This is a genomic window from Bradyrhizobium sp. Ken64, assembly GCF_055807555.1.
The window spans coordinates 334839-390405 of record NZ_JBVVPA010000005.1 but is presented as its reverse complement, the minus strand read 5'-3'; the positions used below and the strand labels follow the sequence as shown (position 1 = coordinate 390405).

At 64.5% G+C, this 55567-nt stretch carries 56 protein-coding genes and 1 pseudogene (1 of these 57 running past the window's edge); 21 read left to right on the top strand and 36 right to left on the bottom strand.

All coding sequences use genetic code 11. The features are described 5' to 3' along the window. Nucleotides 1-55 precede the first annotated feature (55 nt). A complete protein-coding gene (locus AC0L2F_RS12235) occupies nt 56-1255 on the top strand; it encodes a hypothetical protein (protein WP_473248526.1) in 1200 nt (399 codons plus the stop codon). On the opposite strand, the gene gmk is transcribed toward AC0L2F_RS12235, so the two are convergent. From gmk to AC0L2F_RS12190, 9 genes are all read right to left on the bottom strand, one after another. Next, nucleotides 1188-1847, bottom strand: a complete 660-nt coding sequence (gene gmk, locus AC0L2F_RS12230) for a guanylate kinase (RefSeq protein WP_473248516.1) — start codon at nt 1845-1847, stop codon at nt 1188-1190. The two genes, AC0L2F_RS12235 and gmk, sit on opposite strands and share 68 nt — an antisense overlap. A gap of 3 nt (nt 1848-1850) precedes the next feature. Beyond that, nucleotides 1851-2738: a YicC/YloC family endoribonuclease gene (locus AC0L2F_RS12225; RefSeq protein WP_473248515.1), complete on the bottom strand. Its 888-nt coding sequence runs from the start codon at nt 2736-2738 to the stop codon at nt 1851-1853. Nucleotides 2739-2855: 117 nt separating this feature from the next. Further along, nucleotides 2856-4130 carry an endolytic transglycosylase MltG gene (mltG, locus tag AC0L2F_RS12220; protein ID WP_007609326.1) on the bottom strand — a complete coding sequence of 425 codons (1275 nt, stop codon included), beginning with the start codon at nt 4128-4130 and terminating at the stop codon, nt 2856-2858. A 125-nt stretch (nt 4131-4255) separates the two neighbouring features. Further along, nucleotides 4256-5521: a beta-ketoacyl-ACP synthase II gene (fabF, locus tag AC0L2F_RS12215; RefSeq protein ID WP_007609325.1), complete on the bottom strand. Its 1266-nt coding sequence runs from the start codon at nt 5519-5521 to the stop codon at nt 4256-4258. A gap of 108 nt (nt 5522-5629) precedes the next feature. Further along, nucleotides 5630-5869, bottom strand: a complete 240-nt coding sequence (locus AC0L2F_RS12210) for an acyl carrier protein (protein WP_006020277.1) — start codon at nt 5867-5869, stop codon at nt 5630-5632. A 308-nt stretch (nt 5870-6177) separates the two neighbouring features. Beyond that, a complete protein-coding gene (gene fabG, locus AC0L2F_RS12205) occupies nt 6178-6915 on the bottom strand; it encodes a 3-oxoacyl-[acyl-carrier-protein] reductase (protein ID WP_007609323.1) in 738 nt (245 codons plus the stop codon). Nucleotides 6916-6928: 13 nt separating this feature from the next. After that, nucleotides 6929-7888 carry an ACP S-malonyltransferase gene (gene fabD, locus AC0L2F_RS12200; RefSeq protein WP_063996561.1) on the bottom strand — a complete coding sequence of 320 codons (960 nt, stop codon included), beginning with the start codon at nt 7886-7888 and terminating at the stop codon, nt 6929-6931. A 187-nt stretch (nt 7889-8075) separates the two neighbouring features. Further along, entirely contained in the window at nt 8076-9101 is a 1026-nt protein-coding gene (locus AC0L2F_RS12195; protein ID WP_473248514.1) for a fatty acid desaturase family protein, read from the bottom strand. 3 nt (nt 9102-9104) lie between these two features. Further along, a complete protein-coding gene (locus AC0L2F_RS12190) occupies nt 9105-9809 on the bottom strand; it encodes a TetR/AcrR family transcriptional regulator C-terminal domain-containing protein (protein WP_063992710.1) in 705 nt (234 codons plus the stop codon). A gap of 344 nt (nt 9810-10153) precedes the next feature. Between AC0L2F_RS12190 and rpsF the strand changes: the two genes are divergently transcribed. The 4 genes from rpsF (at nt 10154) to rplI (ending at nt 12687) form a co-directional block, all read left to right on the top strand. After that, nucleotides 10154-10666: a 30S ribosomal protein S6 gene (rpsF, locus tag AC0L2F_RS12185; protein WP_007609318.1), complete on the top strand. Its 513-nt coding sequence runs from the start codon at nt 10154-10156 to the stop codon at nt 10664-10666. A 5-nt stretch (nt 10667-10671) separates the two neighbouring features. Further along, nucleotides 10672-10911, top strand: coding sequence for a 30S ribosomal protein S18 (gene rpsR, locus AC0L2F_RS12180; RefSeq protein WP_007592020.1), 240 nt, complete (start codon nt 10672-10674; stop codon nt 10909-10911). A gap of 129 nt (nt 10912-11040) precedes the next feature. Then, entirely contained in the window at nt 11041-12018 is a 978-nt protein-coding gene (locus AC0L2F_RS12175; protein WP_007609317.1) for a hypothetical protein, read from the top strand. 63 nt (nt 12019-12081) lie between these two features. Next, the gene (gene rplI / locus AC0L2F_RS12170) at nt 12082-12687 is read left to right on the top strand and encodes a 50S ribosomal protein L9 (RefSeq protein ID WP_473248513.1); all 606 of its coding nucleotides are present in this window, start codon (nt 12082-12084) and stop codon (nt 12685-12687) included. 37 nt (nt 12688-12724) lie between these two features. Here the strand turns inward: rplI and AC0L2F_RS12165 are convergent. Both AC0L2F_RS12165 and AC0L2F_RS12160 read right to left on the bottom strand, forming a co-directional pair. Next, nucleotides 12725-12939, bottom strand: a pseudogene (locus AC0L2F_RS12165) (hotdog family protein); the annotation flags it as partial. Between the two features lie 54 nt (nt 12940-12993). Continuing rightward, entirely contained in the window at nt 12994-14028 is a 1035-nt protein-coding gene (locus tag AC0L2F_RS12160; protein ID WP_473248512.1) for a hypothetical protein, read from the bottom strand. Nucleotides 14029-14309: 281 nt separating this feature from the next. Between AC0L2F_RS12160 and AC0L2F_RS12155 the strand changes: the two genes are divergently transcribed. The 3 genes from AC0L2F_RS12155 to alr all read left to right on the top strand — a co-directional run bounded on the left by AC0L2F_RS12155 (nt 14310) and on the right by alr (nt 19157). Continuing rightward, the gene (locus AC0L2F_RS12155; protein ID WP_473248511.1) at nt 14310-15560 is read left to right on the top strand and encodes a class I SAM-dependent methyltransferase; all 1251 of its coding nucleotides are present in this window, start codon (nt 14310-14312) and stop codon (nt 15558-15560) included. 756 nt (nt 15561-16316) lie between these two features. Next, nucleotides 16317-17825, top strand: coding sequence for a replicative DNA helicase (locus AC0L2F_RS12150; RefSeq protein WP_063992714.1), 1509 nt, complete (start codon nt 16317-16319; stop codon nt 17823-17825). 51 nt (nt 17826-17876) lie between these two features. Beyond that, nucleotides 17877-19157 carry an alanine racemase gene (gene alr, locus AC0L2F_RS12145; RefSeq protein ID WP_473248525.1) on the top strand — a complete coding sequence of 427 codons (1281 nt, stop codon included), beginning with the start codon at nt 17877-17879 and terminating at the stop codon, nt 19155-19157. Between the two features lie 12 nt (nt 19158-19169). Here alr and AC0L2F_RS12140 read toward each other — a convergent pair whose 3' ends face one another. Then, nucleotides 19170-19388, bottom strand: coding sequence for a hypothetical protein (locus AC0L2F_RS12140; protein ID WP_473248510.1), 219 nt, complete (start codon nt 19386-19388; stop codon nt 19170-19172). 40 nt (nt 19389-19428) lie between these two features. Between AC0L2F_RS12140 and AC0L2F_RS12135 the strand changes: the two genes are divergently transcribed. Continuing rightward, nucleotides 19429-20199, top strand: coding sequence for an exodeoxyribonuclease III (locus AC0L2F_RS12135; protein ID WP_007609306.1), 771 nt, complete (start codon nt 19429-19431; stop codon nt 20197-20199). Between the two features lies 1 nt (nt 20200). Here the strand turns inward: AC0L2F_RS12135 and AC0L2F_RS12130 are convergent, their stop codons facing one another. From AC0L2F_RS12130 to AC0L2F_RS12120, 3 genes are all read right to left on the bottom strand, one after another. Continuing rightward, on the bottom strand, nt 20201-21016 hold the full coding sequence (locus AC0L2F_RS12130; protein ID WP_473248509.1) for a hypothetical protein: 816 nt from the start codon (nt 21014-21016) through the stop codon (nt 20201-20203). Between the two features lie 98 nt (nt 21017-21114). Beyond that, the gene (locus tag AC0L2F_RS12125) at nt 21115-21483 is read right to left on the bottom strand and encodes a GFA family protein (protein WP_007609295.1); all 369 of its coding nucleotides are present in this window, start codon (nt 21481-21483) and stop codon (nt 21115-21117) included. A 320-nt stretch (nt 21484-21803) separates the two neighbouring features. Continuing rightward, nucleotides 21804-22676, bottom strand: a complete 873-nt coding sequence (locus AC0L2F_RS12120) for a L,D-transpeptidase (protein WP_473248508.1) — start codon at nt 22674-22676, stop codon at nt 21804-21806. A gap of 196 nt (nt 22677-22872) precedes the next feature. Between AC0L2F_RS12120 and AC0L2F_RS12115 the strand changes: the two genes are divergently transcribed. After that, entirely contained in the window at nt 22873-23598 is a 726-nt protein-coding gene (locus AC0L2F_RS12115) for a sulfite exporter TauE/SafE family protein (protein ID WP_473248507.1), read from the top strand. 11 nt (nt 23599-23609) lie between these two features. Here AC0L2F_RS12115 and AC0L2F_RS12110 read toward each other — a convergent pair whose 3' ends face one another. Continuing rightward, a complete protein-coding gene (locus tag AC0L2F_RS12110) occupies nt 23610-25679 on the bottom strand; it encodes a putative bifunctional diguanylate cyclase/phosphodiesterase (RefSeq protein ID WP_063992720.1) in 2070 nt (689 codons plus the stop codon). Beyond that, entirely contained in the window at nt 25679-26833 is a 1155-nt protein-coding gene (locus AC0L2F_RS12105) for an ABC transporter substrate-binding protein (protein ID WP_473248506.1), read from the bottom strand. Before AC0L2F_RS12105 ends, AC0L2F_RS12110 begins: the two co-directional genes overlap by 1 nt. Before the next feature lie 221 nt (nt 26834-27054). Here AC0L2F_RS12105 and radA point away from each other — a divergent pair, with 221 nt between their 5' ends. From radA to AC0L2F_RS12075, 6 genes are all read left to right on the top strand, one after another. Continuing rightward, nucleotides 27055-28500, top strand: a complete 1446-nt coding sequence (radA, locus tag AC0L2F_RS12100) for a DNA repair protein RadA (protein ID WP_473248504.1) — start codon at nt 27055-27057, stop codon at nt 28498-28500. Nucleotides 28501-28665: 165 nt separating this feature from the next. Then, on the top strand, nt 28666-29295 hold the full coding sequence (locus tag AC0L2F_RS12095) for a CvpA family protein (protein WP_007592055.1): 630 nt from the start codon (nt 28666-28668) through the stop codon (nt 29293-29295). Between the two features lie 28 nt (nt 29296-29323). Then, a complete protein-coding gene (gene purF / locus AC0L2F_RS12090) occupies nt 29324-30829 on the top strand; it encodes an amidophosphoribosyltransferase (RefSeq protein WP_473248503.1) in 1506 nt (501 codons plus the stop codon). 162 nt (nt 30830-30991) lie between these two features. Beyond that, nucleotides 30992-31732, top strand: coding sequence for an SDR family NAD(P)-dependent oxidoreductase (locus tag AC0L2F_RS12085; protein ID WP_473248502.1), 741 nt, complete (start codon nt 30992-30994; stop codon nt 31730-31732). A 78-nt stretch (nt 31733-31810) separates the two neighbouring features. Next, nucleotides 31811-32959 (top strand): NHL repeat-containing protein, encoded by a 1149-nt coding sequence (locus AC0L2F_RS12080; RefSeq protein ID WP_473248501.1) that lies wholly within the window; start codon nt 31811-31813, stop codon nt 32957-32959. A gap of 168 nt (nt 32960-33127) precedes the next feature. Continuing rightward, complete coding sequence (locus tag AC0L2F_RS12075; protein WP_007609280.1) at nt 33128-34354, top strand: ABC transporter substrate-binding protein; 1227 nt, start codon at nt 33128-33130, stop codon at nt 34352-34354. A gap of 112 nt (nt 34355-34466) precedes the next feature. Here AC0L2F_RS12075 and AC0L2F_RS12070 read toward each other — a convergent pair whose 3' ends face one another. From AC0L2F_RS12070 to AC0L2F_RS12035, 8 genes are all read right to left on the bottom strand, one after another. Further along, on the bottom strand, nt 34467-35723 hold the full coding sequence (locus AC0L2F_RS12070) for a TCR/Tet family MFS transporter (RefSeq protein WP_473248500.1): 1257 nt from the start codon (nt 35721-35723) through the stop codon (nt 34467-34469). Further along, nucleotides 35720-37102, bottom strand: coding sequence for a ribosome biogenesis GTPase Der (gene der / locus AC0L2F_RS12065; protein WP_007609265.1), 1383 nt, complete (start codon nt 37100-37102; stop codon nt 35720-35722). The genes AC0L2F_RS12070 and der overlap by 4 nt, the downstream gene beginning before the upstream one ends. 48 nt (nt 37103-37150) lie before the next feature. Continuing rightward, nucleotides 37151-37702, bottom strand: a complete 552-nt coding sequence (locus AC0L2F_RS12060) for a hypothetical protein (protein WP_473248499.1) — start codon at nt 37700-37702, stop codon at nt 37151-37153. 26 nt (nt 37703-37728) lie between these two features. Then, nucleotides 37729-38382, bottom strand: coding sequence for a tetratricopeptide repeat protein (locus tag AC0L2F_RS12055; RefSeq protein WP_473248498.1), 654 nt, complete (start codon nt 38380-38382; stop codon nt 37729-37731). A gap of 168 nt (nt 38383-38550) precedes the next feature. Continuing rightward, nucleotides 38551-40134, bottom strand: coding sequence for a class I adenylate-forming enzyme family protein (locus AC0L2F_RS12050; RefSeq protein ID WP_473248497.1), 1584 nt, complete (start codon nt 40132-40134; stop codon nt 38551-38553). Between the two features lie 71 nt (nt 40135-40205). After that, nucleotides 40206-40790 (bottom strand): NnrU family protein, encoded by a 585-nt coding sequence (locus AC0L2F_RS12045; RefSeq protein WP_007609254.1) that lies wholly within the window; start codon nt 40788-40790, stop codon nt 40206-40208. A gap of 229 nt (nt 40791-41019) precedes the next feature. Then, complete coding sequence (locus AC0L2F_RS12040) at nt 41020-41598, bottom strand: hypothetical protein (RefSeq protein WP_473248496.1); 579 nt, start codon at nt 41596-41598, stop codon at nt 41020-41022. 236 nt (nt 41599-41834) lie between these two features. Next, the gene (locus AC0L2F_RS12035) at nt 41835-43454 is read right to left on the bottom strand and encodes a peptide chain release factor 3 (protein ID WP_085352891.1); all 1620 of its coding nucleotides are present in this window, start codon (nt 43452-43454) and stop codon (nt 41835-41837) included. 158 nt (nt 43455-43612) lie between these two features. Between AC0L2F_RS12035 and sugE the strand changes: the two genes are divergently transcribed. Next, the gene (gene sugE / locus AC0L2F_RS12030; protein ID WP_007609247.1) at nt 43613-43927 is read left to right on the top strand and encodes a quaternary ammonium compound efflux SMR transporter SugE; all 315 of its coding nucleotides are present in this window, start codon (nt 43613-43615) and stop codon (nt 43925-43927) included. Here sugE and AC0L2F_RS12025 read toward each other — a convergent pair. From AC0L2F_RS12025 to AC0L2F_RS11995, 7 genes are all read right to left on the bottom strand, one after another. Further along, entirely contained in the window at nt 43920-44927 is a 1008-nt protein-coding gene (locus AC0L2F_RS12025; RefSeq protein ID WP_007609242.1) for an inorganic phosphate transporter, read from the bottom strand. The two genes, sugE and AC0L2F_RS12025, sit on opposite strands and share 8 nt — an antisense overlap. 15 nt (nt 44928-44942) lie before the next feature. Then, complete coding sequence (locus AC0L2F_RS12020) at nt 44943-45587, bottom strand: DUF47 domain-containing protein (protein WP_007609240.1); 645 nt, start codon at nt 45585-45587, stop codon at nt 44943-44945. Between the two features lie 158 nt (nt 45588-45745). Then, nucleotides 45746-46714: a branched-chain amino acid ABC transporter permease gene (locus AC0L2F_RS12015; RefSeq protein ID WP_007609238.1), complete on the bottom strand. Its 969-nt coding sequence runs from the start codon at nt 46712-46714 to the stop codon at nt 45746-45748. A gap of 1 nt (nt 46715) precedes the next feature. Then, complete coding sequence (locus AC0L2F_RS12010) at nt 46716-47579, bottom strand: branched-chain amino acid ABC transporter permease (protein ID WP_007609236.1); 864 nt, start codon at nt 47577-47579, stop codon at nt 46716-46718. 72 nt (nt 47580-47651) lie between these two features. Continuing rightward, nucleotides 47652-48875 carry an ABC transporter substrate-binding protein gene (locus AC0L2F_RS12005; protein ID WP_473248494.1) on the bottom strand — a complete coding sequence of 408 codons (1224 nt, stop codon included), beginning with the start codon at nt 48873-48875 and terminating at the stop codon, nt 47652-47654. 33 nt (nt 48876-48908) lie between these two features. Further along, complete coding sequence (locus tag AC0L2F_RS12000; RefSeq protein ID WP_473248492.1) at nt 48909-49655, bottom strand: ABC transporter ATP-binding protein; 747 nt, start codon at nt 49653-49655, stop codon at nt 48909-48911. Further along, entirely contained in the window at nt 49648-50403 is a 756-nt protein-coding gene (locus AC0L2F_RS11995) for an ABC transporter ATP-binding protein (protein WP_018459153.1), read from the bottom strand. Before AC0L2F_RS11995 ends, AC0L2F_RS12000 begins: the two co-directional genes overlap by 8 nt. Nucleotides 50404-50738: 335 nt before the next feature. On the opposite strand from AC0L2F_RS11995, the gene AC0L2F_RS11990 reads away from it, so the two are divergent. Next, nucleotides 50739-51422 carry a hypothetical protein gene (locus AC0L2F_RS11990; RefSeq protein ID WP_007609231.1) on the top strand — a complete coding sequence of 228 codons (684 nt, stop codon included), beginning with the start codon at nt 50739-50741 and terminating at the stop codon, nt 51420-51422. Nucleotides 51423-51425: 3 nt separating this feature from the next. On the opposite strand, the gene AC0L2F_RS11985 is transcribed toward AC0L2F_RS11990, so the two are convergent. Continuing rightward, on the bottom strand, nt 51426-51800 hold the full coding sequence (locus AC0L2F_RS11985) for an ArsC family reductase (RefSeq protein ID WP_063992732.1): 375 nt from the start codon (nt 51798-51800) through the stop codon (nt 51426-51428). A gap of 105 nt (nt 51801-51905) precedes the next feature. Between AC0L2F_RS11985 and AC0L2F_RS11980 the strand changes: the two genes are divergently transcribed. The 3 genes from AC0L2F_RS11980 (at nt 51906) to AC0L2F_RS11970 (ending at nt 53906) form a co-directional block, all read left to right on the top strand. Next, nucleotides 51906-52277 carry a tRNA-binding protein gene (locus tag AC0L2F_RS11980; RefSeq protein WP_063992733.1) on the top strand — a complete coding sequence of 124 codons (372 nt, stop codon included), beginning with the start codon at nt 51906-51908 and terminating at the stop codon, nt 52275-52277. A gap of 210 nt (nt 52278-52487) precedes the next feature. Continuing rightward, entirely contained in the window at nt 52488-53120 is a 633-nt protein-coding gene (locus AC0L2F_RS11975; RefSeq protein ID WP_473248491.1) for a TetR/AcrR family transcriptional regulator, read from the top strand. Between the two features lie 3 nt (nt 53121-53123). Continuing rightward, nucleotides 53124-53906, top strand: a complete 783-nt coding sequence (locus AC0L2F_RS11970) for a sulfite exporter TauE/SafE family protein (protein ID WP_473248490.1) — start codon at nt 53124-53126, stop codon at nt 53904-53906. A 2-nt stretch (nt 53907-53908) separates the two neighbouring features. Here the strand turns inward: AC0L2F_RS11970 and AC0L2F_RS11965 are convergent, their stop codons facing one another. The 3 genes from AC0L2F_RS11965 to AC0L2F_RS11955 all read right to left on the bottom strand — a co-directional run. Next, nucleotides 53909-54613 (bottom strand): glutathione S-transferase family protein, encoded by a 705-nt coding sequence (locus tag AC0L2F_RS11965; RefSeq protein WP_473248524.1) that lies wholly within the window; start codon nt 54611-54613, stop codon nt 53909-53911. Nucleotides 54614-54706: 93 nt separating this feature from the next. After that, nucleotides 54707-54850 carry a hypothetical protein gene (locus AC0L2F_RS11960; RefSeq protein WP_007609210.1) on the bottom strand — a complete coding sequence of 48 codons (144 nt, stop codon included), beginning with the start codon at nt 54848-54850 and terminating at the stop codon, nt 54707-54709. 113 nt (nt 54851-54963) lie between these two features. Continuing rightward, a protein-coding gene (locus tag AC0L2F_RS11955) for a DUF429 domain-containing protein (protein ID WP_473248489.1) crosses the window boundary here: on the bottom strand, nt 54964-55567 show its 3' portion. The gene runs 62 nt beyond the window's last position; the window shows 604 of its 666 coding nt (coding positions 63-666); its start codon lies beyond the right edge, outside the window; it ends in the stop codon at nt 54964-54966.

The following is a 55567-nucleotide window of genomic DNA, read 5'->3' as shown; positions in this document are numbered from 1 at the left end:
CTTTGACGACAAAGGGAAGGTAACGAGTTGCGTCATGCGTAATCGGGAGACCAGGATGGGCAACCGCACCGCAAAATTCTTATCCGCCCTTGTGGGCAGCATCATTGCCGGCGCGCCCCTTGCCGCCGTGTCGCAGAATGCACCAACGGCACCGAGCACGGCAACTGCCGCGAGCGACTGCCTTGGCTCGCCAAAGGGCGCCGCGCCGCAGGGCCAGCATTGGCATTATCGCCTCGAGCGCGCGACCAAGCGGCAGTGCTGGTATCTGCGCGCCGAAGGCGGCAAGGCAACCCAAACCGCACAGGCTGCGCCCGACACGCCTGCAGCGGATTCAGCCGTGCCGCAGCAGCACTTGGTCCAGGACGCGCGCGCCGAATATCTGACGCCGCCGAGCATCGCCACGGTGAAGACGCCTGCACAGGCGGGACCGGCGCCGATGCAACAAGCTGCGAGCCCCGCCGCCGACGCCAACGCGCAGCAGCCCGCCGTCGCCGGGCCCTGGCCCGACGCCTCCTCGGCGTCCGCCGCGCCCACAGAGCAGCCGTCGCCTGTACCTGTCGCGGCCGCCGCGCAGCCGACCGCGAAGCCGGCGAAGTCCCCTGCTCCGATGGCTCTGGCCGCGGCAGACAGCACCGCCGACAAGCAGACCGGCTCGCTCCAGATGCTGCTGCTCGTGATCGGCGGCGCGCTGGCACTTGCCGGCATCCTCGCCAGCGTCATTTACCGCTTCGCCGGTGGACGCATCCGCGTCCAGGCCGCCGACCAGCGCCGCGTCAACTGGGACAATTTTGAGCCGCACGATCACGACGATGGCCGTGCCCCCTGGCTCAACGCAGCGTCCGCCGACGCGCCGCACGCTCGGCAGCCGCGCCCGGTAGATTTCGATGCCCTGCGTCCGCAGCCAGCCCAGCTCAAGACCGCGCAGCTTGCCGCGATCGATCGCGAGATCGATGTGATCGACGAGCGCGCATCGCAAGCGCACCACGATGCCGCAGAGCTCGACGATTCCGACATCTTCAACGGAGAATTCCAGATCGAGGCCGCACCGCAGCTCGCGGCCAACGACCTCAACGACGAAGAGCCGGCCGGCCGCGATGATGATGCGGGAGTCGAGGACGCCATCGACATCGACGTGATCACGACGATGCTGGAACGGCTGGCGAAGGACGGGCCGCGGCTGACGCAGCCTAGCCTTGAAGCTGACCTTGCAGACCTCGCACGAAGCCCACGAGGCCGGTCTGCCGCTCGCGCTTAAGGCGTTCGGCCTTCAGGACCGACTGCACCTCCGCGAAGGCCTCGTCGACGTCGTGGTTGATGACGATGTAGTCGTACTCGGCCCAGTGGCTCATCTCGTGGCTGGCACGGCTCATGCGCTTGCGGATCACCTCGTCGGAATCCTGCGCGCGCGAATGCAGCCGCTTCTCGAGATCGGCGGCCGAGGGCGGCAGGATGAACACGCTGACCACGTCGGCGCGTGCTTTCTCTCGAAGCTGCTGCGTGCCCTGCCAGTCGATGTCGAACAGCACGTCCTGCCCGGCTGACAGCGCCGCCTCAACCGGCGCACGCGGCGTGCCGTAGCTGTTCTCGAACACGGTCGCCCATTCCAGCAGCTGGTCGGCCTTCACCATCGCCTCGAAGGTGGCCTTGTCGACGAACGAATAATCCCTGCCGTCGACCTCGCCCGGCCGCATCGCCCGCGTGGTCGCCGACACCGACATTCGAAGGCCGGGCATGCGGTCGATCAACATGCGCGACAGCGTCGTCTTGCCCGCGCCCGACGGCGAGGACAGCACAAACATCAATCCGCGCCGCTCGACACCGTCAGTTCCGTGACCGCCATTCGTCATCGATCACTCCAGATTCTGGACCTGCTCGCGGAACTGCTCGACCACATTCTTCATGGCGAGCCCCGTATTGGTCAGCTCGATGTCGTTGGACTTCGAGCAACAGGTATTGACCTCGCGGTGAAACTCCTGCGCCAGGAAGTCGAGCTTGCGCCCGACCGGGCCGCCCTTGCCGATCAGCTCGCGCGCCTGCGCGATGTGCGAGGCGATGCGGTCGAGCTCCTCGCGGATGTCGGCCCTGGTCGCGATCAGGATCGCTTCCTGCATCAGGCGGTCGGAATCGAAACGGTCGGAGGTGTCGAGCAGGCTCGCGATCTGCTCGGCGAGTCTCGCCTTGATCGCTTCGGGCTTGCGGCCGGGCGCGGCCTCGGCCTTCTTCGCCAGCTGCTCGACCTCGTCCACGCGCTGGATGAGGATCTGCCCGAGCGAGCTCCCCTCACGCTTGCGCATCTGGACGAGTTCGGCGAGCGCCTTGTCGAAGGCGTCCGCGGCGGCGGCGCGCGCGGCCTTGTCCTCCTCCTCGTCGCCCTCGGGCTCGGCGACCTCAATGACACCCTTGATGGCCAAAAGCCCATCGACGCTCGGCGCGACCGCATCGACCTTGCCGGCGATCACGGCGGCGGCCTTGAGGACGGCGTTGAGCACGTCCTCGTTGACGCGGACGCTGGTGGCCGCATTGGCGCGCTTGACGGTCAGATTGGCGTAGACGGTGCCGCGCGAGAGCAGCTCGGCGGCGCGCTTCTTGGCATGAGCCTCGAGTTCGTCGAACCCCTGCGGCAACCGCACCCTGAGATCAAAGCCCTTGGCATTGACCGACTTCAATTCCCATTCGAACGTATACGGCCCACTCGCGCCGTGGCTTCGGGCAAAGCCCGTCATGGACGACAACGCCATCAGGTCAATTTCTCCAGAAGCACGGGATTCGCAGGGCTATCAAGCCACGCGAATCTTAAGACTATTTTGCAGGAAAATGTAATCCGCAAAGTCCCGCAGGCAGGTCTGCGCGCAGGCCTAGCGCTGCACCACCGGGGGCGAGGCCTGTACCGCACCTTGCCGGGCCGGCGGCGGACCCGCGGGGCGAGCGGCCGGCGGCTTTTTCTGCTGGTTCGGCCGCGCCGGCGTGGTCGCCGTCGGCGTATCGGCGGCACCGGGCGCGGCGGCGGCCGGTGGCTGCGCGTCCTCGGCCGGCTCGACCGTGTCGTTCTGGATCTGCTTTTCCATCGCGCGCAGCTTGGCGACGTTCTTCTGGTGCGCGTCGTAGGTCTCGGTGAAGGAATGCCCGCCGGTGCCGTCCGCGACGAAATAGAGGTCGCGGGTGCGGGCCGGATTGGCGGCAGCCTCAAGCGAGGCCCGGCCGGGGTTGGAGATCGGGCCCGGCGGCAGGCCCTCGATCACATAGGTATTGTAGGGCGAGGGCTGCGTGATCTCGCTGCGCTTGATCGGACGGCCGAGCGTGCCCTTGCCGCCGACGAGGCCATAGATGATCGTGGGATCGGACTGCAGCTTGATCCTCTGCTTCAGGCGATTGACGAACACCGCGGCGACGCGGCTGCGCTCGTCCGGCTTGCCGGTCTCCTTCTCCACGATCGAGGCCAGCGTCACCAGCTGCTCCGGACTCTTGACCGGAATGTCCTGACTGCGGCGCTCCCAGATCTCGGTCAGCACGCGCTTGTGCGCCTGCTGCATGCGTTGGATCACCTGATCGCGCGGGGTGCCGCGCGGGAACTTGTAGGTCTCGGGCAGCAGCGTGCCTTCGCGCGGCAGCTCACGCACGCTGCCGGTGAAGATGTCGTTGTCGGAGAGCCGCGCCACGATCTGCTCGGAGGTCAGGCCCTCCGGGATCGTCACGGCGTGCTGCACCACCTTGCCCTCGACGATGGTGGCAATCACGTCGCGCAAGGATGCGTTCTTCTGGAACGAATATTCGCCGGGCTTGAGGTCCGAGCTCGCCTTCAACGCAGCGACGCTGGCAATGAAGGCCCACGGATTGACGTCGGTCACGCCTTCGCGGTTCAGCGTCTCGGCGATGTCACGCTTGCCGGCGCGCTGCGGGATGTTGACGATCTTGTCTTCCTTCAGCGGTCCCGGCGCCTCGAGCACCTGCCGGCCGTAATAGTACACGCCGCCCGCACCGATCATCGCAATCAGCAGCAGGGTGATGATGGCGTTGCCGACGATCACGAAGGGATTGCGCGCACGATCCGATCGCTTCGGCGGCGGCGGGACCTGCTCGGGCTCGAGCGCTGCCCGCGGGCTCCGGGGCGAAATGGGCGGCCTTTCACTCATCGAAGCAACCTGAATCCTGCCGGTTCAATCGCGACCTGACAATCGCTTGCCGAGCCAAATGCACGCGCCCGCTTCCATGACTATCGCCGAATACGGCAAAACGGTGGATTCGTCGCAACAACAAACTAGTGGACCAGACGCCGGAAGATGACCGATGCGTTGGTACCGCCAAAACCAAAAGAATTCGACAACGCGACGTTGACCTCGCGCTTCTTCGCCTGATGCGGCACGAGATCGATCGCAGTCTCGACCGACGGATTGTCCAGGTTGATGGTCGGCGGCACGACATTATCGCGAATCGCGAGAATGGCGAAGATCGCCTCGATCGCGCCGGCCGCCCCCAGGAGATGACCGGTCGACGACTTGGTCGAGGACATCGCGACCTTGGAAGCCGCATTGCCGAGCAGACGTTCAACGGCACCGAGCTCGATCTCGTCACCAAGCGGTGTCGAGGTGCCGTGCGCATTGATGTAGTCGAGATCGGACGCGGTGAGGCCGGCGCGCTTGAGCGCCGCCGCCATGCTGCGGAAGCCGCCGTCGCCGTCGGGTGACGGCGAGGTGATGTGATAGGCATCGCCCGAAAGACCGTAGCCGATCACCTCGGCATAGATCCTCGCGCCGCGGCGCTGGGCGTGTTCGAGCTCTTCGAGGACCAGAACGCCGGCGCCCTCGCCCATCACGAAGCCGTCGCGGTCCTTGTCGTAGGGGCGCGAAGCCTTCTCGGGCGTTTCGTTGAAGGCTGTCGAGAGCGCACGCGCGGCGTTGAAGCCGGCAATGCCGATGCGGCCGATCGGCGATTCCGCGCCGCCGGCAACCATGACGTCGGCATCGCCGAGCGCGATCAGGCGGGCGGCATCGCCGACCGCGTGAGCACCGGTCGAGCAGGCCGTGACCACCGAATGGTTCGGCCCCTTCAGCCCATGCTTGATCGAGACGTAGCCGGAGGCGAGATTGATCAGCCGGCCCGGAATGAAGAACGGCGAGACCCGGCGCGGCCCGCGTTCCTTCAGCAGGACCGCGGTTTCGGCAATGCCGTTGAGGCCGCCGATGCCGGACCCAATCATGGTGCCGGTGGCGCATTTGTCCTCTTCGGTCTCGGGATGCCAGTTGGCATCGTCGAGCGCCTGGCCGGCTGCGGCCATGCCGAAGATGATGAAGTCGTCGACCTTGCGCTGGTCCTTCGGCTCCATCCAGATATCGGGATTGAAACTGTCGTTGGTACCGTCGCCGCGCACGACCGTGCAGCCGATCTTGGTCTGAAGATCGGAGACATCGAAGCTCTCGATCTTGCGTGCGCCGCTTTGGCCGTCGAGGATGCGTTTCCAGGTCGGCTCGACTCCGCAGCCGAGTGGCGAAACCATGCCAAGACCCGTAACGACAACCCGCCTCATATCCGAAAACTCCGCATCGAAACATTCACGGCCAATAACAAGAAACCGGCTGACCGCTGTTGGGCGGTCCGTCCGGTTTCAATGTTGTCCCCGCGAAAATGAAGAGCCTTAGCTCTTCGCGTTCTTCTCGAGAAACTTCGTGGCGTCGCCGACGGTGAGAATCGTCTCCGCGGCGTCGTCCGGAATCTCGCAACCGAATTCCTCTTCGAACGCCATCACCAGCTCGACGGTGTCCAGACTGTCGGCGCCGAGGTCGTCGATGAAGCTCGCAGCGTCGACAACCTTCTCGGGTTCAACACCAAGGTGTTCGACCACGATCTTCTTAACCCGCTCGCCAATCTCACTCATTGCATAACCTCGTGTTGTTCCCTGTAGACCCGACCCCCCGGGACGATACGAGCCGTCGTGGTCGTTGACTGCCTTCGCTTACGAACTTTGATCTGGCCCCATCCTAACCGATGCAGGCCCGGCGAATGACGGCCAAGGCTCCGCATCGCCAATATACAGGGTTTCAAAAACCTGCAATGGCGTTCTTTGCCCATCCGTTGAAGGTCCGGTTATCATACTTCAATTGCGTTGACTACAAGCCTCATTTCGCTCCGGAAACGGCCGTTTGCCGCATTCCGCACCGCCAGGGGGCGGTGCGGCCTGAAGCGTCAGATCATGGCCATGCCGCCGTTGACGTGGATGGTTTGGCCGGTGACATAGGCCGCTTCGTTCGAACTCAGGTAGACGGCGGCCGCCGCGATGTCCTCTGGCGTGCCCAGGCGATTGGCCGGAACCTTGGTCAGAATCGTTTCGCGCTGCTTGTCGTTGAGCGCATCGGTCATCGGCGTCTTGATGAAGCCGGGCGCGATGCAGTTCGCGGTGACGCCACGCTTGGCGTATTCGGCACCTAACGTCTTGATCATCCCGATCAGGCCCGCCTTCGACGCGGTATAATTGCCCTGCCCCGGGTTGCCGGTGACGCCGACAACCGACGTGATGGCGATGATGCGGCCGAAGCGCTTGCGCATCATCAATTTGGTGGCGGCGCGGGCAAGCCGGAAGGTCGAGGTCAAATTGATGTTGATGACCTCCTCCCAGTCCTCGTCACGGAGCTGCACGAAGAGATTGTCGCGGGTGATGCCGGCATTGGCGACGAGGATGTCGACCTGTCCCATCGCCGCTTCCGCAGCAGGCACCAGCGCTTCGACCTCGTCGGCCTTGGCGAGATTGCAGGGCAGCACATGGGTGCGCTCGCCGAGCTTGCCGGCAAGCTCATCCAGCACTTCCTTGCGCGTCCCCGATATCGCAACGGTGGCGCCCTGCGCGTGCAGCGCCTGTGCGATCGCGCCGCCAATGCCGCCGGTTGCGCCGGTGACGAGCGCCTTCTTGCCGGTCAGATCGAACATCTTTGCAACTCCTCTAGGCCTGCTTCGCAGCGGCCAATGCATCCTTGGCGGCAGCAATGTCGTTGGGACCACCGACCGCAACGCCGACGGCACCGTCCGCAATACGCTTGACGAGGCCGGTCAGCACCTTGCCGGCACCGATCTCGAAGAAACGCGTGACGCCCTGCCCCGCCATATAGGCAACCGACTCGCGCCAGCGCACGGTACCGGTGACCTGCTCGACCAGGCGGCGGCGGATCTCGTCGGGATCAGTGATCGCGCTCGCCAGCACGTTCGACACCAGCGGGGTCGCCGGGGCCTTGATCGTGACCTTGGCCAGCGCCTCCGCCATCGCGTCGGCAGCCGGCTGCATCAGCTTGCAATGGAACGGTGCGGACACCGGCAGCAACATTGCGCGCTTGGCGCCCCTGGTTTTGGCGATCTCCACGGCGCGATCGACCGCGGCCTTGTCGCCGGAGACGACCACTTGCCCGCCGCCATTGTCGTTGGCGGCCTGGCAGACCTGCCCCTGCGCGGCCGCGTCCGCCACCGCCACGGCCGCCTCGTAGTCGAGGCCGAGCAGAGCGGCCATCGCACCGACGCCGACCGGCACCGCTTTTTGCATTGCGAGACCGCGGATGCGAAGGAGCCGAGCGGTATCGGAGATCGTCAGGCTGCCGGCCGCGGCGAGCGCCGAATATTCACCGAGCGAGTGGCCGGCGACGAAGGCCGCATCCCGCCTTACGGAAAACCCGGCTTCGGTCTCCAGCACGCGCAGGGTGGCGACGGACACCGCCATCAGGGCCGGCTGGGCGTTTTGGGTGAGCTGGAGGGTTTCGGCCGGACCATCCCAGATGGTCGCCGTCAGCTTCTCCCCCAGCGCGGCGTCGACCTCGTCGAACACGGCGCGCGCCACCGGAAAGGCATCGGCCAGGGCCTTGCCCATGCCGACCGCCTGGGACCCCTGCCCCGGAAATGTGAATGCTGCCGTCATCGGCGCTCCCTGCTTGTCGGGCGTGATCCCTGCGAGAACCGGCAGCTGATGACGCACGGCCTTAGGCCATGGTTCCGGATCATGCTCCAAAGGGGGCCGTAGACACCGTCCGGGGCCGGAATGTCAAGCCAAGATAGGAACTTCGATCAGCATTCAACTGGCAGTCTTCAACTGATGAGACGGGTCCCTAAAATCCGCCGGCCGTCTGGTTGGCGTCGACCTCGGACCCCGCCTGCGCGCGGCGCGCGCTGTTGACCAATTGCCCCGGGCGGTCATCGCGGTTCGGCTTCGCGGTCGCAAGCCGCAGCACGGCCGCGTAACTCGGCTGCACCTCCATGCGGCCCGCGTGCCGGCTCTCGCTCAGCAGGCGATGCACCTTCGGCAGATTGTAGCAGGGCACGTAGAACAGGAGATGATGTTCGAGGTGGTAGTTCACGTAATACGGCGCGATGAACAGACGCTCGAGGAAATTGGCGTCCGTGGTGCGGGTGTTGCGCAAGGGATCGCTGCTGTCGGGCACGACTGCGTGCTCGGCGATGTTGCGGATACGTGTGATGACCATCATCCAGGTCAGGAGCGGCACCAGCCATAGCAGCGGATAGGCCCACCATACGCCGGCCGCCGTGAGCGCGGCGAACATCGCGCCATTGACCAGACATTGCGGACCAAGTTTCTCCCAAAAATGCGCCGCGCGCTGCCGCGACGGCCAGTCCTTCGGCCCGAGCGCATTGAGCAACTGCGCCTTGCGCTGCTGATAGCCGGTCTGCCCCGTGAGGTCGCGAATGAACTTGCGGCGATAGCTCAGCTTCGTGATGGGAAATGGCGCCGACAGCACGAGATCCGGATCATCCTCCTGCTGCGTGCGCGCATGATGCTGAAGGTGATAGCGCCGATAGCTGCGCGTCTCCGCAAACAGAGGGTAGGCGCAGAACCACTGGCTCAAGGTCAGATTGGTCTTCTCGTCGGCGGACAGGCAGCCATGCGCGCCGTCATGCATGAGGATCGCGAGCCCGAGCTGGCGCGAGCCGATGATGGCGACGGCGAAAATATAGGTGATTGGATTGGGCCACCACGCGACCAGGGCGATTGCGGCGATGATGAGGGCCCAGGCGTGCGCGATCAGCGCGACGCCTTTCCAGGTCACGCGCTGGCGCACGTCGGCAAGCTGGTCGTCGGTCAGGAAATCGCGGGCACGCATGCGAAGCGCAGTCATGACCTAACTCTCCTCATTCGAATTGCTCGATGCGTCGCGCGCGTCGACGAGGCGCAGGCGCGCAGCGCCATCATTGGATTTCGCCTGTTCGCCCAGCACGCGCAGCATCTCGGCGCACAGCGCCTCTGGCGAACGGCCCATGGCGTAGCCCTCGAGGATGATTCCGATGGCGACAGCCCAGAACCGCCGCGAACTCTCATCCGGTGCGCGCAGGGAGCGCCAGCCGTGCCGCGCGACCTGGCTCGCATAGGCCCGCGCGCCTTCACTGTGCAGGCGCTCGATGGTACGCTCGACCAGCGGCGCGAGATCCTGGCGCCGCCGCGTCAGCGTCAGCGCCTCGGCGAAGAAGGTCACCGAATCGCTCGCCGTCACGGTCTCGGCCAGCGCGTGGGTATAATCCTGCGGCGTGCGCGCCTTCAGCGCCGCCTGCTCGGTCGCTCGCGCCAGATACAGCAGCTCGCGGCAGGCGCATTCGACGAACAGCGCCTCCTTGGTGCGGAAGTAATAGGTGATCTGGCTGGGGAACGCGTTCGCAGCGGCTGCGATGTCGGCGATCGCCGTACCCGACAGCCCCCGCTCCCGGAACAGCGGGCTCGCGGCATCCAGCAGCAGCGAGCGCATTTTGCGGCCGGCCGATCGCGTGGCGCGGGCGGCGTGCTTGGGATCGCCTGCCGCCTCGATCGGCTCGTGGGCCGGCTTTTCTGCCATTGGGTTTCGCTCCCGCTGACTTATTTGTATGATATACAAACAAATAAATCAAGCCGGTATGGTAGCCGGCGGGGGATCGACCCGCCCGCATCGGGACCGCCGCGCCGAAAACGGCGCCTGCAACCTTGCCAAGTCGGCCGAAATCCGTATAACGCGCCCATCCGCAGACCCCGGCCGGGAGCTGAACGGACGGTCTCAGCAAATCATTCGTGATTTTGGTGTGGCAGGGCCAGTCGGCCCGTCGTCCCGTGTTTCCGCCTTCTGAGCTTCATCCCAGAGTCCTTTCCGAAGGCCTCTTAAGGGCTTGACGCCGGGCGATGCGCCAACATGAGGAAAGGACTTCCATGGCTCTCTATGAGCATGTTTTTCTCGCGCGCCAAGACGCGAGCACGCAGCAGGTCGAAGAGCTGACTGCGCAGATGACCGGCATCGTCGAGGGTCTCGGCGGCAAGGTCACCAAGACCGAGAATTGGGGCGTACGCTCCCTCACCTACCGCATGAACAAGAATCGCAAGGCGCATTTCGTGCTGCTCAACATCGACGCGCCGTCCGCGGCGATCGCCGAGATCGAGCGCCAGGAGCGTATCAGCGAAGACGTGATCCGCTATCTCAGCGTCCGCGTCGAGGAGCTCGAGGAAGGCCCGTCCGCGATGATGCGCAAGGCCGACCGTGACCGCGAGCGTGACGACCGTGGCGGCGGCTTCCGTGGCGATCGTGAAGGCGGTGGCTTCCGCGGCGACCGTGAGGGTGGTTTCCGTGGTGGCGATCGTGAAGGTGGCGGCTTCCGCGGTGACCGCGGTCCGCGCCGTCCGCGCGAAGACGCTGAAACCACCACCACCACGACGGATGGGGAGTAAGAACAATGGCTGAAGCTGGTGCACGCCGCCCGTTTTTCCGTCGCCGCAAGAGCTGCCCGTTCACGGGCGCGAATGCTCCGAAGATCGACTACAAGGACTCCAAGCTGCTGATGCGTTACGTCTCCGAGCGCGGCAAGATCGTGCCGAGCCGCATCACCGCCGTGTCCGCGAAGAAGCAGCGTGAGCTCGCCCGCGCCATCAAGCGCGCACGGTTCCTGGGCCTGCTGCCCTACGTCATTCGCTAAGACGAATTCGGCCGGCGGCGACATCGCCGCCGGCCGTACCACCTGGTTTCTCATAAGGCTTCCGGGTCGTCCGGTCGCCGATGGTTGGGGCGAGATGCCTCTAACCGCTCGAAGGGAGCGGGACAGCTGATGATGGCTTTTGGACTGATAGCCCTGATCGCCGGCGCCGCGTCGGCCCTGATGTTCGCCTCGATCATTTCGGGCGCGCTGATCTCGCTCGTCCTGTTCTATCTCGCACCGCTGCCGCTGATGGTCGCTTCGATCGGCTGGGGACCGCTTTGCGCGAGCCTCGGCGGCATCGCCGCCGCGGTTGGCCTCGGCGCGCTGTTCGGCCTGCCCTACTGCATCGCCTTCGCTGTCACCGTCGCATTGCCGGCCTGGTGGCTCGGCCATCTCGTCCTGCTGAGCCGGCAGGTCGGCCCCACCGCGCCGCAGGCCGCCGCCGAGCCGCCTACCGAGCCTGCGCTCGAATGGTATCCGGTCGGCCGCATCCTGCTGTGGATCGCGGGCTTCGCCACACTGACCACGATCGCCGCGCTGCTCACGATCGGCACCGACGCCGAGACCATCACCGGCACGCTGCGCCGTGGCTTGATGCGCCTCCTCCGCGCCGCCGACCCGCAGAGCTCCGGCGAGACCGACCAATTCGTCGGCGCATTGGTGCGTATCTTGCCGGCCGGTGCCACCATCGTTGCGATGATGACGCTGACCCTCAACCTCTGGCTCAGCACCAAGGTCACAGCGACGTCGGGCCGGCTGCGGCGCCCCTGGCCGGACCTGATGACGGCGGAGCTGCCGCCGATGACGCTCGTGGCGCTCTGCATCGCGCTGGCGTTCTGCTTCACCGGCGGACTGCTTGCGATCGCGGCGCAAATTGCGACGGCTGCGCTGATGATGGGATATGCGCTGACCGGCTTTGCCGTGCTGCATACGCTGACGCTGGCGCTGAAGAGCCGCACCTTCTGGCTCGGCTCGACCTACGCCGTCGTGGTCGTGTTCGGATGGCCCGTCATCGCGATGGTGATCCTCGGCCTCGCCGATGCCGTGTTCGGCCTCCGCGAACGCTTCCTTCGTACGCGCCAGCCGCCGCCACTGCCGACCTCTTGAGTTCAAGTCCGAAAGTTCACGTTCGAAATTCCAACTCACTCAACACATCAAAGGAGAACGAATATGGAAGTCATTTTGCTGGAACGCGTCAACAAGCTCGGTCACATGGGCGAAGTCGTGAAGGTTCGCGACGGCTATGCCCGCAATTTCCTGCTCAAGCGCGGCAAGGCGCTGCGCGCCACCGCCGACAACCGTGCCAAGTACGACGGCATGAAGGCCGAGCTCGAGGCTCGCAACCTTGAGTCCAAGGGCGAGGCGTCGAAGGTCGCCGAGAAGATCCAGGGCAAGAACATCATCGTGATCCGTCAAGCTTCGGAGGCCGGCCAACTGTTCGGCTCGGTCAACGTGCGCGACATCGTCGTGGCGTTCGAAGCCGACGGTGTTTCGCTGTCGCGCCCGCAGGTTCAGCTCGACGCGCCGATCAAGACCATCGGCAAGCACACCATCACGGTCGCCATCCACCCCGAGGTCGAGGTCGAGATCAGCGTCACCGTGGCGCGCAGCCAGGACGAGGCCGAGCGCATCAATCGCGGCGAGGACATTTCGAGCCGGAACGAAGACCGGGATGCTGCGGCCGAAGCGATCGCAGCCGCCGGCGAGTTCTTCGACCCGGAAGCCCTGCAGGACGGCGCCGAGCCGACGCCGGCTGCGGAAGAGACCGAGAAGTAAGCCTCGCGCTCGCGCAGGCTTTCGAAGCCCGGTCGCCTCAGGCGGCCGGGCTTTTCGTTTTAGCGGCAACGTCCTCGCTGAACATCGCGATCGAGGCGAGCGCCGTTGCCGTATGGTTTCTCGACGCCGTCGCCGACGCAGAAAACGTCGGCTGCGACCACGGAGACCTGACGCCCCGGCTTGATCACCCTCGCCCGGCAAATCGGCTTCTCGCCGGCCGCGGGCGACAACAAGATTGAGCTTGTATTCCAAGACGACGAAAGCCGCGCCAGAGCGCGCCTTCGCGTGACTAAAAAATGTGGTCGCTTATCGCGAAATCGGCGGCGCCGGCGGACCGGACGATTCGGCAGGCGCCGGCGGGGCCGCAGCGGTCGCGGGCGGCGCCGGATCCTGCGACTTCGCTGGCGGTTCGGACCTCGCGGCGGGCTTGGGAGCAGCCTCTTCCGCCGCCTTGGGCGCAGCTGGCTCGGGAGGCTTCGCGGCGGACGGTGCGGCCGGCGTTACCTGCGGCACCGGATCGGGCCGCAACGTCGGAGCTTCGCTGCCGCGCGGCTCCACCTTGGCGCTTTCCGGCTTGGCCTCGGCGGGCTTCTCGGACGGCTTACCGCCTTCAGATTTGCTGCCGTCGGATTTTGCCTCGCCGGAATCCACCTTCGCAGTCTCGGGTTTTGTCTCGGGCTTTGTTTCGGGCTTGGACTCGACCTTCGGCTCGCTCTTCTTGTCGTCTGCTGTCGGCGCCGCGGCATCGACCTTCGGCGCCTCATCACTTGCGGGCTTGCCGCGCTTGCCGAGACGCTTGGCCTTGCGCCCTTCGGGTGCGGCCTGGCCCTCGGGCTTCGCGCCTTCCTTCGTTCCTTCTTCGGCCGGCCGCGCGGCGCGCTTCTGACGCGCGCCCTCGGCCGCGGGAGCGGCACCCTCGCCTTCCGGCTTGGCGGATTCCTGAGAACGTTGCCGGCGGCCCTGATGTTCAGGGGACTGCGCGGGATTGGTATTGGCTTCCTTTTCCTTGGCGCCGTCCTTCCTGTCCTTGCCGTCCTTATGGCCGTCCTTCGCCTGGTAGCGGGTGTCGGTGGCCCCGTTGGAGACGAGGTACGAGGCAAGCACGCCGGCCATGTCGGGGCTGGTCGTGTAATGCTGACGCAGAAAGCCTGGCAGCGAGCCCGGCGCCACCGTCTTCAACAGGCCGCGCGGGCTTTTGTGACATGCATTGCAGGTCTGCGCGAAAAGCTGGGATGGGGCCTTGCCGGCCTCGAGGTTCGTCGCCTGCGCGAGAACGGTATCGGTCGCGCCGAAGCCGATCAGAAGCAAGATCGTCGCGAGGCTGAGCGCTCGGCTCGACATTCCCATCATCTCCATTGAATTCCGAGAGGTGCAGCCGGCAGGCGGCGCCGCGGCGGGTCACCTTTTATCCGATTGAGCCGCGAATGGAAGCAGGCTGCGCGCGCAAGGATGTGATTAAGCGGTTTTGGAATATCCGCTTTGAGCACAGCGCAATAGCGGGCCCGGGCCACCTCCTTAGATCTAGATGCAAACGCATAGGAACCGCTGAGATGCCCGGGCGTAGGGTGTGAAAGGCCGGGTTAGTCGCATCTCTTCGGGTTCGCTCGAGAGGATGGGTGCCGATGGATCGATTGTTGCGTCAATTCCTGTCTCAATTCATCCGCCGCGGGTCGATGACGGTGACCACGGCGAAGGGCTCGAAGTTCACCGTCGGCGACGGCTCGGGCGAACCGGTCGCAGTCCGCTTCGTCACCGCGGACGCAGAGCGGAAGATCCTCGTCAATCCCGAGCTCGGGCTTGGCGAGGCCTACATGGACGGCGAGTTCGTCGTCGAGCACGGCACCATAGCTGATGCCCTCGCGATCCTGCTCGATCAACCCGACCTATTGCCGCACTGGGCAAAACCCTGGTGGCACCTGCGCTATCTGGTGCGGCACCTGAAGCAGTTCAATCCGCGCCCGCGATCCCGCAGCAACGTCGCACACCATTACGATCTCGATGCAAGGCTCTATTCGCTCTTCCTCGACGCCGACAAGCAATACAGCTGCGCCTATTTCGAGACGCCGGAGAGCACGCTCGACGATGCACAGCTCGCCAAGAAGCGGCACGTTGCCGCAAAGCTGCTCGTCAAGAGCGGCCAGCGCGTCCTCGACATCGGCTCGGGCTGGGGCGGACTTGGGCTCTATCTCGCCGAGATCGCAGGTGCTGACGTCACCGGCATCACGTTGTCGACCGAGCAATTGCAGATCGCCAATGCGCGCGCAGCCGAAAAGGGCCTGACCGGATCGGCCAAATTCCTGCTTCAGGATTATCGCGACATCGCCGGTCCGTTCGACCGCGTCGTCTCAGTCGGCATGTTGGAGCATGTCGGCGCCCGCTTCTACGACACCTACTTCCAGCGCTGCGCCGAGCTGTTGGACAAGGACGGCGTCATGCTGCTGCACTCGATCGGCCGTTCGCAGGGCCCGGACTCCACCAATCCCTGGATCGCCAAATACATCTTTCCCGGCGGCTACATCCCCGCTCTCTCGGAGGTGCTGCCGGCGATCGAGCGCGCGGGCCTGCTGGTCTGCGACATCGAGATTCTGCGCCTGCATTACGCCGAAACGCTCAAGGCATGGCGCGAACGCTTCATGGCGCGACGCGAAGAAGCCGTGCAGCTGTATGACGAGCGCTTCGCGCTGATGTGGGAATTTTATCTGGCAGCCAGCGAGATGACGTTCCGCAAGCAGGATATGATGAACTTCCAGATTCAACTCACCCGCCGCCAGGGCGTCGTGCCGATGACGCGCAACTACATCGCGCGTGAAGAAGCCCGGCTGCGGGCCGTCGAAGCCGGCGCCACGCCGAGACTGAAGTTGGCTGGTGAATAAGGCCTAGTGGCGCAGGGTCGAAACCGGAGCGGAAGGGTAAGAGGCCGTTAAGGCCAATTGCATCCGCAACGCCTTCAGGATTTCGGGGGCGACCGGTTCCCGACGCACTTCCGGCCGTTCAGCGTGCTCCATGGCCGCGATCAGCCCCGACAGCCAAAGCCGGCTGCCTGCTTCGCTTCGCCAATTCCGGAGCCGCCGTTCTGGCCGCATCGCTTGCCTCGTTCCCTGGTGGCAGATCGGGAGACAACCCCCGCCCGCTAGCCTGTTCCGGCTGGACCCCCGAAAGAATCCGGGGAGATGTGATCTGCTTCACATAAGTCTCGTCGGCCCTGGCTTAGACCGTCGCCATGAGCAACGAGACCAAAACCTCATTCGACGTGCAGGACGACCTCCGCACCGATTACGCCCTGATCGCTACCGGCGTCGGGGCGGCCCTGGTTGCACTGGTCTACCTCCTGCTGGTCTGAACCGAGCCAAAAGCGCCTAGCGTGCGTCATTCACGCGCGTCTCGATAGGTCTGCCCGGCAACCCATCAGGTTCACTTCATCCGGCGTTTTCCGTGTCGCGGCAGCGGCCGCTTCCAGCGCCGCGACCTGGTTCCACGAAAATCCGTCAAGCGCGGCGCGGGCTGCGGCGAACAATCATCCACCATTTTAATGATCGGTTGATAGCGGCGAGCTTTCGCTTCCGCTTTGGCCAGAGGCGGCGCTTTATCCCGGCCCCGCATCCGCCCCAGAAAATTGCTATCGCTCGACCATGGCCCTGACTGATTCGAACGTTCTCAAACTTGCGCCCGAAGTCGGAACCCCCGCCTATCGCAGCGCGCCGCATAATATCGAGGCGGAACAGAGCCTTCTGGGCGCGATCCTGGTCAACAACGACGCGTTTTACCGCGTCTCCGACTTCCTGGAGCCGAAGCATTACTTCGAGCCGCTGCACCAGACCATCTTCGAGACCGCCTCGAGCCTGATCCGGATGGGCAAGATCGCGACGCCCGTCACGCTGAAGACCTTCCTGCCCGCCGACACCGACATCGGCGGCATGACCATCGGGCAATATCTGGCGCGCCTCGCCGCCGAAGCGACCACCATCATCAATGCGCAGGATTATGGGCGGACCATCTACGATCTCGCATTGCGACGCGACCTCATCGGCATCGGCGAGGACATGGTCAATGTCGCCTATGACGCCCCGGTCGACTTCGCGCCGCGGGCGCAGATCGAGGACGCCGAGCGCCGCCTCTACGAACTCGCCGAATCCGGCCGCTATGACGGAGGCTTCCAGAAATTCTCGCAGGCGCTGACGCTTGCGGTCGATCTGGCCGCGAAAGCGTTCCAGCGCGACGGAAAGCTGTCGGGCATCTCGACGGGCCTGCGCGACCTCGACACCAAGATGGGCGGATTGCAGCACTCCGACCTCATCATCGTCGCCGGCCGCCCCGGCATGGGCAAGACGTCGCTCGCAACCAACATCGCCTACAACGTCGCCCGGGCCTATGTCGGTGAACTCCAGGCCGACGGCACCATGAAGGCCGCCCATGGCGGCGTCATCGGCTTCTTCTCCTGCGAAATGTCGGCCGACCAGCTCGCCACGCGTATCGTGGCCGAGCGCACCGGCATTCCCTCCTCCTCGATCCGCCGCGGCGGCATCTCGGAGGCCGATTTCGAGAAGATCCGCGAGGTCTCGATCGAACTGCAGTCGCTGCCCTTCTATGTCGACGAGACCGGCGGTCTCTCGATCGCGCAGCTTATGGCGCGCGCCCGCCGGCTGAAGCGGCAGAAGGGCCTCGACCTCATCGTCATCGACTACATCCAGCTCTTGTCGGGTTCGGGCAAGCGCAGCGAAAACCGCGTGCAGGAAATCACCGAGATCACGACCAGTTTGAAGGCGCTCGCCAAGGAACTCAGCGTGCCCGTGATTGCGCTCTCGCAGCTCTCGCGCCAGGTCGAGTCGCGCGACGACAAGCGACCGCAGCTCTCGGACTTGCGCGAATCTGGCTCGATCGAGCAGGACGCCGACGTCGTGCTGTTCGTCTACCGCGAGGAATATTACCTCGGAAACAAGGAGCCGCGCCCGGGCACACCGGAGCACGAAAAATGGCGCTTGGACATGGATCTTGCGCATGGCAAGGCCGAAGTCATCATCGGCAAGCAGCGCCACGGCCCGACCGGCACCGTCGATGTGGCCTTCGAAGCGTCGATCACACGGTTCGGCGATCTTGCGCCGGACAGCCAGGTGCCGGACCGCAGCGGCAACGACTACTGAGTTCCCTGGGTTGAACCCGACCGGCCTCTTGCGTAAAACGGCGCCATGACAATGGCGTCCGACCCGAAAATGATCCCGCAATCCGGCCTTCTCTCCGCGGAGGCCAATCAGGCTGCCGCGCTCGCGACCTTCGGCGGCGTGCTCACCGTCGATCTCGATGCCATTATCGCCAATTGGCGCAAGCTCGAGAAGACGGCGGTGCCGGCCGAATGCTCGGCGGTGATCAAGGCAGACGGCTATGGCTGCGGCGCCGAGCAGGTCGCCCGTGCCCTGAACAAGGCCGGCTGCAAGACCTTCTTCGTCGCTACCATCGAGGAAGCGCGCAAGGTGCGCGCGGCGGTGCCGGAGCCTGCGATCTACGTGCTCGGGGGCTATTTCCAGAACACCGGCGAACACTACGCCCAGATCAACTGCCGCCCGGTGATCGGCGATCTCAACGAGCTCGCCGAATGGGACGTGTTCTGTCGCCGCACCGGCTGGACCGGTGGCGCCGCCATCCACATCGACACCGGCATGAACCGGCTCGGCCTGACGCTTGCGGAAGCGCAGGCCATCATTCCCCGCATCAACGCCGGCGATCACGGCATCACGCTGGTGATGAGCCATCTGGTTTCGGCCGAGCAGCTCAACAGCCCGGTGAACGCCAAGCAACTCGCGGCCTTCCGCGGCATCGCCAGCGAATTCTCCGGCGTGCCGGCGGCGCTCGCCAATTCGTCCGGCGTCTTCCTCGGCGCACCCTTCCAGTTCGACATGGTGCGGCCGGGCGCCGCGCTCTACGGCGTCAACCCGACGCCGGAGGCCGACAATCCGATGCAGCCGGTGGTCGACCTCAAGGCCCGCATCGTGCAGATCCGCAATGTCGAGCGCGGCGAGAGCGTCGGCTATGGCGGCACCTGGACCGCGCGGCGGCCGACGAAACTCGCGATCATCGCGGTCGGTTATGCCGACGGCTATTTCCGCGCCGCAAGCTCCAATGACGGCACCCGAGGCGCCGAGGTCATCGTCGCCGGCAAGCGCTGCCCCGTCGCCGGCCGCGTTTCGATGGACCTGATCGCGATCGACATCACCGATCTGCCGCCGAACGCGGCGCGGCGCGGCCACATGGTGACGCTACTCGGCGAGGGCATCACCGTCGACGAGCTCGCGCATCATTTCGGCACGATCGGCTACGAGGTGCTGACCAGCCTCGGTCGCCGCTACGCCCGCATCTACAAGGGCGGGAATGTGGTGGAGCCGCTGGCCAAGCCGGCTCCCGCGCAGGCGGTCGAGCAGCAGCCGCCTGCTCCGCCACCGATCGAGCAGCCCGCAAGCCCGCCGCCGCTGCCGGGCTGAGCGGCTCGCCGCCTACTTCTTTTTCCTGCCGTCCAGCGCCGTCTTGCAGGTTGCGCTGAGCTGATCGCGCTTGCCGTTGAGGCAGGCGACGATGCCGCCGCCCGGCGCAAGGCCGGCGCAGAATTTGTCATAGTCCGCCTTGCACGCGCCGCGCGGATCGGATGATTGTGCCGAGGCGACCCCGGAGAACGCAACGGCGACGGCAATTGCGGCAAAGCTCAACTTGGACATTGTTTCTCCGGTAACGGAAGTCAGGAGCCGGTAGCTCTACATGAAGATCGCGACGTTCAACATCAACAACATCAATCGCCGCCTGCCCAATCTGTTGGCATGGATGCGAACGGCGAAGCCAGATGTCGTCGCACTTCAGGAGTTGAAGGCAAGTGATGGCGAATTTCCGGCGGCCGCGATCGAAAAGGCCGGTTACGGCGCAGTGTGGTGTGGACAGAAGACCTGGAACGGCGTCGCGATTCTGGCCCGCAATGCCGAGCCCATTCTCACCCGCGATCGCTTGCCGGGAAAGCCTGCCGATCACGAAGCCCGCTACATCGAGGCCGCGGTACGCGGTGTCATCGTCACCAGCATCTACCTGCCGAACGGCAATCCGCAGCCGGGACCGAAATTCGACTACAAGCTCGACTGGTTCGCGCGGCTCAAGCGCCACGCCAAAACGTTGATCAAGCAGGACCTGCCCGTGGTGCTCGCCGGCGACTACAACGTTGCGCCTGATGAGATCGACATCTATCCGACGCGCTCGTGGGACAAGGATGCCTTGATCCAGCCGAAGAGCCGTGCGGCCTTTGCCTCGCTGGTGGCGCAAGGCTGGTGTGACGCGATCCGCGAACTGCACCCGGAGCAGCGCATCTACACCTTCTGGGACTACAAGCGAAACCGCTGGCCGCGCGATGCGGGCCTGCGGCTCGATCATCTCCTGCTCAGCCCTGCCCTCGTCTCACGCCTGGCAAAAGCCGGCGTGGACAAGAAGGTTCGCGGCGAGGAAGGCGCGAGCGACCACGCACCGGCGTGGGTCGTGCTGCGCTAGGTCAACGCCCGTAATACTCCTGCACCGTGTCCCACGCTGTTTTTTGCAGAAGCTCCACCGTCGGCGCATCCAGTCCCATCGTGTAGGAATTGCCGACCGGCGAGCGGCCGGTCAGCGCGGCGAACGTCACGCAGGTCGCCAGATACGTGCCTGCGGGGCTCGGGTGCCGCTTGTCCGGCGCATACAGATTGAGCTCCGGCTGCAGCTTGCGCACACGCGCAAAGGCAAGGCCTGCGGGGATCACCAATGCATCATTGGCATTGCCTGCGATCGTGTAGGCGTCGGCCAACGCTTCGGTCATTTCAGGCTTGTCGGCGTAAGCCCAGGACATGAACAGGACCGGCCGCATGCCGTGGGCGCGGACGATCTCGCTGTCCTTCTTCACGAAGGTCGCGAATGCGTCCTTCAACTGCGGATGGATCGGGCACTGGCTGCAATCCATCATCACGACGGCGTCGTACTGCCTGCCCGGCTTGTTGAAAACGACGTTGTTCTGCTCGTCGAACGAATAGGCGCCGAGGCCGCCCGGCCGCAGCAGATTGTCCATGTCGTGCCAATCGAGGCCGGAGCCGCCGATCGTCGCCATGGTGTTGCGATAGGCCGCCTTATTTTCGGGATACGCAGCCCGCTCCATGAAGGAGAGATGTCCGGGCATGCCGTTGTTGTAGTAGAAGAAGCTGTTGCCGACGAACAGCGTCGCCTTGGGGAAATCCGGTCCTGACGTGGTGACCTTGGGCTTGGTCTGCGCCTGCGCATTGAAGCCGGCTACAACGGCCAGACACATCGCGAGCATCACTCGCGCGAAAAGACGCATCATCGGCTTCCTCCCTTTTTCTGTCGGGCCGGAAACAGATCAGCTTTTCAAGAATGCCTCAAGAGCACGGACGAGCAGCAGACATGCGCGCGAGCGCATGCTCACCACAAATTCTTGCCATCGATCATGGTCACCGGCACGGCCTCCAGATCGAATTCGTCGAACAGGCGCGCGTTGACGGCGACCCTCGGATTGTCGAAATCGGGCTTGCCGGTCGACCAGTCCGGCGACTCCGAATAGGTGCCGCAGCCGCAGCTTGCGCAGAAATGGTGTTTGACGGTGCGGCTGCCCCAGAGATAGGTCGCGACGTTCTCCGCCGGCGACAGCAGCCGAAACTGCGCCGGCGTGTAATAGGCCCACAAGGCGCCGCGCTTGGCGCAGAGCGAGCAGGTGCAACGGGTCACGCTCGAGGGCGCCTCCGTCACCTCGAACACCGTCTCACCGCAATGACAGCTTGCCTCGATCGGCATGACCCGCTCTCCGTTTTGTCAGGAGATGGTCGTAGCCGGACCCTGCTGCCAACATGCTGTCAGCAGCGCGCAGCCGGCGTTGCCCCATGTGCTGCGAGCACCGACTTGCCGCGCCAACTCGACAAAACATCAAAAACAACCCCATGCACAGTAGCCGACCGCTGTCGAATCAATGGGTTACACATACCCCGAAACGCAGGTTTTCACAGGTCGAGACACTTCGCCCGACACGCAAACGGTGCGATGGGCCAGGAGCTGACCTCGTAGGCGCCTTGCATTGCCTCCTTGTCCTCAGTTGCAGGATGAAAACCGAGCACGCGTTACCGGGCCTCGGCGATCTTCGGTCCAGGTGACGGCATCTGCGCGTGAGTTGCCGAGGGCCGGCTCGACGGCGATGCCGGGTCCGGTAATCGGAAAGCGGCGTCGGCCGGCGCTCCCTGGGGTGGTCGGCGGGCAACGGTTGTCGGAAGCACGATCACTTTCGCGCCGACTTTCACGCGATCATAGAGGTCAACGACGTCCTCATTGGTCAGCCGGATACAGCCGGACGAGACCCGCTTCCCGATCGTATCGGGCTTGTTGGTGCCGTGAATTCGATATTCGGTGTCGCCCAGATACATCGCCCGAGCGCCAAGCGGGTTGCCAGGACCGCCTGCCATGAACCGCGGCAGATAAGGCTGACGCGAGACCATCTCAACAGGCGGATGCCAATCGGGCCATTCTGCCTTGCGAGCCACAGTCTGCTCACCGGACCATGTGAAACCTTCGCGGCCAACACCGATGCCATAGCGCAGCGCTTGCGCGTCGTTCAGGACGAAATAGAGGAATGTGTTCTTGGTATCGATGATCACGGTGCCTGGCGTCTGACGGCTGGCGTAGTCAACCACCTGCCGAACAAATGCTCCCGGAACGTCAGCCGCTTTTGGTGGTTCGACCAGAGGCGCCGGGGCCGGAAGCGGAGCCGGGGCTGGCGTCGGTGCCGGAGCTGATGCATGAACCGGCGTTGCGACGTAAACCGGAGTTGACGACGCTTGAGCTTCGTGCGCGGACGGCTTTCGTGCCGGTTGCAGGTTCGTCGGCCGGGACAGCAAACCGTACCCCAATGCGCCAACGGCCACGGCGCCAATTGCAACTCTCGCGGCCATCGGGATTGCGAACGTCTCCGCCTTTCCGCGTTTGGCCCGCTTACCCATTACTCTTCCCCCAGGTCACTATGCTCACGAGAGGTACCCAGTAAGATTTAAGAAACTTCGAAGCGATTTCGCTCAGACTGGAACCATCGGCGATGGTTAACGCCGGCCTCTCGTTCGGCAAGACAGGGTTCCCTCGCCTCGCGAATCGCCCGCGCCGCTGGCCGCGGCTAAGCTCTCCCGATTCGTGGAGACCGTTTTGGCTTTCCTCTTCGTCCTCATCGTCGGCCTCGTCGCAGGCACCATTTCCGGCATCGTCGGCACGGGCTCGTCGATCATGCTGATGCCGGTGCTGGTCTATGCCTACGGGCCAAAGGAGGCGGTGCCGATCATGGCGGTGGCCGCCGTCATGGCCAATCTCTCACGAATCCTGGCCTGGTGGCGCGAGGTCGACTGGCGGGCCTGCGCGGCTTATTCGGTGACAGGCATTCCGGCCGCCGTGCTCGGCGCGCGGACGCTGCTGGCCCTGCCCTCGCACGCCGTCGATCTCGCCATCGGCGTCTTCCTGATCGCGATGGTGCCGGTGCGACACTGGCTGGCGCGACACGATCTCAAGGCCAATCTATGGCACCTGGCGATCGGCGGGGCCGTCATCGGCTATCTCACCGGCATCGTCGTCTCCACCGGCCCGCTCAGCGTCCCGCTATTCCTGTTCTACGGCTTGTCCCGGGGCGCCTTCCTCGCCACCGAAGCGGCTTCTTCGCTCGGGCTCTATGCCGCGAAATCCGTGACCTTCGAACGGTTCGGCGCGCTGACCGGCGATGTGTTCGTCAAAGGCCTGATCGCTGGATCTTCGTTGATGGCGGGCGCCTTCATCGCCAAACGCTTCGTGCTGCGCCTGAAGCCCGAAATGTTTCGCGTGGTGATGGACGCGATCATGATCGCCGCCGGCCTCTCCATGCTGTGGAATGCGGCGCAGCCGTAGCCGCGCTGCGCTCAGACGGCAAATTCGGGCGCGATCGACGGGCTATCCTCGATGACGCGGCTGTGGTGGGCCGGCCGTCCCTCGAGCCATAGCAACACGGCCGCGAGGGGCTGCGGCCGATGATAGAGAAAGCCCTGGCCGAACCTCACGCCCATCTCGCGCATCGCCTGGGCCTGCTCGGCGCGCTCGATGCCTTCGGCCACCAGAGTGAGGCCCAGCGTGCCGGCGAGCGACGCGATGACGCCCACAATCGCCTTGTCTTCCGCACTGTCGGGGATCTCGCTGATGAAGGCCTTGTCGATCTTGACCTTGTCCAGCGGAAACCGCCTGAGATGGGCGAGTGAGCTGTAGCCGGTGCCGAAATCGTCGAGCGCGATGGTGGCGCCCAGGCGCCGCAGGCGGTGCAGTGTCTCGGATGCGCTGGCCATGTTGTTGATCAGCGATCCCTCGGTGATCTCGAGCTCCAGCAATGATGCCTCGACGTCGAAGCGTCCGCAGGTCGCGCGCAACTCGGCGGCGAACGAATGGTCGGCGAGCTCGGACGGCGGCAGATTGATCGCGATCCGGATCTGCGGCCTGCCGGCCGCAGCCAGGTGTTGCAGCGCGCGGCAGGCATCGGTGAGCACATAGCGCGTCAGCCGCGCATTGTTGCCGCTGCGCTCGATCAGCGGCAGGAATTCGCCCGGACCGATCACGCCATGTTCCGGATGGCGCCAGCGGATCAGCGCTTCCAGGCCGACGATGTCGTGGCTTTCGAGATCGACCTGGCTTTGATACCAGACCTCGAATTGCCTCTCGTCGAAGCCCGTGGGAATGGCAAGTTCGAGATCGCGGCGGCGGCGATAGTCGCGCTGAAGCGCTTCGTCGAGGACCGCGACCGTGCCAGGCGCCTTGGTCTTGGCATGGTAGAGCGCGATGTCGGCGAGCGCCGGCAGATGCGAAAGCTCGGGATCTCCGGCACGGCGCACGGCAAGGCCGATGCTGGCACGCGGCACGACCTGCTTGTCGTGAAGCCGGATCGGTTCGGAAATCGCATCCAGCAAGTGGCGCGCAAACCTCTGCGCGCTCTCCTCGTTGCTGACCTCGGGTCGGATGACGACGAATTCATCGCCGCCGAGCCGCGCCACCCAGTCTTGCGGTTCGACCGCACCACGAAGGCGCGCGGAAATGTGCACCAGGAACTTGTCGCCGGAATCATGGCCAAAGGTGTCGTTGATGCCCTTGAAGTCGTCGAGATCGATGAAGCAGAGCGCGATCAGCGCATCCGGCGAGCCGGCATCGTGGCTGAGGGTCGCGAGGTGCTCGGATAGCGAGCGGCGATTGGGCAGCCCCGTGAGCGGATCGTGTGCGGCCATGTGGCCGAGCCGGTCGAGCGCACCAGACGTCGTGTGCTGCATGGCGTTGAAGGCGTGCGCGAGCTGACCGAACTCGTTCGAGGATTTGACTTCCGCAGGATAGGCGCGGCCGTCCTGCTTGCTGCGCTGGATCGCGGACATCATTGCCGCCAGCGGCCTGCCGATGAAGATGTTGGCGGAGATCCGCATGGCGATCAGGGTCGCAAACGTTCCCAACAGGCCGACGACCAGCAGCAGCACCAGTCGGCTGCCCGCGTCCGCGTAGAGCGCCGCATGCGAATATACGATCGCGATGCGGCCTGCTTGCACCGCCATGTTGCCGTTGCTGTAGTTGATCGGACGCGAGACTTCCGTCACCGCCTGCCCCGCAGGGCGCGCCAGCACGCGGGCAATCGCGATACCGGTATCATCGTAAACGGCCGCCGCGGCGATGCTCTCGTCGTGCATGATCTCGTTGAGCACGCTCGTGACCTGGTCGTAACGCATCTTCCAGAGCGGTTCGGCGATCAGCTCGGCGCGGCTCTCGGCGACGCGGGCAATGCGGGCGTCGAGCTGCCTGATCTGCGACCAGAAGCTCGAGGCCTCGACGCCGGCGGAGGCGAGCAATTGTACCAGCAACAGAACAGGTACGGTGGCCCAGATCATTGCGCGGACGACCGAGCGCAAGCGCGGCGGCGCCACCTGCTGCCTGCGATCCGGACCGGTCATATCGTCACCGTTTCGCATCAGTCGGCAGCGCCTTCCACAGGGGTCAGCGACGAGATGAGCGCATCGACGGAGAAGTCGTACTGGCCGCAGTGCCCTGCCTTGGCCTTGAAGCGCGCGAAATCGATCCGATCGAAGGCACGCGTGGTGATGAGGTCGCCGACCGCAGCGAGGTTGTCGCGCGTGATCGCGGAGGTCTTGACCTCGATGCGGGGTGATACGGCCGCGAAATCGCAGCCGTCTGCGTAGTCGCGCAAGAGAACGATCGACCAGCCGCCGAGCAGGAAATGCCCGCCGTCGGTCAGGAGCAGGCGGCCCGCCTTGATCTCGCGCAGCGCATCCTCCGACCAGTTGAGGCCGACCAGCTGGATGTTCCGCCCGGGCGTGAGGCCGGCAGCGCTCACCGCGCGAAGCGCACCGAGCGCCATCGGATCGTTTCCGGCCCATATGCCCGCAGGCCGGATCTCCTTGCGTGCGGCCCAGCTCAGATAATTCGTGGTGACATGCTCGGCCTCCGACCGCGTCCAGTTGGCGAACAGCATCCGATCCACCACGACGTCGGGCGCGGCGTCCACCGCGAGCTTGAGACCCGCGTTGCGGGCGATCGAGGCCGGCGTGATCTCGTCGCCACCGATGCCGAGAATGTGGATCTTGCCGTCCGGGCTCTGCCATTTCTCGGCACGCGCCGCGTCGATCAGGGCATTGGCCATCCGCGCGCCCGCGGTCTGAAGATCCGTCGTGATGTCGCCGAGCCAGGTCTTGAGCTTTTGACGCGGCGGTCCAAGACGCGCCGCATCGTCGCCGATCAGCGTGTTCGAGAGCAGCAGCGTCCTGACCCCGGCGGCCTCGGCCGCCTCCATGATCGGGACGGCTGCGGATTCCTCATTCGAGAGAATGAGGAAGTCGGGCTTGTCGCTGCGTGCCACCACGCCGAACCCGAGCTCCTGCATGGTGCGGTAATTGCGCTCGCTGGTCAGCACCTCGACATGCGCGCCGAGCTTGCGGCCGGCGGCCTGCATGGTCAGCGAAACCATGTCCCAATAGACCTCGCCGGTCTTGCCCGGGTTGACGAAGACGACGTTGAGGCGCTTCGCGTCGGCCGCCCTAGCGCCAGGCGGCATGAGAAAGCCGCAGACGACCCCCACAGCAAGCAATATCCGCAAAAGTCCCGTCATTCGTTTCGCCATCCCGTATTGGTTCCGAAGCTGGACCCGCGTCCGCTAACATTTGGCAAAGTCCGGCCTGTTGCGGCGGCATACAGCTAACAAAGGGTGTATCCGGCGTACCGAATTGCGATATTCGAGGTGCGCCCGGACTCACTCTCTTGACCCGTCATTCCGTGCTATGAGCAAATCTGAAACCCTCGACTCGCTGTCCCCGGGCGCTCGCTGTCCTCATGGCCAAGAACACACTTTCCTTCGTCTGCCAGAACTGCGGGGCGGCCTATAACCGCTGGCAGGGCAAGTGCGAGTCCTGCGGCGAGTGGAATACGCTCGCGGAGGAGGACACGACCGGCAGCGTGCCGGTGTCGATCCGCTCCAAGCGAAAGGGGCGGACGTTCGCGCTGGAGAGCCTGTCCGGAAAAACCCAGGACGCCCCGCGCCTGTCCTCGGGCATGACGGAGCTCGATCGCGTGACCGGCGGCGGCTTTGTCCGCGGCTCGGTGCTGCTGGTCGGGGGCGATCCCGGCATCGGCAAGTCGACGCTGCTGACGCAGGCCACAAGCCTGCTCGCGCGCGCCGGGCACCGCGTCGTCTACATCTCCGGCGAAGAGGCGGTCGCGCAGGTGCGGTTGCGCGCGGAACGGCTAGGGCTGTCGGATGCGCCGGTGCAGCTCGCCGCCGAGACGTCGGTCGAGGACATCGTCTCGACGCTGTCCGAGGGCGCGGTGCCCCGGCTGATCGTGATCGATTCGATCCAGACGATGTGGACCGACACGGTGGAATCGGCGCCCGGCACGGTGACGCAGGTGCGCGCTTCGGCGCAGGCCCTGATCCGTTTTGCCAAAAGGACCGGCGCGGCCATCATCCTGGTCGGCCATGTCACCAAGGACGGCCAGATCGCAGGCCCTCGCGTGGTCGAGCACATGGTCGATGCGGTGCTGTCGTTCGAGGGCGAAGGCTCGCAGCAATTCCGCATCCTGCGTGCCGTGAAGAATCGTTTCGGGCCGACCGACGAGATCGGCGTGTTCGAGATGACCGGGCTTGGCCTGCGCGAAGTCACCAATCCCTCCGAGCTGTTTTTGTCGGAGCGCGATCTCGGCACGCCCGGCACCGCAGTCTTCGCGGGCATCGAAGGCACAAGGCCCGTTCTGGTCGAATTGCAGGCGCTGGTGGCGCCGACCTCGCTCGGCACCCCGCGACGGGCCGTGGTCGGTTGGGATCCGAGCCGGCTTTCGATGGTGCTGGCGGTGCTGGAGGCCCATTGCGGCGTCAAGCTGTCCGGCCACGACGTCTATCTGAACGTCGCCGGCGGCCTGCGCATCCACGAGCCCGCGGCTGATCTGGCCGCCGCGGCGGCGCTGGTGTCCTCGCTGGTTAATGCGCAGTTACCCACCGATGCGGTCTATTTCGGCGAGATCTCGCTGTCCGGCGTGGTGCGCCCGGTGGCGCAGACCCCGGCCCGGCTGAAAGAAGCGGCAAAACTCGGCTTCCAGCGTGCCGTGCTGCCCGAATCGGCCCGGGGCGAAGCCGGCGGCGATGCCGGCCTGTCGCTGAACGCGATCAACAGCCTGACGACGCTGGTCGCCGAGATCGCCGCGCGCGGCTCCCGGCGGGGCGAGCAGAGCGCTCCGGCAGAGAAAAATGCCACACCGGCAAGATTCCGCCGTGGAGAGGGTTAGCCGGTGGTGACGTCCCCCGCCCCCGCCGCTATACAGCCGTCACAAAAGCAGCATGGGATTGCGTGGTTGCGGCCTTGCCGGGAACGTCGTCTAGCCCTCACTTAGGGCGGCGGCCAAGCACCGATTCGCTGAGCACCTTGAAGTACGAGCGGACCAGACCAGCCGATGCCAGTAACCATCCTCGACCTGATCCTGCTCGGTGTGATGCTGATTTCGGGCCTGCTCGCCATGGTTCGCGGCTTCATGCGCGAAATCCTGTCGATCGCGGCTTGGGGCACGGCGGCGATCGTCACTCTTTATTCATTCTCGAAGCTGCTGCCGACCGCAAAGACCTATTTCAACAACGATACCGTCGCGAGCGTGGTCGTGGTCGCCGGCGTGTTCGTGGGCACCCTGGTCGTGGTCTCCGTGATCACGGTGCGGATCTCCGACATGATCCTGGATTCGCGCATTGGCGCGCTGGACCGCACCCTCGGCTTTCTGTTCGGGCTGGCGCGCGGGCTTTTGATCGTCGTGGTCGCCTTCCTGTTCTTCACCTGGCTGGTGCCGGACAAGCAGCGCCCGGACTGGGTTACGGGAGCCAAATCCCGCGTGGTGCTGCAGGGAACCGGGGATTGGCTGATGGCCCTCTTGCCTGACGACCCCGAGAACACCATCTTGAAGAGATTCAAGAAAAACAAACCAGATGAAGAGCAAACTGATTCCGAGCAGCAGCCTTCGGGCAGTGGCGACGGATACAGCAAACCGGCTCGTGACAGCCTTAAAAAGCTGATCGAGAAACCCGCGGCGCGTTGATTAAGCCCTAACGAGAGGCTCGGACGAGATGCGAAATCCTGACCAGGACGCCCTACGTGATCTCGGCCCGGCCGCGCTGGAACTTCAAGACGATCTGGAGGGGGATACGCTGCGCGAGGAATGCGGCGTCTTCGGCATTTACGGCCACCCCGATGCCGCCGCCATCACGGCGCTCGGCCTTCACGCCCTTCAGCACCGTGGCCAGGAAGCCGCCGGCATCGTCTCCTATGACGGCGGCCGCTTTCATTCCGAACGCCGCCTCGGCCTCGTCGGCGACACCTTCTCCCGCCGCGAGGTGATCGACCGCCTGCCCGGCACAATGGCAGTCGGCCATGTCCGCTATTCCACCACCGGCGCGACCATCCTGCGCAACGTGCAGCCGCTGTTCGCCGAACTGAATGCCGGCGGCCTTGCGGTCGCCCACAACGGCAACCTCACCAACGGCCTGACGCTGCGCCGCGAGCTCGTGAAGAACGGCGCGATGATGCAGTCGACCACCGACACCGAGGTGATCCTGCATTTGGTCGCGCGCTCCAGGCGCAGCCGCTTCATCGAACGCTATATCGACGCGCTGCGCGAGATCGAAGGCGCCTATGCGCTGGTCTCGCTGACCAACAAGAAGCTGGTCGGCGCGCGCGATCCGCGCGGCATCCGTCCGCTGGTGCTCGGCGAACTCGATGGTTGCCCGATCCTGACCTCCGAGACCTGCGCACTCGACATCATCGGCGCGCGCTTCGTCCGCGACATCGAGCCCGGCGAGGTTATCGTGTTCGACGAGAACGGGCAGGACATTCACAAGCCGTTCCCGCCGATCGCGCCGCGTCCCTGCATCTTCGAATACATCTACTTCTCCCGTCCGGATTCCATCGTCCACGGCCGCTCGGTCTACGAGGTGCGCAAGGCCTTCGGTGCGCAGCTTGCGCGCGAGAGCCACGTGCCGGTCGACGTCGTGGTGCCGGTGCCGGATTCCGGCGTCCCCGCCGCAGTCGGCTACAGCCAGCATTCCGGCATCCCGTTCGAGCTCGGCATCATCCGCAATCATTATGTCGGCCGCACCTTCATCCAGCCGACGCAGGCGATCCGCGAATCCGGCGTGCGCATGAAGCATTCGGCCAACCGCGCCGCGATCGAAGGCAAGCGCATCATCCTGATCGACGATTCGCTGGTGCGCGGCACCACCTCGAAGAAGATCGTGCGCATGATGCGCGATGCAGGCGCCAAGGAAGTGCATTTCCGCCTCGCCTCGCCGCCGATCCTCTATCCCGACTATTACGGCATCGACCTGCCGGACCGCGGCGGTCTTCTTGCGGCGACGCATTCGCTGGAAGAGATGCGCGAGATCATCGGCGCCGACTCGCTCGCGTTCCTGTCGATCGACGGCATGTACCGCGCCATGGGCGAGCCGGGCCGCGACCCCGCCAATCCGAAGTTCTCGGACCATTGCTTCACCGGGGCCTATCCGACCCACCTCACCGACCAGACCCAGACCGAGCAGCAGCCGCGGCAATTGTCGTTGCTGGCGGAGGCGAGCTAGGCTGTCGTCCTGGCCTAGTGCGCAATTGCGCACGGGAGCCAGGACCCATTACCACAAGCCTCTCTGGTTCGAAGAAGGTGTGACAATCATCTTCCCTAGCCATAAACGTCACGGCGTGTGGGTCCTGGCTTTCGCCAGGACGACGCTGGATAGAACCTTTCAATGACAAATCCCCTCGCCAACCGCATCGCTCTCGTCACCGGCGCCTCGCGCGGCATCGGTTTTGCCACAGCCAAGGTGCTGGCCAAGGCCGGCGCTCATATCGTCGCCGTGGCGCGTACGCAGGGCGGGCTGGAAGAGCTCGACGACGAGATCCGCAAGGACGGCGGCAGCGCCACGCTGGTGCCGCTCAACCTCACCGATACCGACGGCATCGCGCGGCTCGGCGCCGGCCTGCACGAACGCTACGGCAAGCTCGACATCCTCGTCGGCAATGCCGGCGTGCTCGGCCCCTCCTCGCCGATCGGCCATATCGAGCTGAAGGCCTTCACCGACGTGATGGCGGTCAACGTCTCCGCGAACTTCCAGCTGATCCGCTGCATGGAGCCGCTGCTGAAGCAGTCCGACGCCGGCCGCGCGGTGTTCGTCACTTCCGGCGCTGCCAACAAGGCCACCGCCTATGTCAGTCCCTACGCCGCCTCCAAGGCGGCGCTGGAAACGCTGGCGCGCGCCTGGGCGCAGGAGACCGCGAATACCAAGCTGCGCGTCAATTTGTTCAATCCCGGCCCGGTCCGCACCCGGATGCGTGCCACGCTGATGCCGGGCGAGGATCCGGCGACACTCGATACAGCCGAGCAGGTCGCCGAATTCATCGTGCCGATGTGCGCGCCTGATTGGACCGAGACCGGCAAGTTCTACGACTACAAGACCCGCAGCCTGATGAGCTTCCGCTCGCCGGCCTGATTGACTTGACGGCCTCCCCGCGATTGACTGCCCGCGCTCAAGCGGCAGCAAGCCGCAAGCCAATAAAGGGAGGTTGCCATGGCACCATGGCGGAATCGCGCAGGCTTTAAGCGTGCGCTCGCAGATGTCTCTCGCGTCCTCTCTGTCCTGATCGCGGCCATCGCGTTTGCGCTTCCGGGCACCGCGACCGCCGGCGATATCCCGACCTTCGCGGTCGATGCTTCCTGGCCAAAGCCGTTGCCGAACAACTGGATCCTCGGCCAGGTCGGCGGCATCACCGTCGACTGGCAGGGCCACATCTGGGTGATCCATCGGCCACGCTCCCTCACCGACGACGAGAAAGGTGCGAGCCTCACCCCGCCGCGTTCCAAATGCTGCGTATCGGCACCGCCGGTGCTCGAATTCGACAGCGACGGCAATCTGCTGCGATCGTGGGGCGGCGCGGGCGAAGGCTATGAATGGGTCGGCCGCGAGCACGGCATCGAGGTCGACGAGCGCGGCTTCGTCTGGGTCGGCGGCAATGCCGACAACGACAACGCCATCCTGAAATTCACGCTCGACGGCAAGTTCGTCGCCCAGATCGGCAAGATCGCGCCGAGCCTCGGCAGCAACGACACGACGCAGCTCGGCAAGCCCGCCGAGACCGCGATCGACAAGGCCGCCAACGAAATCTACGTCGCCGATGGCTACGGCAACCGCCGCGTCATCGTGTTCGACGCAACCACGCTTGCCTACAAGCGGCACTGGGGCGCCTACGGCAACAAGCCCGACGACACCAAGCTGGCGGCGTACGATCCCAAGGCGCCGGTGTCCCAGCAGTTCGGCAATCCGGTCCACTGCGTGAAGCTCGCCAATGACGGGCTCGTCTACGTCTGCGACCGCATCAACAACCGCATCCAGGTGTTCAAGACGGACGGCACCTTCGTGAAGGAGTTCTTCTTCGAGAAGAACACGCTCGGCAACGGCGCGGTGTGGGACATCGCGATCTGGCCCGATCCGAAGCAGACCTGGCTGCTCAGCGCCGACGGCGAGAACAACGAAATCAGGGTGGTCAGGCGAGACGACGGCAGCGTGGTCGGCAGCTTCGGGCACAACGGCCGCAATGCCGGACAATTCCATTGGGTGCATGCCATGGCGATCGACGCCAAGGGTAACGTCTATACCGCCGAGGTCGACACCGGAAAGCGGATCCAGAAATTCAAGCTGACGTCGGACGCGCTGAAATAGCGTCTTGACGCATTTTGCCCAAAAGTTAACCGATGGATGACGCTACGACGCAGCTTCATCCGGCTTTAGGCGCATTGCCGCCGGCCGTGGGACACGGTAGAGCCATCAGCCGGAACAAGGCCCATTCAAGAGAGCCGTCCGCATGTTTGACAATGGAGGAAACCTTTTATGACGACGACGTTCGCGCGCCGCTCTGCGGCCCTTCTGGCCTGTGCCGCCTTCGGTTTTGCCACATCCGCCTTCGCCCAGGACAAGACCGTCAAGATCGGCGTGCTCAACGACATGTCCAGCCTCTATGCCGACATCGGCGGCCCGAACTCCGTGGTCGCGATCAAGATGGCGGTCGAGGATTCCGGCCTGCTCAAGAAGGGTTGGAAGATCGACGTCATCAGCGGCGACCATCAGAACAAGCCCGACGTCGGCGTCAACATTGCCCGTCAGTGGATCGACAACGACAAGGTCGATGCGATCGCGGACACGCCGAGCTCCGGCGTGGCGCTCGCGGTGAGCAACCTCGTCAAGGAGAAGAATGCGGTCCTGCTCAATTCGGGCGCCGCCACCGCGGACCTCACGGGTAAGGCCTGCACACCGAACACGATCTCCTATACCTACGACACCTACATGCTCGCCAACGGTACCGGCAAGGCGTTGACCAAGGCCGGCGGCGACAGCTGGTTCTTCCTCACCGCCGACTACGCGTTCGGACATGCGCTGGAGCGCGATACCAGCGCCGTCGTCACCGCCAACGGCGGCAAGGTGCTCGGAGGCGTCAAGCATCCGCTCAACACGGCCGACTTCTCCTCCTTCCTGCTGCAGGCCCAGTCGTCGAAAGCGAAGATCGTCGGTCTCGCCAACGCCGGCGGCGACACCACCAACGCGATCAAGCAGGCCGCGGAGTTCGGCATTGTACAGGGCGGGCAGAAGCTCGCGGCGCTGCTGCTGTTCATCAATGACGTGCATTCTCTCGGTCTGAAGACCGCCCAGGGGCTGACCTTCACGGAATCCTTCTACTGGGACATGAACGACCAGACCCGCGCCTGGTCGAAGCGCTTCTCGGCGCTGGCCAACAAGAATGCGATGCCCTCCATGACGCAGGCCGGCAATTACGCGATGGTGCTGCATTATCTCAAGGCGATGGACGCGCTCGGCGGCAACCCGCATGACGGTGCCAAGGTCGTCGCCAAGATGAAGGAGCTTCCGACCGACGATCCGCTGTTCGGCAAGGGCCCGTTGCGCGCGGACGGGCGCCGCCTCATCCCGGCCTATCTGTTCGAGGTGAAGAAGCCGGAAGAATCGAAGGGACCGTGGGACTACTACAAGCAGATCGCCACGATCGCGGCGGAAGACGCCGCAAAGCCGCTCAAGGACAGCGAGTGCCCGCTGGTGAAGAAGTAAGAAGTCGCAGGGTGGGTTAGCTCTGCGGCTGCGCAAAGCGCAGTCCGCACGGCGTAACCCACCTCTTCTCCCGCCTCGGACAAGGTGGCGGATTACGCTTCGCTAATCCGCCCTACGGTTCTGATCTCGCCGCTCCCAGCGCCCGCACCGCGATCGCCACGCACGCCACCATCAACACCGCCGCGAGCAGGAAGGGCGCGCCGGGCAGCTGCCACGGCGCGCTCGCGCCGATGAAGTATGAAAACGTCAGCGTGAACAGGAACGGGCCGACGAGCTGCGATACGCTCTGCACGCTCGCGGTCGCGCCCTGCAACTGCCCCTGCTGATCGGGCGCGACCAGCCGCGTCATCAGCGATTGCATGGCGGCGCCCGAAATGCCCCACAGCGACATCACGGGAATGCCGAGCCAGAACAGCGGCCCGGTCGGCGCCGCGCCGAAGATCACGAAGCCGACCGCACCACAGCACAGGCCCGTCAACAAGGCGTTGCGCTCGCCCAGCACGCGCACGATCGGGCCGATCGCGAGCCCCTGCACCACCATGGCGCAGATGCCGACCATCGCCAGCGTCAATCCCACGGTTTTCGAATCCCAGCCGTAGCGATAGGTCGCGTAGAGCACGAAAGTCGAGGGAAGCACGACATGCGCGACCTGCGCGATAAAGTTGACGACGGACAGCGCAGCGAGCACCGCGTTGGAACGCAGCAGGCGGAGCGCTCCGAGCGGATTGGCGCTCCTCCAGCGGAACGGCGCGCGCTTGTCCGGCGCCAGCGATTCCGGCAGGACGAAGAGCCCGTAGAGCGCATTGGCCAGGCTTAAGGCCGCCGAGGCCCAGAACGGCAGGCGCGGATCGATATCGCCGAGCAGGCCGCCCAGCGCCGGCCCCAGCACGAAGCCGGCGCCGAAGGCAGCACCAATCCTGCCGAACACCGCTGCGCGCCGCTCCGGCGGCGTGATGTCGGCAATATAGGCAAAGGCGGTCGAGATGCTGGCCGAGGTGATGCCCGAGATGACGCGGCCGACAAACAGCCAGACCAGCGACGGCGCCAGCGCCATCAGCACATAGTCGGCCGCGAGCCCGAAATTCGACAGCAGCACCACCGGCCGCCGCCCGAAGCGATCCGACAGCGCGCCGAGCACCGGCGAGAACACGAACTGCATCAGCGCCCAGGCGGTGCCGAACAGGCCGAAGATGCGGGCCGCATGCGCCGTGTCGTTGTCGACGAAGCTCTCGATCAGTTTCGGCAGGATCGGCATGATCACGCCGAGCGCGAGCATGTCGAGCAGGATGGTGACGAAGATGAAGGCGACCGCACCGCGCCGGACCGGCGCAGCGCCCTGCGCCATCGCCTCGCCGGCCTCGTTGCTCACGACGGCCGCTTGCGCTTGTGGGCGAACGGATTGGCCTTCTCGCGCAGGGTGATACGCACCGGCGTGCCGGGCAGTTCGAAGGCCTCACGCAGCGAATTGGTGAGATAGCGCAGATAGGATTGCGGCACCGCGTCCGCACGCGAGCAGAACAGCACGAAGCTCGGCGGGCGGGCCTTGGTCTGCGTGATGTAGTTTAGCTTGAGCCGTCGGCCGGACACGGCCGGCGGCGGATTGGCCTGGACAGCCTCCTCGAACCAGCGGTTCAGCGCCGCGGTCGACACACGCCTGTTCCAAAGCGCATAGGCATCCTGGATCGCCTGCATCAATCGATCGATGCCCTCGCCCATCAAGCCGGAGACGGCGACGATCGGCACGCCCTTGATCTGCGGCAGCAGATGATCGGCATCGCGGCGCAGGTTCGAGATCGCACCGCCACCCTTGCTCTCCATCAGGTCCCATTTGTTGACAGCGAGCACGACGGCGCGACCCTCGCGCTCGATCAGGTCGGCGATGCGAAGATCCTGCTCCTCGAAGCGGTTCTGCGCATCCATCATCATCACGACGACTTCGGCAAAGCGCACCGCGCGCAGTGCGTCGGCAACCGAGAGCTTCTCGAGCTTCTCCTCGATCCGCGAGCGCCGGCGCAGACCCGCGGTGTCGAACACGCGAAACTCGCGACCCTTCCAGTTGATCTCGACCGCGATGGAATCGCGCGTGGTGCCGGCCTCCGGGCTCGTCAGCAGGCGCTCCTCGCCGAGCAGATGATTGATCATCGTCGACTTGCCGGCGTTCGGCCGCCCGACGATCGCGACCCGGATCGGACGCGTGGCCGCCTCCTCCTCCGTCAGCGGCTCGTCGTCCTCGACGTCGTCCTCCTCGACGGGCTCCGGCATCAGCTCTCTCAGCGCGTCATAGAGCTCACCCAGGCCCTCGCCGTGCTCGGCCGAGATCTGGATGGGATCGCCGAGGCCGAGCGCGAAAGCCTCCATCGCGCCGGCATCGCCATGCTTGCCTTCGCTCTTGTTGGCGACGAGCAGCACCGGCTTGTTGGCCTTGCGGGCGAACTCGGCGAAGGCGCTATCGTTGGGTGTGAGGCCCATGCGGGCATCGATCACGAAGAACAGCGCGTCGGCCTGTGCGATCGCGGCCTCCGTCTGCTCCTGCATGCGGGCGGTCAGCGAGCCCTTGGCGCCCTCATCGAGGCCGGCGGTATCGATGATCGTGAAGTCGAGATCGCCGAGCCTGGCCTCGCCCTCGCGGCGGTCACGGGTGACCCCGGGCAGGTCATCGACAAGCGCGAGCTTCTGCCCAACCAGGCGGTTGAACAGCGTCGACTTGCCGACATTGGGTCGGCCGATAATGGCAATCTTAAAGGACATGGGTCATTCGTGCGCTGCCGGAGCCGCGCCTGTCAATGAAATGAAAAATTAGCGCGAGAAGCTGCCGCTCGGCATCGGCGCCGGGAAGGCGCCCTGCGTTTGCTGCTGGGTGGTCTGGGTCGGTTGCGCCTGCTGGACGGGTTGATCGGGCGGCGGCGCGGTGGTGCGCTTGCGCACGATCTTCTGCCTGGGCGGCGGAGTGGCCGCGGGCGGCGCGGCCTCGGGTTGGGCCTCGCCATCGACTTCCCCGGCGGGCGCCTCAGCCGGCGCGACGGCCGCGCTGGCCGGCTGCCTGGTCTTTTTCGCCTTGGCACCCTTCGCGGGCTTGGCCGGCTCGGGCGGAGGCTCGGTGGGCAGAGCCGCGACGGCGGGTCCGTTCGGATCGGGCTGTTGCTGTGCGCCCTTGTACATATCCTTCGGAACGCCCTGCTCGAGGCCGGGCACGCCTTCCGGGAACACCAGCTTGCGGTCGCCCGGCAGCTTCTTCTTGGTATCGAGGAAGTCGAGCATGTCGCTCGGATCGAAGCTGGAGCAACCGCCCAGGACGCCCGTGAAGGCGATCAGGACGGCGGCTGCGATCAAGCGTGGCGTGCGGCGCATGTCGGTATCTCGTCTCAGCTCTCGGCTCAGCTCTTCGCTACGGGCGGCAGCAGGGCCTGCAGCGCCTCGGCGCGTGAGCGCAGGCCGGGCGGCGTTTCGCCATCCTCGGCAATCGCGTCGAGCCATTTGCGGGCGGCAGTCATATCGTTGTTGCGCCAGGCCGACAGCGCCAGCATCTCGCGGGCGGTATGACGGAAGGTCGATTTAGGCGCGGTGGAGGCTTCCAGCCGCTGCTGCATGTCGGCATAGCCGGCGCTGTCGAGCAGGAGACCGGCCGCGCGAATCTTTGCCAGATCCTGCCACTCGCCGCCTACGCTGCGGTCGGCGGCGATGTCGTCATACAGCTTGGCGCCCGCCTTGGGATCGCGGGCCGCCGCCTCGGCCGCGGCACGCAGCCGCGCCAGAGTGCGATAGCCCGATGGAGCCTTGGCAGCGAGCTCGGTGAAGGCCGCTTCGGCCTCCGCATGCTTGTCCTGATCGGACAGTTCGGCGGCCTTCTCGAAGGCGGCACCGGCCTCGGCAGCCTTCTTGGCCTCCAGATACTGGTAACCGCGCCAGCCACCCACGGCGGCGACGATCAGCACCATCAGGGCGATGAACAAAATCGAATACTTGTCCCACAGCTTCTTGAGCTGTTCGCGACGTACTTCCTCGTCGACTTCGTCAAATAATTCAGACACTTATGCTTATCCCATGCCCGTCCGGGTGCGCGCGCCAAAGCGTTCGCGTCAGGAATCCCGTCCCCACGTGGCGGCGAGGTACCCTAACGATATGGCGGTGGCAAGGCAAAGCGAGCCCGATCAAGGCGTTAACCACCCGGGACAGCCCGGAGAGACCGCCTCCTCGGGTCAGGTCCCCAGCAGCTCCCGCAACTGCCGCTTCAGCACCTTGCCATTGGCATTGCGCGGCAACGGCTCCGCGGTGATCACCATGGTCTCCGGGACCTTGTAGTCGGACAGCCGCTCCGCGCACCAGGCCCGCAAGGACTCGCTGTCCACCGGTGCGCGCGCCACCACCACGGCGTGAACGCGCTCGCCCAGCACCGGGCACGCCTTGGCGACGATCGCGCTCTCGACCACGGCCGGGTGGCCGGCCAGCACGGATTCGACCTCGGCCGAATAGATCTTCAGGCCACCGCGATTGATCATGTCCTTCTGCCGATCGAACACCCGAACAAATCCCTCCGCGTCGACCGAGCCGAGATCGCCTGAATGCCAGAACCCGCTGGTGAAGCTTTCGGCCGTGGCTTTTGGATTGTTCCAATAGCCCTTGATGACGGAGGCACTCTGGATCCAGAGCTCCCCGATTTCCCCAGGCGGCAGCTCGCGTCCGTCCGCGTCCATCGCCAGGATGCGCGCACCCGGACACGGCAGGCCGACGCTGTCGATATGGCTTGCCGTCAAGCTGCCCGGCATGATCGTGGACGGCGATGTGGTCTCGGTCGCGCCGTAGCAGTTCGCCAGCTCGAGGCCGGGAATGATCGCCTTGAGCTTCTCGATGGTGGCAACCGGCATTGGTGCGCCGCCAAAGCCGCCGATGCGCCAGCTCGATAGATCGTAACTCTCGAAATCCGGCTGGAGCAGGCAGAGATTGTACATCGCCGGCACCATCACCGTGTAGGTGACGCGCTCGCGCGCGGCGAGCTTGAGATATTCGCCGGCCTTGAACTCCGGCATGATGATCAGCGCGCCACCGCAGCAGATCATCGTGGTGATGTTGGCGACGACACCGGTGACGTGGCCGAGCGGCACCGCCGCGATCGAGCGGTCGGCCGCCGTCAATTGCAGGCAGGACACGAAGATCATCGAGGAATGGACGATGTTGCAATGGGCCAGCATCGCACCCTTCGGCTTGCCTGTCGTGCCCGAGGTGTAGAGGATCATGGCGGTGTCCTCCTCGCTCGTCTCGACCGGTGTCGAGGCCGGTGAGTTGTCTGCCAGCACAGCGAAACGCGACAAAGCCGGATCGTCGTCGACAGCGATGCGGTGGACCAGTTCGGGCACATCCGGCAGCCGTTCCGCGAGCGCCGCCTCGTGGATCAGGATTTTGGCGCCGCAATCGCTGAGCACATAGGCGATTTCCGGCTTCTGCTGCCGCGTGCTGAGCAGCACCGTGACGAGCCCCTCATGCGCAGCAGCAAACAGCAGCAGCGGGAATTCGAGGCGGTTGCCGAGCAGGATCGCGACACGATCGCCGCGCTGCAATCCAAGCTTGCGAAATCCCGCCGCGATCCGCGCGGCCTGCTCCGCGGCCTGCCGCCAGCTGAGCCGCACATCGCCTGAGATCAGCGCTTCGCCGTCGGGATTGCGGGCGCAGGCGTCCGCAATCATCGCCCACAGGCTCGACGGCCGATCGCAAAATGCCGGCACGACCCGATCGCCGAAGCGCGCCTCGAACCGCATGGGCGGGATCTGAGAATGCGACCAGTCCATCGGAATGCCTTGGCTTGTTGCTCTCGTTATCTTCCGCGCATGGGCATGCCGTCTTGTCTTGTGCTGATCGGCTAGCCGCCCATCACGGGAACGCCGATGACGACGGGATGGAACGCAAACGCCAGCGCCAGATAAGCGACGATTCCAACCACGACCGCGATCAGATCGTTGGTGACGCCGCCGACCGGAATCGGCGGACCGCCACCATCGGTCCGACGCTTCAGCGTGATGCGGTCGTACACCGCCCAGCCCAGGAACGAGCCGAACAGGATGATGGAGCCGAGATCGCCATTGGCCAGAAGATGCGCCGCCGCCCACAGCTTGATGCCGGCCAGCATCGGATGCTTCAGCGTCGCATAGATGCGGCCGCGCAGATAGGACGCAACCACCAGGATGACCGCGGGCAGCATCAGCGCGAGCGTGATGTGCTTCAGCGCCTTCGGCGGATACCAGACGTCGATCCAGCCCGTCGCGCGATAATGCGCGAAGCCCCAGATGATCAACGCGAGCCCCGCGAGCGAGGCAAGCGAATAGAGGATTTTGTAGGTCCCCTCGCCCAGTCTCGCGATGGCCTGCGCGCGCGCCTCGCGTTTCGTCGTGAACACATGCGCCGCAAAAAACAGCGCAAGCCCCAGGATCATAACCAGCAGACCCACGAGATTCTCCCCTCAACCAGCGCCCCAGCCCATGGCCTATCATCGATTGGCCGCGGGTCGCAACTCTCACCCCTCGTGGTGAGGAGGCGCGAAGCGCCGTCAGCGGACGATGCTTCGCATCGCCGCGAGAACCATGCAGGCCCGGCTGCTGCAACAGCGCGGCCTGCATCCTTCGAGACGCGCGTAAGAACGCGCTCCTCAGGATGAGGGGATAGAGATGTCCCGGCTGTTATTTTCCCAAGGTCCGATTGTCGACATACCGGATCGCGATCGGCCGCCCGGCGAGGGCACCGCCAAGACCCCCGGTGAATTTCAGCGGCAGGCAGGCATTCAGCGATGAATTGATCGCATTGAGATAGGTGGTTCTCGTCTCGGGGGGCACGCCCGCGGTCGCAAAGGTCAGGCGCGGCGGGCCGATCAGGCCGCCCGACTTGTTGAAGCTGAAGCGCACGGCGATCTGCATGCCCGCGCGGGCATTGTCCGTTGGCGGCGACCAGCAAGTGCGCAGCTCGGCGAAGAGATCGCCGATCGTATCGAGATCGTGATCCGGCTTTTGATATTTGGCGCGATCGGCCTCCGCTGGCACGCTTTGGATCGTGAGCTGGAGGTTCTGGCCGTAGGGATAGTCGATGTCGGGAATGCAGGGACCAGGCTCGAGCGGGCTGCAATAGGACGGCGTGCAGGGCCTTCCATCGAGGACGCTGCACGGCTCGTGCGAAAACGGAATGGGGTTGATTTGCCGGGGCCGCGCGTCGGCGGCGCCAACGGGCAAGACGGTCAGCAACAGCACGAGGATTGCGCGCAACATCGGGAGCACCAAACGGGCGACCCCATTCAAATTGGTAGAACTTGAAGCGGCTTCAAGTCCATTTCGCGTTCACGTGCTCGCGTTTACCCACGGTGTCGTCGTCCGGCTTGACCGGACGACCCAGTATTCCAGAGGCGATTGTGATTGAGCCGAGAGGCTGCGGCGTACTGGATGCCCGCTTTCGCGGGGCATGACAGCGGAGGGGGGAGTGGCTGCAGAGCGGACGGAGCCGCACCCTACCCCTTCTTCTTGACGTCCTTGACGTTGGTGAACTCGATGCCCTCGGCCCGTTCCCTGGTGTAGCCGAGGTAGAACTCGTTCCGCGCCAGATAGACGGGATCGCCGTCGACATCGTCGGCGATGCTGGAGGTGTTGGCCGCGATGAAGGTGTCGAGCTTCTTGCGGTCGTCCGAAGAGACCCAGCGCGCGAGCTGGAACTCGCTGACCTCGAATTCGACCGGCAGGGAATATTCCGCATCGAGCCGCGCCTTGAGCACGTCGAGCTGGAGCGCGCCGACGACGCCGACCAGCGCGGGCGCGCCGTCGCGCGGGCGGAACACCTGCACAACACCCTCTTCCGACATCTGCTGAAGCGCTTCCTTCAGCTTCTTCGCCTTCATCGCATCCGTAAGACGTACGCGGCGGACGATTTCCGGCGCAAAGCTCGGCACGCCAACGAAGTTGAAATCCTCACCGTCGGTCAGCGTATCGCCGATGCGCAGCGTGCCGTGGTTGGGAATGCCGACGACGTCGCCGGCGTAGGCCTCGTCCGCAACCGAACGGTCCTGCGCGAAGAAGAATTGCGGGCTGGACAGCGGCATGCTCTTGCCGGTGCGCACGAGCTTCGCCTTCATGCCGCGGCTCAGCTTGCCGGAGCACAGCCGCGCGAAGGCGATGCGGTCGCGGTGGTTGGGATCCATATTGGCCTGGATCTTGAACACGAAGGCGCTCATGCGCGGGTCGGTGGCTTCGACCTTGCGCTGGTCGCTCTCCTGCGCACGCGGCTCGGGCGCGAACTTGCCGAGCCCTTGCAGCAGGTCGCCGACGCCGAAATTGCGTAGCGCGCTGCCGAAATAGACCGGCGTCAGATGGCCCTCGCGAAACGCTTCGAGCTCGAACGGTTTTGAAGCTGCGGTGACGAGCTCGAGCTCGTCCTTGACCGCCGACACGTCGAGATTGGCGTTGAGCTTGGCGAGTTCGGCGATCTCGATCTGCTGCGCCGCGCCGGTCTTGGCACCGCCGCCTTCGAGCAGGCGCACGCCGCCATTGACGACGTCATAGGTGCCGAGGAACTCGCGGCCGCGGCCGACAGGCCAGGTCATTGGCGTGGTATCGAGCGCCAGCGTCTTCTCGATCTCGTCCAGAAGCTCGAAGACGTCGCGGCTCTCGCGGTCCATCTTGTTGATGAAGGTGATAATCGGGATGTCGCGAAGACGACACACCTCGAACAGCTTTCGGGTGCGCGCCTCGATGCCCTTGGCGGCGTCGATCACCATGACGGCGGAATCGACCGCCGTGAGCGTGCGATAGGTATCTTCCGAAAAGTCCTCGTGGCCCGGCGTGTCCAGAAGGTTGAACACCAGCCCCTCGAACTCGAAGGTCATGACCGAGGTCACGACCGAGATGCCGCGCTCGCGCTCGATCTTCATCCAGTCCGAACGCGTGTTGCGCCGCTCGCCCTTGGCCTTGACCTGGCCGGCCAGATTGATGGCGCCACCGAACAGCAGCAGCTTTTCGGTCAGCGTGGTCTTGCCGGCGTCCGGATGCGAGATGATCGCAAAGGTACGCCGCCGCGACACTTCAGCGGCAAGCGAGGAACGGGCCGTCGATTCGGCTGTGGTGGCGATGTCGGACATTGCGGCAGCGTTTGGCAGGGAAAATGAGCCTGATCAAGCCTCATCTGGTGATTGCGGAGCCTTCCGGCCAGTCCCATATCCGGCCTGGGAGGGACGGCCTTCCCTTCCTATCAGCACACCAGTCGCGGGGACGCCCCTGCCTTGAATGGAGGGTCGTCATGGCCTGGAGCATCCTGTTTGTCGCCGGTCTGCTGGAGGTCTCATGGGCGATCGGCCTCAAATATACCGAGGGGTTCAGCAAGCTCGTTCCGTCGGTCCTCACGCTTGGCGCCATGGCCGGCAGCATCATCCTGCTCGGGCTCGCCCTCAAATCGCTGCCGATTGGAACCGCTTATGCAGTCTGGACCGGCATCGGCGCGGTCGGTACCGCGACGCTCGGCATCATCCTGTTCGGCGAGCCGGCCACCGCGTTCCGCCTCGCTAGCATCGGGCTGATCGTCGCCGGGATCGTCGGGCTGAAGCTGGTTACCTGAGGAAGATCTTGACCGCCCACCAGGAGAGCGCGGCGACGATGGCCGAGGCCGGCATCGTGATCACCCAGGCATAGACGATCGAGCTGGCGACGTTCCAGCGCACCGCCGAGAGGCGCCGGGCGGCGCCGACACCGACGATGGCGCCGGTGATGGTGTGGGTGGTCGAGACGGGAACGCCGAGGAAGGTCGCCATGAACAGGGTCGCGGCACCGCCGGTCTCGGCGCAAAAGCCTTGCATCGGGGTCAGCTTGGTGATGCGCAGGCCCATGGTGCGGACGATGCGCCAGCCGCCCATCAAGGTCCCCATCGCCATCGCGGCCTGGCACGAGAGCACCACCCAGAAGGGGACGAAGAATTCGCCGCCGAGCTGGCCCTGCGAATAGAGCAGCACGGCGATGATGCCCATGGTCTTCTGGGCGTCGTTGCCGCCATGGCCGAGCGAATAGAGCGAGGCGGAGGCGAATTGCAGGATGCGGAAGGCGCGATCCACGGCAAAGGGCGTGGAGCGCACCGAAGCCCAGGAGACGATCGCAACCAGCACCATCGCGAGCAGGAAGCCGACCAGCGGAGACAGCACGATGGCGATCACCGTCTTGGACAATCCGCTCCAGACCGCCGCCGAAAGGCCGGCTTTGGCCACACCGGCACCAAACAAGCCGCCGATCAACGCGTGAGACGAGGACGATGGAATCCCGAGCGCCCATGTCACCAGGTTCCAGACGATGGCGCCGACGAGCGCCGCGAAGATCACCTGGGCATCCACGATCGCGGGATCGATGATGCCGGTGCCGATGGTCTGGGCGACGTGCAGCCCGAACACCATGAAGGCGACAAAATTGAAGAACGCGGCCCAGAACACCGCGTATTGCGGCCTCAGCACGCGGGTGGACACGATGGTCGCGATCGAGTTGGCGGCGTCGTGCAGGCCGTTCAGGAAGTCGAACAGCAGCGCGACGGCGATCAATCCGACCAGGACGGGAAGACCCAACGCAACATCCACGGCGTGGCCCCTGCCCTAAACTTGCTCGATAACGATGCTGTTGATCTCGTTCGCGACGTCGTCGAAGCGGTCGGCGACTTTCTCGAGATGGTCGTAGATCTCTGCGCCGACGATGAAATCCATCGCGTTGCCGTCGCGATGCTTGAGGAACAGTTCCTTCAGCCCGATATCATGGAGATCGTCGACGCGGCCTTCCAGCTTGCCCAGCTCTTCCGTGATCGCGGTCAGCATGGCCACGTTCTGACCGATCTTCTGCATCAACGGCAGCGCACGGCCGACCAGATTGGCGCATTCGATCAGGAGCCCGCCGATCTCCCGCATCGGCGGCTCGAAGCTGCGGACCTCGAACAGCATCACGGCCTTGGCGGTCTGCTGCATCTGGTCGATGGCGTCGTCCATCGAGGTGATCAGGTTCTTGATGTCGCCGCGGTCGAACGGGGTGATGAAGGTGCGGCGCACCGCGGTCAGCACCTCACGGGTGATATTGTCCGCATCGTTCTCGAACTGGTTGACGCGCTGGCAATAGACCGGCGTCTCCTCGCCCCCGTTGAGCATGCTCTGGAGCGCGATCGAGCCCTGGATCACGGTCTGGGCGTGGCGGTCGAACAGGTCGAAGAACCGTTCTTCCTTGGGCAAGAAAGCGCGAAACAATCGCATCATGGGGGAGAGACTACCGGTTGGATAATGGCCTGGCCCGAGCGGGCCGTCATAAAACTGTCATAGACCATTTTCGATCCACGCGCGTGCCACCTCACGCCCGTGGAGCCGGATCATCCACCGCTTTCGCCCGTCAGTACATCTTCCAATATATCAACGACTTACAGTGACCGCCGGAAGTAATGCGCGATTTCGCCGATGACGCCACGGCGGAAGGTGAGCACGCAGATCACGAAGATCGAGCCCTGGATCACGGTCACCCACTGGCCGAACCCCGCCAGATATTGCTGCATGGCGATGATCACGAAGGCGCCGACCACGGGACCGAACACGGTTCCGAGTCCGCCGACCAGCGTCATCAGCACGACTTCGCCCGACATCGACCAGTGCACGTCGGTGAGCGAGGCATTCTGCGCCACGAAGACTTTCAGCGCACCGGCAAAGCCGGCCAGCGTGCCCGACAGGACGAACGCCAGGAATTTGTACTGATCGGTGCGGTAACCCAGCGAGATCGCGCGCGGCTCGTTCTCGCGGATCGCCTTGAGGACTTCGCCGAACGGTGAGTTGATGATGCGGAAGATCAGCAGGAAGCCGGCGAGGAAGCCGACCAGCACCACATAGTAGAGCACGGTCGGCTTGGTCAGATCGAAGACGCCGAACATGCGTCCCTGCGGGATGCCCTGGATGCCGTCTTCACCATGGGTGAACGGCGCCTGGAGGTAGATGAAGTACAAAAGCTGCGACAGCGCCAGCGTGATCATCGAGAAATAGATGCCTTGGCGGCGGATCGAGATATAGCCCGTGATGAGCGAGAGCACGAAGGCACCGGCGACGCCGACGAGGATGCCGAGTTCGGGCGGCAGCGCCCAGACCTTCAGCGCATGCGCGCTGCAATAGCCGGCCGTGCCTAAGAACATCGCATGGCCGAAGGACAGCAGACCGCCGTAGCCGATCAGGAGATTGAAGGCGCAGGCGAGCAGCGCGAAGCACAGCGCCTGCATCACGAAGAACGGGTAGACTCCCGTGAATGGCACCGAAGCCAGCAGCAGCGCCATCACCACGAACACGATCATCTCATCGCGGATCGAGCGCGGGGTTACCGGCAGCGTGTCGTCCGTCAAGGCTGTCATATCAGGCCGCCCTTCCCGTCAATCCCGTTGGCTTCACCAAGAGGACCAGCACCATCAGCACGAACACGACGGTGTTGGAGGCCTCGGGGTAGAAATATTTGGTCATGCCCTCGATCACACCGAGCGCAAAGCCGGTGATGATGGAGCCCATGATCGATCCCATGCCGCCGATCACGACCACCGCGAACACCACGATGATCAGGTCGGCGCCCATCAGCGGCCGCACCTGGTTGATCGGCGCCGACAGCACGCCAGCAAGCGCGGCCAGGCCGACACCCAAACCATAGGTCAGCGTGATCATGCGCGGCACGTTGACGCCGAAGGCGCGCACCAGCGTCGGGTTTTCAGTGGCGGCACGCAAATAGGCGCCGAGCCGCGTCTTCTCGATCAGGAACCAGGTCGCGATGCAGACTACCAGCGAGAAGATGACGACCCAGCCGCGATAGATGGGCAGGAACATGAAGCCGAGATTCATGCCGCCCTTGAGCTGGTCCGGAATGGCGTAAGGCATGCCAGAGGAGCCGAAATAGTTCTGGAACACGCCCTGCACGATCAGCGCAATGCCGAAGGTCAGGAGCAGGCCGTAAAGATGATCGAGCCCCGTCAGCCATTGCAGCATGGTCCGTTCGAGGATCATGCCGAAGATGCCGACGATGATCGGGGCAAGCAGCAACGCCCACCAGTAGTTGATGCCGCCGATGTTCAGCAGGAAGTAGGCGACGAACGCGCCCATCATGTAGAGCGCACCGTGGGCGAAATTGATGATGTTGAGCATGCCGAAGATCACGGCAAGCCCGAGACTGAGCAGCGCGTAGAACGAGCCGTTGATCAGTCCCACCAGTAGCTGAGCGTAAAGAGCCTGCATCGATCCCGCACCCGGTTCCTTCGGCGTTCCCTGAAAGTCGCCCGCAAGCCTGATGGCCTGCGGGCGGTTATCTTACTTCTTCAACAGCGCGCACTTGCTCTCGGACAGCGGCGTGAAGGCCTGGTCGCCCGGCACCGTGCCGACCAGCTTGTAGAAGTCCCACGGCCCCTTGGACTCGGAGGGCTTCTTCACCTCGAACAGATAGGCATTGTGGATGGTGCGGCCGTTGGGCTGGATCTCGCCCTTGCCGAACAGATCGTCTTCCGTCGGCATCGACTTCATCTTCTCGACCACCTTGGCGCCGTCATGCGGGTTGCCGCCGAGCGCTTCCAGTGCCTTGAAATAGTGACGCACGCCCGCATAGACGCCGGCCTGCACCATGGTGGGCGGCGCGTTGTTCTTCATCTTCTCGGCGAAGCGCTTCGAGAACGCCCGGGTCTGGTCGTTCATGTCCCAGTAGAAGGTCTCGGTGAAGTTGAGGCCCTGAGCGGTCTCGAGCCCGATCGCCTTGACGTCGGTGAGGAACAGCAGCAGCGCCGCGAGCTTCTGGCCGCCCTTGACGATGCCGAACTCGGCCGCCTGCTTGATCGTGTTGGTGGTGTCGCCGCCGGCATTGGCAAGGCCGATGATCTTGGCCTTGGAAGCCTGCGCCTGCAGCAGGAAGGACGAGAAATCCGGCGTGTTCAGCGGGTGCTTGACGCCGCCGACCACCTTGCCGCCGTTGGCGGTGATGACCGCGGTGGTGTCGCGCTCCAGCGCCGCGCCGAAGGCGTAGTCGGCGGTCAGGAAGAACCAGGTGTCGCCACCGGCCTTCACCAGAGCCTGGCCGGTGGTGTGGGCCAGCATGTAGGTGTCGTAGGTCCAGTGCACCGTGTTGGGCGAGCACTGCGCGTTGGTGAGGTCCGAAGTCGCAGCACCCGAGTTGATATAGACGCCGTTCTTTTCCTTGACGACGTTGTTGACCGCGAGCGCCACGCCGGAATTCGGTACGTCGACGATGACGTCAACCTTGTCGACGTCGAACCATTGCCGCGCGATCGCGGTGCCGATGTCGGGCTTGTTCTGGTGATCACCCGAGATGATGTCGATCTTCCAGCCCTTCGCGGCCAGGCCGGAATCTTCAATGGCCATCTGCGCGGCGAGCGTCGAGCCCGGTCCACCGAGGTCGGCATAGAGCCCGGACTGATCGGACAGCGCGCCGATCTTGACGGTCTTGTCCTGCGCGAAAGCTGCACCGGTGGCGGTCACGGCCAGCGCCGTGCCGAGCAGAAACGACGCAATCGACTTTGTCATCATGCTACTTCCTTATGAATCTTTTTATTGGCCGTTCTAGACGCCGAGATACGTGTGGAGCTTGTCCATATTGGCGGCAAGCTCCGCATTGGAAAATCCGTCAATGATCTTGCCGTGCTCGACCACGTAATAGCGGTCGGCGACGGTGGATGCGAACCGGAAGTTCTGCTCGACCAGGAGAATCGTAAAACCCTCCTTCTTGAGCCGCGCAATGGTGTGGCCGATCTGCTGGATGATGACGGGCGCGAGACCCTCGGTCGGCTCGTCCAGCATCAGGAAGTTCGCGCCGGTGCGCAGGATGCGCGCGATCGCGAGCATCTGCTGCTCGCCACCGGAGAGCTTGGTTCCCTGGCTGTTGAGCCGTTCCTTCAGGTTCGGAAACAGATCGAATATCTGCTCGAGCGGCAATCCGCCCGGCCGCACCACCGGCGGCAGCAGCAGGTTCTCCCGGACATCGAGGCTGGCGAAAATTCCCCGCTCTTCCGGGCAGAACGCGATTCCCATCCGCGCGATCTTGTCCGAGGTCGTGCGGATGATGTCCTGGTTGTTGAACTTCACCGAGCCGGTGCGCTTGCCGATGATGCCCATGATCGACTTCAGCGTGGTGGTCTTGCCGGCGCCGTTGCGCCCGAGCAGGGTGACGACCTCGCCCGCGTTCACGTCGAAGCTGATCCCGTGCAGGATGTGGGACTCGCCGTACCAGGCTTCCAGGTTGCGGACCTGGAGGAGGTTGCCGCCGCTCGCGGCCTTTGCGGGAGCTTCCGCCGTTGCAGTCTCAGCCATGACCGGCTCCCAGATAGGCTTCCTTGACGCGTTCGTCCTTGGTGAGCTCGCTGTAATGGCCTTGCGCCAGCACCTGCCCGCGCGTCAACACGGTGATGATGTCGGAGAGATTGGCCACGACGCTCAGATTATGCTCGACCATCAGGATGGTGTATTTCGCGGAGATGCGCTTGATCAGCGCCGCGATCTTGTCGATGTCCTCGTGGCCCATGCCGGCCATCGGCTCGTCCAGCAGCATCATCTCCGGGTCGAGCGCGAGCGTGGTTGCGATCTCCAGTGCGCGCTTGCGCCCGTAGGGCATCTCGACCGCGGGCGTATTGGAAAACTCGCTGAGGCCAACATCGTTCAACAGCTCGCGCGCGCGATCGTTGAACTGGTTGAGCACGGATTTGGAGCGCCAGAAATCGAAGGAGCTGCCGTGCTGGCGCTGAAGCGCGACGCGGACGTTTTCCAGCGCTGTGAGATGGGGGAATACCGCCGAGATCTGGAACGAGCGAACCAGTCCCAGGCGGGCCACGTCGGCGGGCGCCATCGCGGTGATGTCCTGCCCCTTGTACAGGATTTTTCCGGCAGACGGTTTGAGGAACTTGGTCAAAAGATTGAAGCACGTCGTCTTGCCGGCGCCGTTCGGGCCGATCAACGCGTGAATGCTCCCACGGCGAACCTTGAGCGCAACGTCGCGGACGGCGAAGAAGCCCGCGAACTCCTTGGTCAAGCCTTCCGTTTCGAGAATGAACTCATCGGCCAAACAGTTTTCCCCCTGCCCGCACAACGCGCGTGGCTATCCTTGTTGCTTCGGCTTTCCGGAGGCCTTGGAGCCACTCCCTGGAGCCTATCCGGAACGCCGCCTCCGGGCGCGGAATATGCCGGAGGTGACGGGGGTTAGGCAAGGCGGAAAGCTGAGCAGGTCAGGCCTCCGGCCGGGAGACTTATGCTCCCTTAGTCGGACGTGTTTTGATGTCGCGCCTGCCCGGCTTCCCGGTTCGCAAAGCGCCGGTCATCAAGCCGTCGTTAACGGTCTTTCGTTCCATGCGCCAGCCTTCATAGAAAATTTTCCCGCGGCGAGGATCATGCGCGGGTTTCATGCGTCCGGAATTTCTATTCGCCGGGAATATTGTCTTGGATTTTGCAAGCGCCGCTCCTTCCGTGGTCAAGTCGATCAGGCAGCGTGATCTCCTGAACACGTGGCTGCGGCTCTATGCGCGCGAGCAGACGGCCCCGGCGATCTGGGAGTACCAGCCTGCGCGGCTCGAGGAAGAGCTCTCCGATCTGATCTATTATACGGTGGACATGTCAACGCCGACACCGCGTCTGACCATCCAGAGCGAAGGTACGCGCATCTCGCGCGCCTATGGACACACCGGCAAGGGCGTTCTGCTCGACGACTATATCGGGCCGCGTCTCGTGCCCCTGGTGATGCCGGTCTATCATGAATGCGTGGCGCGCGGGCTGCCGGTCTACAGCATTGCCGACGTCGACGACATCTACGGCCGTGTCGTCGCCTATGAGCGCCTGCTGCTGCCCTTCCAGACCGACGGCAAGGTCTGTCACATCATCGCATCGCTCAAGACCTTCTGCGAGGACGGCGGCTTCGAGATCAAGAATCTGATGCGCGGAAATGACGCGCTGCCGCGCCCGAGATTGCGCAAGGTGATCGACCGCGACCTGTTCCATCGCACCCCCGGCCGCATCGCGCCGGCCGAGCTGGTCGAGTTCGTGGACCAGCAGGGCTCCGGTGTTCCCACCGAGATCATCGAGCTGAACTAGCGCTCAGCGCGATTTGGCGCCGGCGTCCTTGGTCGTGACTTCCTTGGCATAGATATCCGGCTTGAAGCCGACCAGCAGCTTGCCGCCGACTTCAAGCACCGGTCGCTTGATCATCGATGGTTGCGCTAGCATCAACGCCAGCGCCTTTTTCTCGGAGAGGCCTTCCTTGTCGGCATCGGGCAGCTTCTTGAAAGTCGTCCCGGCGCGGTTGAGCAGCGTCTCCCAACCGACCTTGTCGCTCCACTGCTTGAGCTTGTCCTTCTCCACGCCCGCCGTCTTGTAGTCGTGAAACGCGTAGGCGACGCCATGGCTGTCGAGCCAGGCGCGCGCCTTCTTCATGGTGTCGCAGTTCTTGATGCCGTAGATGATGTTGGGCAAAACGTTCCTCGCGCATGCGTCGTATCGTGATCCCAAAGCGTTGTACGCAACTCCGGTTCGCGCGACAATATTGCGAACGACGCCATCTCTTCGAACGGACACTCCATGCACGTCACCCACGATCCAGGCGCGACTGCGTCGCCGACCATCGACTTCGACACTTTTCTCGCGGTCGATATCCGCGTCGGCACCATCGTCGATGCAAAGCCGTTCCCGCAGGCGCGCAAGCCGGCCTGGCGGCTGTGGATCGACTTCGGTCCCGCGATCGGCGTGCGCAAGAGCTCGGCGCAGATCACCGAAAATCATCCGCTTGAAACGCTGGTGGGCCAACAGGTTGCTGCGGTCGTGAATTTCCCGCCGCGCCAGATCGGCCCTGTTGTCTCGGAGGTGCTGACCCTCGGTTTCCCCGATGTCGACGGCAAGGTCGTCCTGGTGCAGCCGAGCAAGCCCGTGCCGAACGGCGGACGGCTGTTCTAGCACCGCGCGATCGAGAGCGGTCCCTGGCCGCCGGCGGCCCCCCTTTAAAGAACCTCCTGTTTCCCGGCCCCGGGTCGTCGGGCTTGACCGGGTTACTCTTTGATAATAAAAATGACTGACTGATCGTTTTTTATCTTGTTAAGTGCTGTAGAGCCATGTCTCCTACAGAACAAGTAACCGATCGATCTGTCAGTTATTTATGGACGCCAGATGCCAAAGATCAGCGACAAGCAACGTGAAAGCCGGCGGCAGCAGATTCTCGAAGCCGCCCTCGCCTGCTTCGCCGAGGACGGTTTTCACCAGACCGGGATGGCCGACATCGTCAAACGGTCGGGGCTGAGCCACGGTGCGGTCTATCTCTACTTCCAGAGCAAGGACGATCTGATCGAGGCACTCGCCGACGACCGGCACCGGCGCGAGGCCGTGCTCAACTCGGTCGCGCAAGGATCGGGCAATCCGATCGAAGGACTTCACGCGCTGGTCGGCGTCTATGCGCAATGGCTCACCGACCCCACCGGCGAAGCACGCCGCCGTGTCGGCATCCATGGCTGGGCCGAAGCCCTGCGCAATCGCCGCGTCCGGACCAGCGTCGTGGAAGGCGTCGACATGCCGCGCGCCCTGATCGTCGCGCTGGTCGAGCGCGGCCAGCATGACGGCCTCATCAAGCGCGATCTCGGTGCGGAAGCGATCGCGCGCGTATTGATCGCGATCTTCCAGGGCTTTGTGCTGCAAAAATGCTGGGGCCAGGATTTTGACATCGAGACCTGCATGGCGGCCGTGACCAGCGTGATCGATGGATTTCGCACCACGAAGGCCGACGTCAAGCGACGGAGCAGGAGCTGAGCGATGTCGTGGATCCATGACCTGCTCGCAGGCATTGGGGTCGGCCTCATCGGTGGGCTGACATCGGGCTTCATGGGCACGAGTCCCGGAGGCGGTCTCGTGATCTTCAGCGTGCTGCTGCTCGGCACCGAGCAACACGTCGCCCAGGGGACGTCGCTGATCACGCAGGTGCCGCCGACCGGACTCGCGGGCGTTCGCCGATATCGGCAGAGCGGTAATCGCAGCCCCTTGCTCTGGATCGTCTGGATCGGCATGGGCTTTCTCTTCGGCGGCGCCGGCGGCGGCTACGCTGCGGCCGCAGTCTCCGACTCGGTGTTGCAATGGACCTACGTCGTCTATCTCGTCGCGCTGATCGCTCTCCTGATCCTGCGCCGCGACCGCGAGGAGAAAAGCAACGAGACTGGCGACCGGGACAAGCTGCCGTGGCTGCCGCTGCTCCTGATCGGCATGCTTGCCGGATTTTCCTCCGGCTTCATGGGCATCGGCGGCGGGCTTGCGATCACCGTGGGGCTCGCGGCGGGCCTGCGGGTGCCGCAGCACCAGGCGCAGCTCGTCAGCCTCGTCTTCTCGGTCATCCCGACCAATATTCCGGCCGCGTGGATCTATTGGAGCAAGGGACTCATGGTCGGCTGGCCGGCCATCATCGGCATCCTTGCCGGTCTTTGGGTCGGCACCGATCTCGGTGCACGCGCGGCCAATGGCGTCAGCAAATCGGTGCTGCGCCGGGTCATGATCGCCCTCATCTTGCTGATGGCGCTCTACATGACCCACAAGGCGCTCACCTGATCTTACGGGCGCTTCGGAATGTTCAGCCCACGCTCGACCGCCGGACGCGCCAGCCCGCGTTCGAGCCAGGCGGCGACGGAATTGAACTGGCTGAACGCGACGAGATCGCCGGCGCCGTAGAAACCGATGAGGTTGCGCACCCAGCCGAGCATGGAGACGTCGGCGATGGTGTAATCGTCGTCCATGAACCATTGCCGGCCGGCAAGATGCATCTCCATCACCCCGAGCAGCCGCCTGGCCTCGCCCACGTAGCGCTCGAGCGGCCGCTTGTCCTCGAAATCCTTGCCGGCGAATTTGTGGAAAAAGCCGACCTGCCCGAACATCGGCCCGATGCCGCCCATCTGGAAATGCAGCCACTGAATGGTCTGATAACGGCGCGCGGCATCCTGCGGCAGCAGCTTGCCGGTCTTCTCCGCGAGGTATTGCAGGATCGCTCCGGATTCGAACAGCGGCAGCGGCCTGCCGCCGGGACCGTTGGGATCGAGGATCGCCGGGATCTTGCCGTTCGGATTAAGCGAGAGGAACTCCGGTGTCTTCTGGTCGTCCTTGCCGAAATCGACGAGATGGACTTCGTAGGGAAGCCCGATCTCTTCCAGCATGATCGAGACCTTGACGCCGTTCGGCGTCGGCAGCGAATAGAGCTGGAGCAGCTCCGGGTGCTTGGCCGGCCAGCGCTTGGTGACGGGAAAGGCGGACAGATCGGACATCAGGACCCCGGCTTCGTTCATGAGATGCCGCCTAGTTTAGGCAAGCGAACGAACGACGCAAGGTCGAGTGGTCAGATCATTTTCCCGTACAGGTCACAACGGCCGCAGCAAATGGTTGGTTGCGTGCATCACATCGCGCTGTGCGCGTTGCTCGATGAAGAGCTGGCCGGTGACGAGCAGTGCTCCGGTGAAGACGAGCGCAAGCATCGCGGTCGCGAACTGACTGGCATCCCTCATCGGACGAGCTTCTCCGTGTTAGGTTCGCACGGGGAACGCGGGCCGGCCGTCGTCTGTTCCTGCAAGCTTCAAATAAATTGCAGCTTTTTCCCGATGCTCGCACGCCGGCAGCCTCAATAATTGATCTCCATCCGCAAGCCCCGCGGGTCGGTCTCCTCCCCGCCGAACCGCTGCGTGCTGTCGCGTGCCGCGACCGCGCAGGCACAGGCGTCGATGAGATCGTCGCGGCCGATTCCGGTGCCGTGTCGCTGCGTCAGCCATTTCGGCAAGCGCGCGAAGCCGCGCTGCTCCAGGAGCGTGATACGCTGCTCGCGGCCCTCCGCCGATGTCTTCTTTGCAAGCCGGACCCGCCCAGCCAGATTCCAGAAAATCAATTCCGGATGCGCTTCACCGATGGTCGCCTGCCGCGTCGGCGTCATGATCGCGTCGACGTCCCCGATCTTGTCCCTGATGTTCCAGAGCTGCGCCGACACGCCCCTGCCCTTGCCCTCGCGCTCCCAGTAGTGACGGTTGGCTGCGGCCATGTCGGCAAAGCTCCAGAGGCCGCGGCGCGCGCCGAGAAACACGGCAGGACCGACCAGCTCGCGTGCGCGCAAATCGCAGACGCGATATCCGCTCCATTTCAATCCGATCGGCATGTCGATCATCGCCCGGGCATGCGGCAGCGCGAGCAGCCGCGCGAGACCCGGCGAATAATCGAAGCCGTGATCACCGCGA

What these genes read in the sequence shown, in the direction of transcription:
- AC0L2F_RS12235 (WP_473248526.1), top strand. Translation starts at nt 56, where the DNA reads ATGGGCAACCGCACCGCAAAATTCTTATCCGCCCTTGTGGGCAGCATC.
- gmk (WP_473248516.1), bottom strand. Translation starts at nt 1,847, where the DNA reads ATGACGAATGGCGGTCACGGAACTGACGGTGTCGAGCGGCGCGGATTG.
- AC0L2F_RS12225 (WP_473248515.1), bottom strand. Translation starts at nt 2,738, where the DNA reads ATGGCGTTGTCGTCCATGACGGGCTTTGCCCGAAGCCACGGCGCGAGT.
- mltG (WP_007609326.1), bottom strand. Translation starts at nt 4,130, where the DNA reads ATGAGTGAAAGGCCGCCCATTTCGCCCCGGAGCCCGCGGGCAGCGCTC.
- fabF (WP_007609325.1), bottom strand. Translation starts at nt 5,521, where the DNA reads ATGAGGCGGGTTGTCGTTACGGGTCTTGGCATGGTTTCGCCACTCGGC.
- AC0L2F_RS12210 (WP_006020277.1), bottom strand. Translation starts at nt 5,869, where the DNA reads ATGAGTGAGATTGGCGAGCGGGTTAAGAAGATCGTGGTCGAACACCTT.
- fabG (WP_007609323.1), bottom strand. Translation starts at nt 6,915, where the DNA reads ATGTTCGATCTGACCGGCAAGAAGGCGCTCGTCACCGGCGCAACCGGC.
- fabD (WP_063996561.1), bottom strand. Translation starts at nt 7,888, where the DNA reads ATGACGGCAGCATTCACATTTCCGGGGCAGGGGTCCCAGGCGGTCGGC.
- AC0L2F_RS12195 (WP_473248514.1), bottom strand. Translation starts at nt 9,101, where the DNA reads ATGACTGCGCTTCGCATGCGTGCCCGCGATTTCCTGACCGACGACCAG.
- AC0L2F_RS12190 (WP_063992710.1), bottom strand. Translation starts at nt 9,809, where the DNA reads ATGGCAGAAAAGCCGGCCCACGAGCCGATCGAGGCGGCAGGCGATCCC.
- rpsF (WP_007609318.1), top strand. Translation starts at nt 10,154, where the DNA reads ATGGCTCTCTATGAGCATGTTTTTCTCGCGCGCCAAGACGCGAGCACG.
- rpsR (WP_007592020.1), top strand. Translation starts at nt 10,672, where the DNA reads ATGGCTGAAGCTGGTGCACGCCGCCCGTTTTTCCGTCGCCGCAAGAGC.
- AC0L2F_RS12175 (WP_007609317.1), top strand. Translation starts at nt 11,041, where the DNA reads ATGATGGCTTTTGGACTGATAGCCCTGATCGCCGGCGCCGCGTCGGCC.
- rplI (WP_473248513.1), top strand. Translation starts at nt 12,082, where the DNA reads ATGGAAGTCATTTTGCTGGAACGCGTCAACAAGCTCGGTCACATGGGC.
- AC0L2F_RS12160 (WP_473248512.1), bottom strand. Translation starts at nt 14,028, where the DNA reads ATGTCGAGCCGAGCGCTCAGCCTCGCGACGATCTTGCTTCTGATCGGC.
- AC0L2F_RS12155 (WP_473248511.1), top strand. Translation starts at nt 14,310, where the DNA reads ATGGATCGATTGTTGCGTCAATTCCTGTCTCAATTCATCCGCCGCGGG.
- AC0L2F_RS12150 (WP_063992714.1), top strand. Translation starts at nt 16,317, where the DNA reads ATGGCCCTGACTGATTCGAACGTTCTCAAACTTGCGCCCGAAGTCGGA.
- alr (WP_473248525.1), top strand. Translation starts at nt 17,877, where the DNA reads ATGGCGTCCGACCCGAAAATGATCCCGCAATCCGGCCTTCTCTCCGCG.
- AC0L2F_RS12140 (WP_473248510.1), bottom strand. Translation starts at nt 19,388, where the DNA reads ATGTCCAAGTTGAGCTTTGCCGCAATTGCCGTCGCCGTTGCGTTCTCC.
- AC0L2F_RS12135 (WP_007609306.1), top strand. Translation starts at nt 19,429, where the DNA reads ATGAAGATCGCGACGTTCAACATCAACAACATCAATCGCCGCCTGCCC.
- AC0L2F_RS12130 (WP_473248509.1), bottom strand. Translation starts at nt 21,016, where the DNA reads ATGATGCGTCTTTTCGCGCGAGTGATGCTCGCGATGTGTCTGGCCGTT.
- AC0L2F_RS12125 (WP_007609295.1), bottom strand. Translation starts at nt 21,483, where the DNA reads ATGCCGATCGAGGCAAGCTGTCATTGCGGTGAGACGGTGTTCGAGGTG.
- AC0L2F_RS12120 (WP_473248508.1), bottom strand. Translation starts at nt 22,676, where the DNA reads ATGGGTAAGCGGGCCAAACGCGGAAAGGCGGAGACGTTCGCAATCCCG.
- AC0L2F_RS12110 (WP_063992720.1), bottom strand. Translation starts at nt 25,679, where the DNA reads ATGCGAAACGGTGACGATATGACCGGTCCGGATCGCAGGCAGCAGGTG.
- AC0L2F_RS12105 (WP_473248506.1), bottom strand. Translation starts at nt 26,833, where the DNA reads ATGACGGGACTTTTGCGGATATTGCTTGCTGTGGGGGTCGTCTGCGGC.
- radA (WP_473248504.1), top strand. Translation starts at nt 27,055, where the DNA reads ATGGCCAAGAACACACTTTCCTTCGTCTGCCAGAACTGCGGGGCGGCC.
- AC0L2F_RS12095 (WP_007592055.1), top strand. Translation starts at nt 28,666, where the DNA reads ATGCCAGTAACCATCCTCGACCTGATCCTGCTCGGTGTGATGCTGATT.
- purF (WP_473248503.1), top strand. Translation starts at nt 29,324, where the DNA reads ATGCGAAATCCTGACCAGGACGCCCTACGTGATCTCGGCCCGGCCGCG.
- AC0L2F_RS12085 (WP_473248502.1), top strand. Translation starts at nt 30,992, where the DNA reads ATGACAAATCCCCTCGCCAACCGCATCGCTCTCGTCACCGGCGCCTCG.
- AC0L2F_RS12080 (WP_473248501.1), top strand. Translation starts at nt 31,811, where the DNA reads ATGGCACCATGGCGGAATCGCGCAGGCTTTAAGCGTGCGCTCGCAGAT.
- AC0L2F_RS12075 (WP_007609280.1), top strand. Translation starts at nt 33,128, where the DNA reads ATGACGACGACGTTCGCGCGCCGCTCTGCGGCCCTTCTGGCCTGTGCC.
- der (WP_007609265.1), bottom strand. Translation starts at nt 37,102, where the DNA reads ATGTCCTTTAAGATTGCCATTATCGGCCGACCCAATGTCGGCAAGTCG.
- AC0L2F_RS12060 (WP_473248499.1), bottom strand. Translation starts at nt 37,702, where the DNA reads ATGCGCCGCACGCCACGCTTGATCGCAGCCGCCGTCCTGATCGCCTTC.
- AC0L2F_RS12050 (WP_473248497.1), bottom strand. Translation starts at nt 40,134, where the DNA reads ATGGACTGGTCGCATTCTCAGATCCCGCCCATGCGGTTCGAGGCGCGC.
- AC0L2F_RS12040 (WP_473248496.1), bottom strand. Translation starts at nt 41,598, where the DNA reads ATGTTGCGCGCAATCCTCGTGCTGTTGCTGACCGTCTTGCCCGTTGGC.
- AC0L2F_RS12035 (WP_085352891.1), bottom strand. Translation starts at nt 43,454, where the DNA reads ATGTCCGACATCGCCACCACAGCCGAATCGACGGCCCGTTCCTCGCTT.
- sugE (WP_007609247.1), top strand. Translation starts at nt 43,613, where the DNA reads ATGGCCTGGAGCATCCTGTTTGTCGCCGGTCTGCTGGAGGTCTCATGG.
- AC0L2F_RS12020 (WP_007609240.1), bottom strand. Translation starts at nt 45,587, where the DNA reads ATGATGCGATTGTTTCGCGCTTTCTTGCCCAAGGAAGAACGGTTCTTC.
- AC0L2F_RS12015 (WP_007609238.1), bottom strand. Translation starts at nt 46,714, where the DNA reads ATGACAGCCTTGACGGACGACACGCTGCCGGTAACCCCGCGCTCGATC.
- AC0L2F_RS12010 (WP_007609236.1), bottom strand. Translation starts at nt 47,579, where the DNA reads ATGCAGGCTCTTTACGCTCAGCTACTGGTGGGACTGATCAACGGCTCG.
- AC0L2F_RS12005 (WP_473248494.1), bottom strand. Translation starts at nt 48,875, where the DNA reads ATGATGACAAAGTCGATTGCGTCGTTTCTGCTCGGCACGGCGCTGGCC.
- AC0L2F_RS12000 (WP_473248492.1), bottom strand. Translation starts at nt 49,655, where the DNA reads ATGGCTGAGACTGCAACGGCGGAAGCTCCCGCAAAGGCCGCGAGCGGC.
- AC0L2F_RS11990 (WP_007609231.1), top strand. Translation starts at nt 50,739, where the DNA reads ATGCGTCCGGAATTTCTATTCGCCGGGAATATTGTCTTGGATTTTGCA.
- AC0L2F_RS11980 (WP_063992733.1), top strand. Translation starts at nt 51,906, where the DNA reads ATGCACGTCACCCACGATCCAGGCGCGACTGCGTCGCCGACCATCGAC.
- AC0L2F_RS11975 (WP_473248491.1), top strand. Translation starts at nt 52,488, where the DNA reads ATGCCAAAGATCAGCGACAAGCAACGTGAAAGCCGGCGGCAGCAGATT.
- AC0L2F_RS11970 (WP_473248490.1), top strand. Translation starts at nt 53,124, where the DNA reads ATGTCGTGGATCCATGACCTGCTCGCAGGCATTGGGGTCGGCCTCATC.
- AC0L2F_RS11965 (WP_473248524.1), bottom strand. Translation starts at nt 54,613, where the DNA reads ATGTCCGATCTGTCCGCCTTTCCCGTCACCAAGCGCTGGCCGGCCAAG.
- AC0L2F_RS11960 (WP_007609210.1), bottom strand. Translation starts at nt 54,850, where the DNA reads ATGAGGGATGCCAGTCAGTTCGCGACCGCGATGCTTGCGCTCGTCTTC.